53 protein-coding genes and 3 tRNA genes (1 of these 56 running past the window's edge) are annotated in these 56021 nt (G+C 73.0%); 30 read left to right on the forward strand and 26 right to left on the reverse strand.

Annotated elements, in window-relative coordinates; translation table 11 throughout:
- Positions 1-254: 254 nt before the first annotated feature.
- The gene (locus tag ACIA6B_RS09030) at positions 255-1106 is read right to left on the reverse strand and encodes a Rieske 2Fe-2S domain-containing protein (RefSeq protein ID WP_396772230.1); all 852 of its coding nucleotides are present in this window, start codon (positions 1104-1106) and stop codon (positions 255-257) included.
- Positions 1107-1294: 188 nt separating this feature from the next.
- On the opposite strand from ACIA6B_RS09030, the gene ACIA6B_RS09035 reads away from it, so the two are divergent.
- Complete coding sequence (locus ACIA6B_RS09035; protein ID WP_396772231.1) at positions 1295-2059, forward strand: crotonase/enoyl-CoA hydratase family protein; 765 nt, start codon at positions 1295-1297, stop codon at positions 2057-2059.
- Between the two features lie 4 nt (positions 2060-2063).
- Here ACIA6B_RS09035 and ACIA6B_RS09040 read toward each other — a convergent pair whose 3' ends face one another.
- Positions 2064-3548, reverse strand: a complete 1485-nt coding sequence (locus ACIA6B_RS09040; protein ID WP_396772232.1) for a dihydrolipoyl dehydrogenase family protein — start codon at positions 3546-3548, stop codon at positions 2064-2066.
- A gap of 93 nt (positions 3549-3641) precedes the next feature.
- On the opposite strand from ACIA6B_RS09040, the gene ACIA6B_RS09045 reads away from it, so the two are divergent.
- Positions 3642-4742: a serine hydrolase domain-containing protein gene (locus ACIA6B_RS09045; protein ID WP_396772233.1), complete on the forward strand. Its 1101-nt coding sequence runs from the start codon at positions 3642-3644 to the stop codon at positions 4740-4742.
- Between the two features lie 274 nt (positions 4743-5016).
- On the opposite strand, the gene ACIA6B_RS09050 is transcribed toward ACIA6B_RS09045, so the two are convergent.
- Positions 5017-6339: a cryptochrome/photolyase family protein gene (locus tag ACIA6B_RS09050; RefSeq protein ID WP_396772234.1), complete on the reverse strand. Its 1323-nt coding sequence runs from the start codon at positions 6337-6339 to the stop codon at positions 5017-5019.
- Complete coding sequence (locus tag ACIA6B_RS09055) at positions 6336-7262, reverse strand: phytoene/squalene synthase family protein (protein ID WP_281933517.1); 927 nt, start codon at positions 7260-7262, stop codon at positions 6336-6338. Before ACIA6B_RS09055 ends, ACIA6B_RS09050 begins: the two co-directional genes overlap by 4 nt.
- A gap of 64 nt (positions 7263-7326) precedes the next feature.
- Between ACIA6B_RS09055 and ACIA6B_RS09060 the strand changes: the two genes are divergently transcribed.
- The 8 genes from ACIA6B_RS09060 (at position 7327) to ACIA6B_RS09095 (ending at position 12910) form a co-directional block, all read left to right on the forward strand.
- Entirely contained in the window at positions 7327-8481 is a 1155-nt protein-coding gene (locus ACIA6B_RS09060) for a polyprenyl synthetase family protein (protein ID WP_396772235.1), read from the forward strand.
- A 35-nt stretch (positions 8482-8516) separates the two neighbouring features.
- Positions 8517-9998 (forward strand): phytoene desaturase family protein, encoded by a 1482-nt coding sequence (crtI, locus tag ACIA6B_RS09065; protein ID WP_107157970.1) that lies wholly within the window; start codon positions 8517-8519, stop codon positions 9996-9998.
- Positions 9995-10615 (forward strand): isopentenyl-diphosphate Delta-isomerase, encoded by a 621-nt coding sequence (gene idi / locus ACIA6B_RS09070; protein WP_396772236.1) that lies wholly within the window; start codon positions 9995-9997, stop codon positions 10613-10615. Before crtI ends, idi begins: the two co-directional genes overlap by 4 nt.
- A complete protein-coding gene (locus ACIA6B_RS09075; protein ID WP_396772237.1) occupies positions 10605-11552 on the forward strand; it encodes a MerR family transcriptional regulator in 948 nt (315 codons plus the stop codon). Before idi ends, ACIA6B_RS09075 begins: the two co-directional genes overlap by 11 nt.
- 77 nt (positions 11553-11629) lie before the next feature.
- Positions 11630-12427 carry a polysaccharide deacetylase family protein gene (locus ACIA6B_RS09080; RefSeq protein WP_396772238.1) on the forward strand — a complete coding sequence of 266 codons (798 nt, stop codon included), beginning with the start codon at positions 11630-11632 and terminating at the stop codon, positions 12425-12427.
- A gap of 155 nt (positions 12428-12582) precedes the next feature.
- A tRNA-Glu gene (locus ACIA6B_RS09085) sits at positions 12583-12655 on the forward strand.
- Between the two features lie 33 nt (positions 12656-12688).
- Positions 12689-12762 (forward strand) — tRNA-Asp (locus ACIA6B_RS09090).
- 74 nt (positions 12763-12836) lie between these two features.
- A tRNA-Phe gene (locus ACIA6B_RS09095) sits at positions 12837-12910 on the forward strand.
- Between the two features lie 212 nt (positions 12911-13122).
- Here ACIA6B_RS09095 and ACIA6B_RS09100 read toward each other — a convergent pair.
- Positions 13123-14001: a hypothetical protein gene (locus ACIA6B_RS09100; RefSeq protein WP_396772239.1), complete on the reverse strand. Its 879-nt coding sequence runs from the start codon at positions 13999-14001 to the stop codon at positions 13123-13125.
- A 161-nt stretch (positions 14002-14162) separates the two neighbouring features.
- Between ACIA6B_RS09100 and ACIA6B_RS09105 the strand changes: the two genes are divergently transcribed.
- Positions 14163-14678: an SRPBCC family protein gene (locus ACIA6B_RS09105; RefSeq protein ID WP_396772240.1), complete on the forward strand. Its 516-nt coding sequence runs from the start codon at positions 14163-14165 to the stop codon at positions 14676-14678.
- 25 nt (positions 14679-14703) lie between these two features.
- Here ACIA6B_RS09105 and ACIA6B_RS09110 read toward each other — a convergent pair whose 3' ends face one another.
- Together ACIA6B_RS09110 and ACIA6B_RS09115 are read right to left on the reverse strand one after the other, a co-directional pair.
- On the reverse strand, positions 14704-15408 hold the full coding sequence (locus ACIA6B_RS09110) for a DUF2786 domain-containing protein (RefSeq protein ID WP_396772241.1): 705 nt from the start codon (positions 15406-15408) through the stop codon (positions 14704-14706).
- A gap of 33 nt (positions 15409-15441) precedes the next feature.
- A complete protein-coding gene (locus ACIA6B_RS09115) occupies positions 15442-15831 on the reverse strand; it encodes a hypothetical protein (protein ID WP_107157975.1) in 390 nt (129 codons plus the stop codon).
- A 166-nt stretch (positions 15832-15997) separates the two neighbouring features.
- Here ACIA6B_RS09115 and ACIA6B_RS09120 point away from each other — a divergent pair, with 166 nt between their 5' ends.
- Entirely contained in the window at positions 15998-17335 is a 1338-nt protein-coding gene (locus ACIA6B_RS09120; protein WP_396772242.1) for an ABC transporter substrate-binding protein, read from the forward strand.
- 60 nt (positions 17336-17395) lie between these two features.
- On the opposite strand, the gene ACIA6B_RS09125 is transcribed toward ACIA6B_RS09120, so the two are convergent.
- Both ACIA6B_RS09125 and ACIA6B_RS09130 read right to left on the reverse strand, forming a co-directional pair.
- Positions 17396-18139 carry an enoyl-CoA hydratase/isomerase family protein gene (locus tag ACIA6B_RS09125; RefSeq protein WP_396772243.1) on the reverse strand — a complete coding sequence of 248 codons (744 nt, stop codon included), beginning with the start codon at positions 18137-18139 and terminating at the stop codon, positions 17396-17398.
- Positions 18136-18993, reverse strand: coding sequence for a 3-hydroxyacyl-CoA dehydrogenase family protein (locus tag ACIA6B_RS09130; RefSeq protein ID WP_396772244.1), 858 nt, complete (start codon positions 18991-18993; stop codon positions 18136-18138). Before ACIA6B_RS09130 ends, ACIA6B_RS09125 begins: the two co-directional genes overlap by 4 nt.
- 164 nt (positions 18994-19157) lie before the next feature.
- On the opposite strand from ACIA6B_RS09130, the gene ACIA6B_RS09135 reads away from it, so the two are divergent.
- Positions 19158-19445 (forward strand): hypothetical protein, encoded by a 288-nt coding sequence (locus tag ACIA6B_RS09135; protein ID WP_107157979.1) that lies wholly within the window; start codon positions 19158-19160, stop codon positions 19443-19445.
- Between the two features lie 52 nt (positions 19446-19497).
- Here the strand turns inward: ACIA6B_RS09135 and ACIA6B_RS09140 are convergent, their stop codons facing one another.
- A complete protein-coding gene (locus ACIA6B_RS09140; protein WP_396772245.1) occupies positions 19498-20277 on the reverse strand; it encodes a class I SAM-dependent methyltransferase in 780 nt (259 codons plus the stop codon).
- Positions 20278-20330: 53 nt separating this feature from the next.
- Between ACIA6B_RS09140 and ACIA6B_RS09145 the strand changes: the two genes are divergently transcribed.
- Positions 20331-20729, forward strand: coding sequence for a PPOX class F420-dependent oxidoreductase (locus ACIA6B_RS09145; protein ID WP_396772246.1), 399 nt, complete (start codon positions 20331-20333; stop codon positions 20727-20729).
- A 71-nt stretch (positions 20730-20800) separates the two neighbouring features.
- On the opposite strand, the gene ACIA6B_RS09150 is transcribed toward ACIA6B_RS09145, so the two are convergent.
- Both ACIA6B_RS09150 and ACIA6B_RS09155 read right to left on the reverse strand, forming a co-directional pair.
- A complete protein-coding gene (locus ACIA6B_RS09150; protein ID WP_007073996.1) occupies positions 20801-21010 on the reverse strand; it encodes a BldC family transcriptional regulator in 210 nt (69 codons plus the stop codon).
- 256 nt (positions 21011-21266) lie between these two features.
- Positions 21267-22106 carry a hypothetical protein gene (locus ACIA6B_RS09155; protein WP_396772247.1) on the reverse strand — a complete coding sequence of 280 codons (840 nt, stop codon included), beginning with the start codon at positions 22104-22106 and terminating at the stop codon, positions 21267-21269.
- 176 nt (positions 22107-22282) lie between these two features.
- Here ACIA6B_RS09155 and ACIA6B_RS09160 point away from each other — a divergent pair, with 176 nt between their 5' ends.
- Positions 22283-23365, forward strand: a complete 1083-nt coding sequence (locus ACIA6B_RS09160) for a Glu/Leu/Phe/Val dehydrogenase (protein ID WP_396772248.1) — start codon at positions 22283-22285, stop codon at positions 23363-23365.
- Between the two features lie 300 nt (positions 23366-23665).
- Positions 23666-23881: a DUF3073 domain-containing protein gene (locus ACIA6B_RS09165; protein WP_396772249.1), complete on the forward strand. Its 216-nt coding sequence runs from the start codon at positions 23666-23668 to the stop codon at positions 23879-23881.
- 146 nt (positions 23882-24027) lie between these two features.
- Here the strand turns inward: ACIA6B_RS09165 and amcA are convergent, their stop codons facing one another.
- The 5 genes from amcA to ACIA6B_RS09190 all read right to left on the reverse strand — a co-directional run bounded on the left by amcA (position 24028) and on the right by ACIA6B_RS09190 (position 28664).
- Positions 24028-24237: a multiple cyclophane-containing RiPP AmcA gene (amcA, locus tag ACIA6B_RS09170; RefSeq protein WP_396772250.1), complete on the reverse strand. Its 210-nt coding sequence runs from the start codon at positions 24235-24237 to the stop codon at positions 24028-24030.
- Entirely contained in the window at positions 24218-25309 is a 1092-nt protein-coding gene (amcB, locus tag ACIA6B_RS09175) for a cyclophane-forming radical SAM peptide maturase AmcB (protein ID WP_396772560.1), read from the reverse strand. The genes amcA and amcB overlap by 20 nt, the downstream gene beginning before the upstream one ends.
- A 135-nt stretch (positions 25310-25444) precedes the next feature.
- The gene (gene purM, locus ACIA6B_RS09180) at positions 25445-26599 is read right to left on the reverse strand and encodes a phosphoribosylformylglycinamidine cyclo-ligase (RefSeq protein WP_396772251.1); all 1155 of its coding nucleotides are present in this window, start codon (positions 26597-26599) and stop codon (positions 25445-25447) included.
- 55 nt (positions 26600-26654) lie between these two features.
- Positions 26655-28172: an amidophosphoribosyltransferase gene (purF, locus tag ACIA6B_RS09185; protein WP_396772252.1), complete on the reverse strand. Its 1518-nt coding sequence runs from the start codon at positions 28170-28172 to the stop codon at positions 26655-26657.
- 168 nt (positions 28173-28340) lie between these two features.
- Positions 28341-28664 (reverse strand): sterol carrier family protein, encoded by a 324-nt coding sequence (locus tag ACIA6B_RS09190; protein WP_396772561.1) that lies wholly within the window; start codon positions 28662-28664, stop codon positions 28341-28343.
- Positions 28665-28854: 190 nt separating this feature from the next.
- On the opposite strand from ACIA6B_RS09190, the gene ACIA6B_RS09195 reads away from it, so the two are divergent.
- Positions 28855-31125 carry a carboxypeptidase regulatory-like domain-containing protein gene (locus ACIA6B_RS09195; RefSeq protein WP_396772253.1) on the forward strand — a complete coding sequence of 757 codons (2271 nt, stop codon included), beginning with the start codon at positions 28855-28857 and terminating at the stop codon, positions 31123-31125.
- A 163-nt stretch (positions 31126-31288) separates the two neighbouring features.
- On the opposite strand, the gene ACIA6B_RS09200 is transcribed toward ACIA6B_RS09195, so the two are convergent.
- From ACIA6B_RS09200 to purS, 4 genes are read right to left on the reverse strand one after another with little or no spacing between them, the layout of a single operon-like run.
- Complete coding sequence (locus ACIA6B_RS09200) at positions 31289-32086, reverse strand: 2-phosphosulfolactate phosphatase (protein WP_396772254.1); 798 nt, start codon at positions 32084-32086, stop codon at positions 31289-31291.
- A complete protein-coding gene (gene purL / locus ACIA6B_RS09205) occupies positions 32049-34940 on the reverse strand; it encodes a phosphoribosylformylglycinamidine synthase subunit PurL (protein ID WP_396772255.1) in 2892 nt (963 codons plus the stop codon). The genes ACIA6B_RS09200 and purL overlap by 38 nt, the downstream gene beginning before the upstream one ends.
- A 52-nt stretch (positions 34941-34992) precedes the next feature.
- Positions 34993-35676 carry a phosphoribosylformylglycinamidine synthase subunit PurQ gene (gene purQ, locus ACIA6B_RS09210; RefSeq protein ID WP_281933566.1) on the reverse strand — a complete coding sequence of 228 codons (684 nt, stop codon included), beginning with the start codon at positions 35674-35676 and terminating at the stop codon, positions 34993-34995.
- Positions 35673-35936 carry a phosphoribosylformylglycinamidine synthase subunit PurS gene (gene purS, locus ACIA6B_RS09215; protein WP_281933568.1) on the reverse strand — a complete coding sequence of 88 codons (264 nt, stop codon included), beginning with the start codon at positions 35934-35936 and terminating at the stop codon, positions 35673-35675. Before purS ends, purQ begins: the two co-directional genes overlap by 4 nt.
- Before the next feature lie 459 nt (positions 35937-36395).
- Between purS and ACIA6B_RS09220 the strand changes: the two genes are divergently transcribed.
- On the forward strand, positions 36396-37079 hold the full coding sequence (locus ACIA6B_RS09220) for a S1 family peptidase (protein WP_396772256.1): 684 nt from the start codon (positions 36396-36398) through the stop codon (positions 37077-37079).
- A 23-nt stretch (positions 37080-37102) separates the two neighbouring features.
- Positions 37103-37666, forward strand: coding sequence for a YbjQ family protein (locus ACIA6B_RS09225; RefSeq protein ID WP_396772257.1), 564 nt, complete (start codon positions 37103-37105; stop codon positions 37664-37666).
- Positions 37667-37848: 182 nt separating this feature from the next.
- Here the strand turns inward: ACIA6B_RS09225 and purB are convergent, their stop codons facing one another.
- Positions 37849-39273, reverse strand: a complete 1425-nt coding sequence (purB, locus tag ACIA6B_RS09230; RefSeq protein WP_396772258.1) for an adenylosuccinate lyase — start codon at positions 39271-39273, stop codon at positions 37849-37851.
- A 162-nt stretch (positions 39274-39435) separates the two neighbouring features.
- Between purB and ACIA6B_RS09235 the strand changes: the two genes are divergently transcribed.
- Positions 39436-39762 (forward strand): hypothetical protein, encoded by a 327-nt coding sequence (locus ACIA6B_RS09235; RefSeq protein ID WP_281933575.1) that lies wholly within the window; start codon positions 39436-39438, stop codon positions 39760-39762.
- A gap of 5 nt (positions 39763-39767) precedes the next feature.
- Positions 39768-44618: a caspase family protein gene (locus ACIA6B_RS09240; protein WP_396772259.1), complete on the forward strand. Its 4851-nt coding sequence runs from the start codon at positions 39768-39770 to the stop codon at positions 44616-44618.
- Here the strand turns inward: ACIA6B_RS09240 and ACIA6B_RS09245 are convergent.
- The 3 genes from ACIA6B_RS09245 to ACIA6B_RS09255 all read right to left on the reverse strand — a co-directional run bounded on the left by ACIA6B_RS09245 (position 44593) and on the right by ACIA6B_RS09255 (position 47044).
- Positions 44593-44844, reverse strand: a complete 252-nt coding sequence (locus ACIA6B_RS09245; RefSeq protein ID WP_396772260.1) for a hypothetical protein — start codon at positions 44842-44844, stop codon at positions 44593-44595. The genes ACIA6B_RS09240 and ACIA6B_RS09245 overlap by 26 nt on opposite strands.
- A 39-nt stretch (positions 44845-44883) precedes the next feature.
- Entirely contained in the window at positions 44884-45657 is a 774-nt protein-coding gene (locus tag ACIA6B_RS09250; protein ID WP_396772261.1) for a TNT domain-containing protein, read from the reverse strand.
- Between the two features lie 94 nt (positions 45658-45751).
- A complete protein-coding gene (locus tag ACIA6B_RS09255) occupies positions 45752-47044 on the reverse strand; it encodes an acetyl-CoA C-acetyltransferase (RefSeq protein ID WP_396772262.1) in 1293 nt (430 codons plus the stop codon).
- Between the two features lie 54 nt (positions 47045-47098).
- On the opposite strand from ACIA6B_RS09255, the gene ACIA6B_RS09260 reads away from it, so the two are divergent.
- The 7 genes from ACIA6B_RS09260 to ACIA6B_RS09290 all read left to right on the forward strand — a co-directional run bounded on the left by ACIA6B_RS09260 (position 47099) and on the right by ACIA6B_RS09290 (position 53944).
- On the forward strand, positions 47099-48454 hold the full coding sequence (locus tag ACIA6B_RS09260) for a 3-oxoacyl-ACP reductase (RefSeq protein ID WP_396772263.1): 1356 nt from the start codon (positions 47099-47101) through the stop codon (positions 48452-48454).
- Positions 48454-49476, forward strand: coding sequence for a MaoC/PaaZ C-terminal domain-containing protein (locus ACIA6B_RS09265; protein ID WP_396772562.1), 1023 nt, complete (start codon positions 48454-48456; stop codon positions 49474-49476). Before ACIA6B_RS09260 ends, ACIA6B_RS09265 begins: the two co-directional genes overlap by 1 nt.
- Positions 49477-49560: 84 nt before the next feature.
- Positions 49561-50313 carry an NUDIX domain-containing protein gene (locus ACIA6B_RS09270; RefSeq protein ID WP_396772563.1) on the forward strand — a complete coding sequence of 251 codons (753 nt, stop codon included), beginning with the start codon at positions 49561-49563 and terminating at the stop codon, positions 50311-50313.
- Complete coding sequence (locus tag ACIA6B_RS09275; protein WP_396772264.1) at positions 50310-51062, forward strand: serine/threonine protein kinase; 753 nt, start codon at positions 50310-50312, stop codon at positions 51060-51062. The genes ACIA6B_RS09270 and ACIA6B_RS09275 overlap by 4 nt, the downstream gene beginning before the upstream one ends.
- Positions 51063-51072: 10 nt before the next feature.
- Positions 51073-52032 carry a hypothetical protein gene (locus ACIA6B_RS09280; RefSeq protein ID WP_396772265.1) on the forward strand — a complete coding sequence of 320 codons (960 nt, stop codon included), beginning with the start codon at positions 51073-51075 and terminating at the stop codon, positions 52030-52032.
- Positions 52029-53291 carry an adenylosuccinate synthetase gene (locus tag ACIA6B_RS09285; protein WP_396772266.1) on the forward strand — a complete coding sequence of 421 codons (1263 nt, stop codon included), beginning with the start codon at positions 52029-52031 and terminating at the stop codon, positions 53289-53291. Before ACIA6B_RS09280 ends, ACIA6B_RS09285 begins: the two co-directional genes overlap by 4 nt.
- 23 nt (positions 53292-53314) lie before the next feature.
- Positions 53315-53944, forward strand: a complete 630-nt coding sequence (locus ACIA6B_RS09290; protein ID WP_396772267.1) for a DedA family protein — start codon at positions 53315-53317, stop codon at positions 53942-53944.
- Positions 53945-53988: 44 nt separating this feature from the next.
- On the opposite strand, the gene ACIA6B_RS09295 is transcribed toward ACIA6B_RS09290, so the two are convergent.
- The gene (locus ACIA6B_RS09295; RefSeq protein ID WP_396772268.1) at positions 53989-54627 is read right to left on the reverse strand and encodes a TetR/AcrR family transcriptional regulator; all 639 of its coding nucleotides are present in this window, start codon (positions 54625-54627) and stop codon (positions 53989-53991) included.
- A 67-nt stretch (positions 54628-54694) separates the two neighbouring features.
- Here ACIA6B_RS09295 and ACIA6B_RS09300 point away from each other — a divergent pair, with 67 nt between their 5' ends.
- The gene (locus ACIA6B_RS09300) at positions 54695-55147 is read left to right on the forward strand and encodes an SCP2 sterol-binding domain-containing protein (protein WP_281933593.1); all 453 of its coding nucleotides are present in this window, start codon (positions 54695-54697) and stop codon (positions 55145-55147) included.
- A 2-nt stretch (positions 55148-55149) separates the two neighbouring features.
- Positions 55150-56021, forward strand: the 5' portion of a protein-coding gene (locus ACIA6B_RS09305) for an acyl-CoA dehydrogenase family protein (protein WP_396772270.1). It continues 343 nt past the right edge of the window; only the first 872 of its 1215 coding nucleotides appear in the window; its start codon is at positions 55150-55152; its stop codon lies beyond the right edge, outside the window.

The raw sequence follows: 56021 nt of genomic DNA on the forward strand, positions 1-56021 counted from the left end.
CGTCCACCGCAGCGCGACCGAAACCCGTCCACCGCAGCGCGACCGAAACCCGTCCACCGCAGCGCGACCGAAACCCGTCCACCGCAGCGCGACCGAAACCCGTCCACCGCAGCGCGACCGAGGCCGGTGCGCCGCCGCTCGCCGGGTGCCGGATGCTCCGGATGCGCCGCCGGCGGCCGAACGGTGGGCACGCAGCCGGATGCGCCGCCGGCTCAGGGCAGCCGGCTCAGGGCAGCCGGCTCAGGGCAGCCGGCTCAGGGCAGCCGGGCCTCGACCCGGCCGGAGACCACGCGGGTGGGCAGCACGATCTGGTCGTTGGCGGCCGGGCCGTGCACCACCTCGCCGCCGTTGAGACGGAACGCGCTGCCGTGCCACGGGCACACCACGCAGGCGTGGCCGTCGATCTGCCGCACCTCACCCTCACCGAGCGGGCCGCTCTGGTGCGGGCAGCGCTCCAACATCACGGTCACGTCGTCACCGTGCCGGTAGAGGATCACCGAGACGTCGTCGATCTCCCGGGTGACCAGTTCGCGCTGCGGCAGGCTGTTCAGGTCGCCCACCGGGTGCCAGCCGTCGCCGATCAGGTGCAGGTCGGAGACGCTCTGGCTGACCTGGGCGCCCTGCTTGTAGGCGAGGTGCCCACCCAGGTACGCGCCGCCGCCGGCCGCGGACAGCCCCAGGTAGGCCAGCGCCCGGCCGAGGCCGTGCCGCCCGTTCAGTCGGGCCGCCAGCGAGCTGGCGTAGAGCGTGAGGCCGACGATGTTGGCCCCGGCGTGCACGAGCCCGATCCGCCGCTGGTCCCGGGAGAGCGCCGCCCAGTCGTTCCACCCGGCGACCGCCGCCGGCAACGCGCTGACCGTGCCGAGCCCGACCAGCGCGGTGGCGGCCCGGCGCTGGCCGGGCAGCAGGTCCACCACGGCGGCGGAGATCCACGCGCCGACCGGTACCTGCACCATGGCGGGGTGCAGCGGATGGCCCAGCCAGACGCCGTGCAGCGCGTCCCGGACGCGTTGCGAGCGCAGCGTGCCCTGCACGACGCGCTGGACCCGGTCGCCGACCCGGTCGAGCCCGGAGGCCTGTTCAAGCTTCGTCAGTAGTTGGCGCACCTGTTCCGACTTCCCGGCAGCAGAGCCCCCAAACCGGACGCCGGCATTCCTCGCCTGCAGATTCACGGAAAGAGTGCCCATCACGCCTCGGATGGGCACTCTTTCCGTGAATCTGCGCGCCCGGTCGGCTGGTAGCGGGTCCGGTCGGCTGGTAGCGGGTCCGGTGTCGTCGCGGGCATGCTGGGGTGGTGGGGGTACGCGTCGAGCACGCCGATGGGGTTACCACGGTGATCCTGGATCGGCCGGAGGCCCGGAACGCGGTGGACGGGCCGACCGCCCGGGCGCTTGCCGACGCGTTCCGCGCGTTCGACGCCGACCCGGACGCGGCGGTCGCCGTGCTCTGGGGCGCGGGCGGCACGTTCTGCTCGGGCGCCGACCTCAAGGCGATCGGCACGGCGCGCGGCAACCGGGTCGAGGCCGAGGGCGACGGTCCGATGGGTCCGACCCGGATGCGTCTGTCCAAGCCGGTCGTCGCCGCGATCTCCGGGTACGCGGTGGCCGGCGGCCTGGAGCTGGCGCTCTGGTGCGACCTGCGGGTCGCCGAGTCGGACGCGACGCTCGGGGTGTTCTGCCGGCGCTGGGGGGTGCCGCTGATCGACGGCGGGACGGTCCGGCTGCCCCGGCTGATCGGGGAGAGCCGGGCGATGGACCTGATCCTCACCGGGCGGCCGGTGCCGGCCGACGAGGCGTACGCGATGGGGTTGGTGAACCGGTTGGTCCCGCCCGGTGCGGCCCGGGCGGAGGCCGAGCGGCTGGCCGCCGAGATCGCCCGGCACCCGCAGACCTGCCTGCGCAACGACCGGGCGGCGCTGCTCGACGGCGCCGGCCGGCCGGAGCCGGAGGCGCTCGCCGTGGAGCTGGCCTACGGCACGGAGTCGCTCGCGGTCGACGGGGTGCGCGGCGCCGGCCGGTTCGCCGCCGGTGCCGGCCGGCACGGTGCGCCGGCCGGCTGAGGCGTCACTTCAGGTTGCGCAACGCGTCCTCGATGGCCCGGTGGAACGTCGGATACGTGTAGATCATGTGCCGGAGCTGGCTGATCGGCACCGCCGCGTGCACGGCCACCAGCAGCGCGGAGAGCACCTCGCCGCCGGCCGGGCCGGCCGAGGTGGCGCCGACCAGCACGCCCTGGTCGGCGTCGGCGACCAGCTTGACGAAGCCGGCGTTGCCGGTCTTGTGGATCCAGCCCCGGGTCGACGAGGTCAGGTCGGTGAACCCGATCTGGACGTTGATGCCCCGGTCACGGGCCTGCTGCTCGGTGAGGCCGACGGCGCCCACCTCGGGGTCGGTGAACGTGACCCGGGGCAGCGCCCGGTAGTCGGCGACCGGGACGCTGCCCGGCGCGACCGTCGACCCGCCCGCGCTCATCGCACCGCCGACGGCGCTGACCACGCCGGCCGCGCCGCCAACCACGCTCGCGGTGCCACTGGCGTCCGGGCCGCCCCGGGTCCGCCGCATGTGGTCGAGCACGTCGGCCACCACGATGCCGGCCTGGTACATCGCGATGTGGGTGAACGCGCCCTCGCCGGTGAGGTCGCCGACCGCCCAGATGCCCTCGGTGACGTGCATCCGGTCGTTGACCGGCAGGTAGCGCTGCGCGGCGTCCACGCCGACCGTGTCCAGTCCCAACTCCTCCAGGTGCGCCCGGCGGCCGGTCACCACCAGCAGCTTCTCACCACGGAACGTGGCGCCGTCGCCGTGGACGGTGAACTCGTCGCCGTCGTGGCTGACCCGGCCGGCCTTGACCCCGGTGTGGATCTCCACCCCGTCGGCGCGCAGCGCGTCGGCGGCGAGCGCGGACGCCTCCGGTTCCTCGACGGCGAGCACCCGGTCGGCGGCCTCGACGACGGTGACCCGCACGCCGAACCGGGCGAACACCTGGGCCAGTTCCAGCCCGATCGCGCCGCCGCCGAGCACCAGCATCGTGCCCGGCAGCTCCTCGACTTCAATGGCCTGGTGGTTGGTCCAGTACGGGGTGTCAGCCAGCCCGTCGACCGGTGGGATCGAGGGCCGGGTGCCGGTGCCGAGCACCACCCCGTAGCGGGCCTCGAAGACCTGGTCGCCGACGCGTACCCGGTTCGGGCCGTCGAGCCGGCCGCTGCCGCGTACGAACCGGCCACCCTTGCCGGTGAAGCGGTCCACCGCCGCCCTGTCGTCCCAGGTGTCGGTGGCCTCCTCCCGGATCCGCTTCGCCACCGGCGCCCAGTCGGGGCGCACCTGCGCGGACCCGGCCAGCTCGTTCACCCGGTGCGCCTCGGCCAACGCGTTGGCCGCCCGGATCATCATCTTGCTCGGCACGCACCCCCAGTAGGGGCACTCGCCACCGACCAGGTCCCGTTCGATGCCGACCACGTCGAGGCCGGCCTCGGCGAGCCGCCCGGCCACCTCCTCGCCGCCGACGCCGAGCCCGACCACGACCACGTCCACCAGTTCCGGCTCTGCCATCCCGCCAGCATTCCGCACGGCCGGGGCCGCCGACCACCGGACCCGGCCGGAATTCCTCCGCCGGTAATGAGTGCGACGGCCTACCGTGACCGGATGCACGCGCGTTTCGCCCCGGTCCGGGACTGCTTCCACGACCTGTTCGCCGCCGGCCGGGAGACCGGCGCGGCGCTGTCCGTCTGGCACGACGGCACACCGGTGCTGGAGCTGGTGGGCGGCAGCCGCGCCGCCGTACCGCCCGGTGCGGTGACACCGGCCGTCGGGGCGGGTCGGCCATGGCTGCCGGACACGCTCGTCGACGTCTACTCGGTGGGCAAGCCGGTGGTGGCGTGCTGCCTGTTGTGGCTCGTCGACCGGGGTCGGGTGGAGCTGGACGCGCCGGTGTCCGCGTACTGGCCGGGGTTCCGGGCCCCGGCCACCGTGCGGCAGGTGCTCGACCACACCGCCGGGTTGCCGGCCTTCCCGGTGCCCCGGCCCGCCGAGGCGGTCACCGACTGGGAGCTGCTCTGCGCCGACCTGGCCGCGGCCGAGCCCGAATGGGTGCCGGGCACCGTCGCGGGCGAGCACGCCTGGACGTACGGGCACCTGGTGGGTGAGCTGGTCCGCCGGGTGGACGGGCGGTCGGTGGGGCGCTTCCTGGCCGAGGAGATCGCCGGCCCGTGGCGGCTGGATCTGGCCTTCGGACTGGGGTCGGCCGACCGGCGGCGGTGCGCCGACCTGTCGTACGGCGATCCGGGCTGGCCGGACCGAACGCGCGGTGAGCCAGGCTCGCTGCGGGCCCGGGCGCTTGACAACCCGCCGGGCGGGCGGGACGTCGCGGTGGTGAACGGCGACGCGTGGCGGGCCGCGGAGATCCCGGCGGTGAACCTGCACGCCACCGCGTCCGGGCTGGCCCGGTTCTACGCGGGTCTGCTCGCCGGCGGCATCCTCGACGGGATCCGGCTGTTCGGTGCGGACCTGGTGGCCGAGGCGACCCGGGTGCAGTACGCCGGCCCGGATCTGGTGCTGGACCGCACGGCGCACTGGACGCTCGGCATGCAGTGGGAGCCGGACGGCAGTTGGGGCATGGGCGGGCTCGGTGGCAGCAGCGCCTGGGCCGACCCGGCGCGCGGCTACACGTTCGCCTACGCGACCGCGCGGCTGGCCGACCACGACCGGGTGGACGAACTGGCCGAGGCGTTGCACTCCTGCCTCTGACCCGCTCGCTACCGAGCGTGACGATGGAGCCTTGTTGCGCAGGGTGATCCTCCGGCGGGAAGACCCCGCCCCCAGTTTTCGCCTTTGCTCTGCAGCCAATGGCGCAGCATGGTCTTCAGCAGGCAGTTCAGCCGCCGCGCCGCAACGGCGTGGGCGGGCTGTCAGCCACGTTCCGTTACCGGTGCGGATATGGCTGCAGAGCAAAGGGAACCGGAGGCAAGGTTCCGGCCGGACGCTGAAGTCACGGAAGGTGATCGGCGTGCGCCGGGTCGACTCAGCGCATCCAGACCGGGTCGCTGCCGGGGACGTCCAGCGGCGGCGGGTAGTCGAGGCCCCGGCGGGTCTCGTCGGGCAGCCGCCACGGCTGGTGCACCGCCTTGCCCGGCACCGACTCCAACTCCGGCACCCAGCGCCGCACGTACGCGCCGTCCGGGTCGTAGCGCTCGGCCTGCCGCACCGGGTTGAAGCCCCGGTACGGCCGGGAGTCGTTGCCGGTGCCGGCCACCCACTGCCAGTTGCCGGAGTTGTTGACCCGGTCGCCGTCGAGCAGCCAGCGGAAGAAGACGTCCAGGCCCGGCCGCCAGTCCAGCCCGAGATGCTTGGTCAGGTAGCCGGCCGTGATCAACCGGGCCCGGTTGTGCATCCAGCCCTGGGCGCGCATCTGCCGCATGCCGGCGTCCACGATCGGCATCCCGGTGCGCCCCTCCGTCCAGGCCGCCAGCGCGTGGCTGTCGTCCCGCCAGTCCTCCCGGGCGCCCCGCCGGTAGGCGGTGGTGGACAGGTCCGGGAAACCGGCGACGACCTGGTGGTAGAAGTCGCGCCAGCAGAGCTGCCGAACGAACGGCCCGTCGCGGTCACCGGCCCGGTTCGCCACCGCCAGCGGGGAGACGCAACCCCATCGGAGGTACGGGCTGAGCCGGGAGGTGTCGTCGCCGGCCATGTCGTCGTGGATGTCGTCGTACCGGTCGAGGGTGGGGAGCCAGGCGGTGAGGCGGCGCCGGGCGACGCTCTCCCCGCCCTCGGCGGCGTCCGGGCTGTCGCCCTTCGGCGGTTCCGGCAGCCGGCCCGGGTCGACGCCGTCGGGCAGCCGGACCCGCTTCGGCGCGGCCAACTCCTCCCGGAGTTGCACCCCCTGCCAGGCGCGGAAGTAGGGGCTGAACACCCGGTAGTGGTCGCCGCCGGTCGGCCGCAGCGCGCCCGGCTCGACGATGGTCAGCCCGGGGAATAGCCGGAGGAACATCCGGTGCCGCTCGCACTCGGCGCGCAGGCGGCGTTCCCGCCGGTGGGCGTACCGGGTCACGTCGGCGGAGAGCCCGATGCCCTCGGCGCCGACCTGCCGCGCCAGCTTGACCGTCTCGGCCACCGGATCGCCGCGTCGGACGACCAGGTCGCCGCCGCGTTTGCGCAGCGACTCGCGCAGCTCGGCCAGGCTCTGGTGGAGGAAGCGGGTGCGGTTCGGGGAGAGCTTCGCAAGCGTCGGGTCGAGCACGTAGAGCGGCACCACCCGGTCGAAGGCCGAGACGGCCGCCGCGAGCGCCGGGTGGTCGTGCACCCGCAGGTCGCGGGTGAACAGCACGACGGCCGTACGCTCGGTCATCCGGCCAGGGCCGGGGTGAGCGCCGGGCCGGGCACCCGCACCGGCGTGCCGGTCGGGGTGAGCAGCGACCGGGCGGCCACCGACATCCGCCGCCGCTGCGGCACCAGGGCCCGGCGGACGAAGACGTCGAAGTCCTGGGCGGCGACCTCGTCGAGGATGCCGCCGTAGAGCGCGTACGCGGTGCGCATGCACGCCTGCGAGGCGGGGTTGAGCAGCGGGATGCCGGGCGCGGCGGCGAGGTAGTGGGCCTGGGCGCGGGTCACCTCGTACTCGATCAGCTCGCGGATCGCCGGCGTGGTCCGCCCGGCGGCCTTCGCGGCGAGCAGGTCGTCGCGGGTGACGTCGAACTTGGCCAGGTCCTCGTCGGGCAGGTAGGTCCGGCCGCGGTCGAGGTCCTCGGCGACGTCCCGGATGAAGTTGGTGAGCTGGAACGCGAAGCCGAGTTGGCGGGCGGGTTCCCGGGCGGCGGCCGGATCGGAGCTGCCCAGGATCGGCAGCATCATGGTGCCGATGACGGCGGCCGAGCCCTCCATGTAGTCGAGCAGGTCGTCGTAGGTCGGGTACGACATCACCGTCAGGTCCATCGCCATGCTGCGCAGGAACGACGCGAAGTCGGCGCGGTCCAGGTCGAACACGGCGATGGTGTGCAGCACGGCGGGGAGCAGCGGGTCGTCGACCGACGCACCGTGCAGACCGGCGACGAACCGGTCCGACCACTCGCGCAGCCTGGCGGCCCGCTCGGCGGGCGGCAGGTCCTCGGTGCGGTCGACGATCTCGTCCGCGTAGCGGGTGAAGCCGTACAGGGCGTGCACATGCCGCCGTTTCCAAGCGGGGAGCAGCCGGGTGGCGAGATAGTAGGTACGGCCGTGACGCCGGTGCAGCTCGCGGCAACGGTCATAGGCAGCGGTGAGATCCGTGTCCACCGGCCCTCCTCAGTTTCGACGCAGCAATCGACGCAACTCGTAACCCTAGGGTACGCTCCCTCACATGGCCAACGACGCAGTTGCGGGTAATGCGCTCCGCGTCGCGCCGGCACAGCCGGAAGCGACGGACGATCCGGTCCGCGGCGTACTGGCCGCGTTCACGAAAGACCTGGTCAGGGGCGTCGACGACACGTTGGCTGCATTCCTGGCCGCCGAAGTCGACGCACTGACCGAGATCGACGCAGCCATGGGCGGTTTCGCCGCGACCGCACGGGACTCCGTGCTGGCCGGCGGCAAGCGGGTGCGTCCCACGTTCGCGTACTGGGGGTGGCGCGGGGTGGTCGGCGGCGACGCGCCGCTCGGCACGGTGCTGCCCGCCCTCTCCGCGCTGGAGCTGCTGCACGCGTTCGCGCTGGTGCACGACGACGTGATGGACGCCTCCGACACCCGGCGCGGCCGGCCCACCGCACACCGCGCCGCCGCCGCGCGGCACCGGGCCGCCGGGCACACCGGCGATCCCGACCGGTACGGCGAGGCGGTGGCCGTGCTCATCGGCGACCTCTGCATGGTCTGGGCCGACCGGCTGATGGCACACGCCACCGTGCCCGCGGACCGGCTGCTCGACGTGCGCCGCTGCTACGACCAGATGCGGGTGGAGACGGTCGCCGGGCAGTTCCTCGACGTGCTCGGCGAGAACGACGCGGCGAGCTGGTCGGTCGACCGGGCGCTGCGGGTGGCCCGCTACAAGACCGCCAGCTACACCGTCCAGCGACCGCTGCTCTTCGGCGCCTGCCTGGGCGGCGCCGACGCGGACGGCCCGCTGATCGCGGCGTACACCCGCTACGGGCTGGCCGTCGGGGAGGCGTTCCAGCTCCGCGACGATCTGCTCGGCGTCTACGGCGATCCGGCGGCCACCGGCAAGCCGGCCGGGGACGACCTGCGCACCGGCAAGCCGACCGTGTTGCTGATGCTGGCCCGGCAGCTCGCCGACCCGACGCAACGCCGCACGCTGGACCGGGCCGGCACGGTCGCCGACGCGTCCGAGGTCGCTCACCTGGCCGACCTGGTCCGGGACACCGGGGCCGCGGCCGGGGTGGAACGGATGATCGCCGAGCGGGTCACCGAGGCGTTGTCCGCGCTCGACACCGCACCCATCGACGAGACCGCGCGCACCGCGCTGACCGGCCTCGCCACCGCCGCCACCGCGCGGCGGTCCTGATGAACACCTCCGTGAGCACGAGCAAGGGAGCCGGAATGCGCACCGTGAACGGACGGACCGACCGGGTGGTCGTGGTCGGTGCCGGGCTGGGTGGGCTGGCCTGTGCGCTGCACCTGGCCGGCAGCGGCCGTCAGGTGACCGTGCTGGAACGCGAGCCGGTGCCCGGCGGGCGGGCCGGCCGGCTCAGCGTCGACGGGTACGAGTTCGACACCGGGCCGACCGTGCTCACCATGCCCGACCTGATCGCCGAGGCGCTGGGCGCGGTGGGCGAGGAGCTGGGCGACTGGCTCGATCTGACCCCGCTCGACCCGGCCTACCGTGCCTACTACCCGGACGGGTCGACGCTCGACGTCATCACCGACACCACCCGGATGGCCGCCGAGATCGCGAAGGTCTGCGGTCCCCGGGAGGCGGACGGCTACCTGCGCTTCGTCGACTACGCGCGCAACCTGTGGAAGTGGGAGCGGGCCGACTTCATCGAGCGCAACCTCGACGCGCCGACCGACCTGCTCACCGGCAACCTGCTGAAGCTGTTCGCCAACGGCGCGTTCCGGCGACTCCAGACAAAGATCAACCAGTTCTTCCGCGACCCGCGTACCCAGCGGATCTTCTCCTTCCAGGCGATGTACGCCGGCCTGTCGCCGCACGACGCGCTGGCCATCTACACGGTCATCGCGTACCTCGACTCGGTGGCCGGGGTCAGCTTCCCGCGCGGCGGCATCCACGCGGTCTCCCGCGGCATGGCCGGCGCGGCCGAGAAGCACGGCGTGCAGATCCGGTACGGCACCACGGTGACCCGGGTCGAGACCGCCCACGGCCGGGCCACCGGCGTGATCACCTCGGACGGCGAGTTCGTCCCGGCCGACGTGGTGGTGCTCAACCCCGACCTGCCCGTCGCCTACCAGGAGCTGCTGCCGGAGAGCCGACAGCGCAAGCTCACCTACTCGCCGTCCTGCGTGGTCCTGCACGTCGGTTCGACGCAGGGCTATGGCAAGATCGCCCACCACAACATCCACTTCGGACGTGCCTGGAAGGGCACGTTCGACGAGGTGATCCGGCGAGGCGAGCTGATGACCGACCCGTCGCTGCTGGTGACGAACCCGAGCCGCACCGACCCGTCGGTGGCCCCGGCCGGCCGGCACACCTACTACGTACTGGCCCCGGTGCCGAACCTCGACCGGGCGCCGTTCGACTGGGCCGGTGACCTCACCGGGCGCTACGCCGACCAACTCGTGGCCACGCTGGAGGAGCGCGGCTACGTCGGTTTCGGCGACGGCATCGAGGTGCTGCGCACCGTCACACCGGCCGACTGGGCGGCGCAGGGAATGGCCGCCGGCACCCCGTTCGCCGCCGCGCACAGCCTCTTCCAGACCGGCCCGTTCCGGCCGTCGAACCTGCACCGCACGCTGGGCAACGTGGTCTTCGTCGGCTCCGGGACCCAGCCCGGCGTGGGGGTGCCGATGGTGCTGATCAGCGGCAAGCTGGCCGCCTCCCGGATCACCGGGCACACCTCGTGACCGGGCGGGAGAAGCACCTGGTCGAGCTGGTCGACGACGGTGGCCGGGTGATCGGCGAGACCACCGTGGCCACCGCCCACCAGCCGCCCGGCCGGCTGCACCGGGCCTTCTCGGTGCTGCTCGTCGACCCCGCCGGACGGGTCCTGCTCCAGCGGCGGGCCGCGGTCAAGACCCGGTTCCCGCTGCGCTGGGCGAACTCCTGCTGCGGGCACCCGCTGCCCGGCCAGACGCTGGCCGACGCCGCCAACCGCCGGCTCGGCGAGGAACTGGGCGTCGATCCGGTCGGCCTGACCGAGGTGGGGACGTACCTCTACTACGCCGAGGATCCGGCCACCGGCCGGGTCGAGTTCGAGTACGACCACGTGCTGCGCGCCGACGTGCCCGCCGACCTGCCCACCCGGCCCGACCCGGAGGAGGTGGCCGAGTTGCGGTGGGTGGATCCGGTCGCGGTGATCGCCGACCTCGACGCCGACCCCCGGGCGTACGCGCCCTGGCTGGGCGGCGTGGTGAACCGGCTCCTGCACCCGGCCGACCCGGCCCGGTCGGGCGGACCCGCCGAATCGTCCCGGTCGGGCGTGCCCGCCGCCGAGGCACCGGAGCGGTCGGGTGGCCGATGAGGCGCTGAGCGCGGGGGCCGTCGCGCGCCGGTTGGGCGTGGCGGTCACCACGCTGCGTACCTGGCACCAGCGGTACGGTCTCGGCCCCAGTGAGCACGTGCCCGGCCACCACCGGCGCTACACGCCCGCCGACCTCGCCCGGCTGGAGATCATGCGGCGGCTGACCGTGGAGGGGGTGTCGCCCGCCGAGGCGGCCCGCTGGGCCCGGCAGGCGCCGGCCGTGCCGCCGCCGGAACGGCTCGGCCTGAAGGCCGGCGTCAGCACCGCCCGGGACGGCGGCGGGGCCACCATCCCGGTCGGGCGGGCCGGGCCGGTCGCCCGGGGCCTGGCCCGGGCCGCCATGCGGCTGGACTCGGTGGCGATCGGCCGCACCATCGCGGAGTCGCTCGCCGCGGACGGCGTGGTGGCGACCTGGGAGGGGCTGCTCCGGCCGGTGCTCGCCGGCATCGGGGAGCGGCATGCCGCCACCGCCGGTCTGATCGAGGTGGAGCACCTGATGTCCCGGTGCGTCTCCGAGGCGTTCGCGTCGGTGGCGCGCGCGCACCCGGCCGTCGGAACGCCTCGGATCCTGCTCTCCTGCGCGGACGAGGAGCAGCACTCGCTACCCCTGGAGGCGCTGGCCGCCGCGCTGGCCGAGATCGGTGTGAGCTATCGCATGCTCGGGGCCCGGGTGCCGACGCCCGCCCTGGTCGAGGCCGTCAACCGGACCGGGCCGGCGGCCGTGGTGGTCTGGTCGCACATCCGCGCCACCGCCGACCCGCACCAGCTCATCGCACTGCTGGCCGCCCCGCGCCGGCCGCTGCTGGTGCTGGCCGCCGGGCCGGGCTGGCGGGCCGACTCGCTACCGGCCGGAGTCGTCCGCCCGGTCGATCTGGCCGAGGCGCTCTCGCTGGCCGTTGCCGTACGGGATTCGCTGGATCAGTCGACGGCCGGCTGAGGCCCCACTCCCGCTCCGGGGTGGCGTCCACTACGGTCGGAAAGTCCGTCTGACCCGACCCCCTCCGGGAGCGACAGATGCCTCGACGCACCCTGTTGGCGTTCGCCCTCGGCCTGGTGCTTCTCGTCACCGGCTGCGGCGGCCCGGGCAGGACCCCCCAACGGGTCACCGCCCAGCCGTCCGTCCCGGCCGCGCCGCCGCCGACGCCGACACCCAGTCCGAAGCCCCAGCCGAGCCGCACCGCCCCGAAGCCGAAGCCGACGCTGCGTCCGCTGCCCAAGAAGCTCCCGGCCGGGCTGCACCGGCGCAGCGGGAGCCCCGGGGTGGCGCTCACGTTCGACGACGGGCCGGATCCCCGCTACACGCCGCAGATCCTGGCCCAGCTCCGGGCGGCCCACGTCACCGCCACGTTCTGTCTGGTCGGCAAGCAGGCCAAGCGCTACCCACACCTGGTGGCCCAGATCGTCCGCGAGGGGCACCAGCTCTGCAACCACAGTTGGCGACACGACGTGGACCTCGGCCGGCGGCCGGCGGCCGAGATCCGGACCGACCTGGAACGGACGAACCGGGCCATCCGCGCCGCCGCGCCCGATGCGCCGATCACCTGGTTCCGCCAGCCGGGCGGCCGGTGGACCGCCGAGGAACTGACCGTCGCCCGGCAACTGGGCCTGCGTCCGTTGCACTGGAGCGTCGACCCGCAGGACTGGGACCACCCGCCGGCAAAGAAGATCATCGCGCGGGTGGAGTCGGCCGCCCGTCACGGTTCGGTCGTGCTGATGCACGACGCGGGCGGCGACCGGACCCAGACCATGGCCGCGTGCCGGCGCCTGATTCCCGATCTCAAGCGGCGGTACGGCATCGTCCGGCTCCGCTGACACCGCTGCTGAGCTGCGGCTTCGCTCGACGGTGTGCGGGCGGCCATACCGGTTTGGTCGTCCGAGGAGGGATGACATATGCTTCTCCTGCCTCCGGCGGGGCCGGATGGGAGCAAGTCCGCTTGAAGTTGCGAGTGTGCAATGATGGCGGGGCCGCCCTCATCGTCTAGCGGCCCAGGACGCCGCCCTTTCAAGGCGGTAGCACGGGTTCGAATCCCGTTGGGGGCACGGTCCGGCTCGCGCCGGATGCAATATCAGCAAGGTCCTGTGGAGCAGTTGGAGTGCTCGCCGCCCTGTCAAGGCGGAGGTCGCGGGTTCAAGTCCCGTCAGGACCGCAAGCGCTGACGCCGCGCACCTCATGCGCGGCGTTCTGCGTATCGGCCGTGCGGTAGCATGTGCCGAGCACCACGGCCAGGTAGCTCAGTTGGTACGAGCGTCCGACTGAAAATCGGAAGGTCGGCGGTTCGACCCCGCCCCTGGCCACATAGCCTTTCGCCGGGCTACAGAAGCGCCGACCAGCGGAAACGCCGGTCGGCGTTTCGCTGTGAACAGACCGATCCCGTCGCACGACTCGCGGGTTTCGTAGGAGATCTAGGAAGCTCCGGGCCCCTCCGAGGGCCATTTCCTTCCAAGATCTGGCGTGGCGGCCCCGCGCCGCAGGCGGCGCTTGCGGACGGCCGGGCTGGGCGCGCGTTTCATCGTCTCGGGCGGTGCTGGCCCATGCCGCCCTGGATCGCCTCCCAGACGCTCCGGCCGGCCTGCCGCAACGTCTGCCCGGCCTGCCCGGCCAACTGGGCCGCCCCGGTACCGGGCGGTTGGCCCGCCCCGCCCGACCCGGCCTCGCCGCCGGACCCGGCGTCACCTCCGGACCCGGCGTCATGGGTGGAGGCGGTGCCGGCCACGGCCCCCGAGCGGGCTGCCTCACCTTCCGCCTCCGACGCCGGCTCACGCACCGATCCGGTCTCGGCCGGCCGAGCACTGCCGGCCGGCTGTTCCGCTGCCGGGGCTGAGGATCCCGCCTCCGGACCGCCCCCGGACGGTGCCCGCGCACCCGACCCGGAGGGCGTCCTCCGCTCGATCTGGCCGGCCCGGTCGACCACCTCGCCGGTCTCGGCCACCTGCCGTCCGGTCCGGTCGAGCACCGCACCGGTCTCGGCCACCTTCTCCACGACCGGCCCGGCGACCCGGCCGGCCGCCCGGTGCACGTCGTCGACAGTCACTCCGACGGAGCGGGCCAGCGCGTCGATCAGTTGCGGGTTGCGGTCGATCGTCGTCAGCGCCCGGTCCAGGATCTGCACCAGTTTCTCCAGCCGTACCTTGAGCAGCGCCTCGGCCCGGACCCCGGTGATGTCCAACTCGACGCCCTCCAGGTGCACCCGCACGCCCGCGTCGAGTTGGAGCAGGTTGGCCAGCCGGGCCCGCAGCGAGAGGTCCGCGTCGAGCCCGTCGACCGTGAGCCGGATCTCGTCGACCGACAACTCCGGCACGTCGAGCAGGACGTCCGGCTCCGGCTCGGCCGCGGCGCGGGAGACGGTCGGCTCCCGGGCCCTTTCGGTGGCTCCGCTGTCGCTCATGCTCCGCTCTCCCATCGGTCGGTCCGGGCCAGCGGCGGTTACCCGCTTTCGGATACGACATCCGCCGGGCGGTTCACGGTCGGGAACCGGCGTTCCCGCTGTCCGGAAGCAGCCGAAAGCAAAGCTGCACAGCGAGACAGCAGCCGGTATGGTCCGGGCTTATGGGACAGGAGATGGCCGATCCGGATGAGGTCCGGCAGGAATCCGACCGCTTCTACCTCCGCAGCAGCATCCTCGTCCCGGCGTCCGGCGAGCGGGCGTACGCCGTCTTCACCGGCGCGCTGGCCGACTGGTGGGTGCGCGAATACACCTGGTCCGGGCCGGAGGCGCTGGCCGCGCTCGGGGTCGAGCCGAGGGCCGGCGGCATGCTCTACGAGATCGGCCCGTACGGCTTCCGCAACGACTGGGGCCGCGTGCTGACCTGGGACCCGCCCCGCCGGCTGGTCTTCACCTGGCAGATCGGGCCGGACCGGGTGCCGGTGCCGGACCCGGCCCGGGCCAGCGAGGTGGAGGTGCTCTTCCACCCGGAGGGCCCCGACTCGACCCGGGTGGACGTCGAGCACCGTTACTTCGACCGGCACGGCTCGGCCGCCGAGGGCTACCGCGAGGCGCTCACCGCCGGCTGGCACGAGCTGCTCTGCCGCTACCTGGCGACGGTCACCCGGACCACCGACTGACCGACCCGCCGGGCGACCACGCGGCTCAGCCGGCGATGCCCCGGCTCGCGCCGCTGCCGGTCAGTCCGGTGTCGCCCAGGTCGGCCCGGCGGCCCGCGGCGGCGCCCGAGCCGAAGCCACCCCCGGCGAGGCGGCGGCGTGGGGCGGTACGCAGGCGCGGGTACGTCTCGGCGAGCCGACGCTGGACGCGGTCGGAACGGTCGGCGAGCACCAGCGCCACCGACGGCACGCCGGCCTCGGCGGCGGCGCCGGCCTCGGCCGCGCGGAGCCGCTCGGCGATCACCTGGGCGAAGCCGGCCAGCCAGGTGCGGCGGAACGCGGCCGGGTGCTCCCCGACCGGCACGGCGGCCCCGGCCAGCCCGTGCGCCGCCTGGACCAGCAGCGAGGTGAAGAGCAGCTCGACCCGTTCCAGGTCGCTGGCGAAGCCGAACAGGTGCATGACGAAGCCGGTGCCGTGGCGGCGGCGGACGCAGCGGCAGCGCAGCGGGTCGGCGACGGCGGCGAGCAGGCCGGCCTTGTCCCGGGCGTACGGGGCGACCACCTCGACCGTCCGGTCACCGACCGGGTCGACGGCCGGGTCCCGGGCGGCGAGCAGTGCCCGGTCGACGCCGTACCGGGCGATCAACTCGGTGGCCTTGGCCATGAACGTGGCCGCCTCGGCGGGCGTGCAGGCCGGGTCCTCGGCCTGGGCGAGCAGCTTGCGCACCTTGCTGAGCATCGCCTCGGACATCAGTCAGGGTTACCACAACGAGGCGACGGCTGGTCAGTCCTCCCGGCTGCGCAGCGTGGCGATGGTCGAGCCGGCGAGCGTGAGCAGGCAGTCGGGCAGCAACCCGTCGGCTGCCGCCGCACCGAACAGCGCCTCGCCGGTGTCGGCGTCGTCGTTGGCGTACGCGCTGACGAACCGGGCCACCCAGCGGGTGTCGTAGTCGGCCTGGTCGATGTCGGGGAAGTCGAGCGCGGCGGCGCCCGCCGGGGCGTCGTCGCCGAGCATGGTGGCGGCCAGGCACCAGGCCACCCCGTACGCACCGGCCAGCCCGGAACGGTCCACCACCGCGTCGAAGGCGCCGACCACACCGGCGCCGTCGCCGGCCAGCGCCGAACGGAGCACGGCGGTCGCGTCGTCCAGCGTCTGCTGTGCGTCATCGGTCACCTGCGGAACAGTAACGCCGGGGGTCAAGCGGTGACCCGGAACCCGCATGTCGATCACCGAGAGTTATTCCCGCAGTCGGGGTGCCGACGGAGCCCGGTCCACAGTCCCGCGTGCCGCACCGGCACGCTAATGTGCGCAGCGGACCTTCGCCGGAGGAAGGACGACCATGCTTGGAAATCGCACGTCGCGCGCGGCCCTGTCCATGGCCTGCGCGGGGCTCCTGCTCGCTACCAGCGCCTGCGGGAGTGACGAGCCGAAAGACGCGGGCACCACCCAGGTCCGCCTCTACGGCACCGACGGCAACATGCAGAACTCCTTCGCCGCGGAACTCAAGGACCGGGCGAATCTCCTCAACGGCATGAAGGGCACCACCCCGCTCACGCCGCTGCCGGAGAGCTTCAAGGAGCGGCTACGCAACGTCAATCCGAAGCTGACGGACTATCTCTACTCCGCCGAGTCGTACGACGCCGTGGTGATCAGCGCGTTGGCGGCCCAGCTCGCCGGCACCACCGCGCCGGCCGAGATCGCCAAGCAGATCGTCGGCGTGACCACCGGCGGCCAGCGCTGTGACGAGGCGGCCGTCTGCCTCCAGCTCGCCCGCGCCGGCCAGGACCTGGAGTACCGGGGGGTGTCGCTGACCCGGGCCGGTTTCACCGACAACGGCGAGCCGGCCACCGCGAGCTACGGCACGCTGCACTTCGACAACCAGCAGCTCGACGACGCGAAGACCGAGTTCGTCGGCGCCGGTGAGGAGTCCGGGGCGAGCAGCAAGACGCCGCCGCGGGGCCGCAAGCCCCGGGGCGGCAAGGCGAAGGACGCGCCGCTGGTGCTCGGCGGCCTGCTGCCGAAGACCGGTGACCTGGCGTTGGCGTACCCGCCGATGGCCGCCGCGGTCACGCTCGCGGTCAACGAGATCAACGCCGGCGGCGGGGTGCTCGGCGAGCCGGTGAAGTTCGTCGAGGGCGACGACGGCACCAACCCGGCGGTGGCGAAGGCGACCGTGGCCACGCACGTCGCCCAGGGCATCCCGGTGATCATCGGCGCCGGCGCGTCCGGCATCTCCCGGGCGGTGCTGCCGGACGTGGTGGCCGCCGGGCGGATCCTCTTCTCGCCGTCGAACACGGACGCGGGGCTGAGCACCGTGGACGACAAGGGGCTCTACTTCCGCACCGCCCCGCCGGACAGCCTCCAGGGTCGCGCGCTCGCCGACGTGATGCTGCGGGACGGCCCCCGCAAGATCGTGCTGCTGGCCCGTAAGGACTCCTACGGCGAGGGCCTCCAGGAGAACGTCCGGGCCGAGCTGGAGAAGGCCGGCGTCGGGGCGGACCGGGTCAAGCTGCTGACCTACACGCCGCCGGAGGACCCGAAGACGCCCGTCGACTTCACCGGCATCGCCGGGGACATCAAGAGCTTCGGCCCGGAGGCCGTGCTGGTGATCGGATTCGGCGAGTCGGCGGCTGCGATCACCGCGCTGGCCGACGCCGGGGTGCAGATCCGGGACTGAGCCCGACGAGCATCGAGGGCCGCGCCGGGACGTCCCGGCGCGGCCCTCGGCGTTCGGGGTTCAGCGCCCCCGGCGCCGCTCCAGGAACTCGGTCATCCGCCGGTGCTTCTCCTCGTCCTCGAAGAGCACCGCCTGGCTCAGCAGGTCGAGCTGCGGGTGCGCGGCCGACGGCGCGTCCACCGCCAGCTTGGTCAGCCGCAGCGCCAGCGCCGAGCCCTTGGCCATCTCGTCGAGCAGGCCGTGCGCGCTGGGCAGCAGCTCCGCCGGGTCGTCCACCACCCGGTTCACCAGGCCGATCCGCAGCGCCTCGTCGGCGTCCACCCGCCGCCCGGTGAAGAGCAGCTCCTTGGCCCGGGCCTCGCCGATCAACGCCGGCAGCCGGTAGGTCGCGCCGGCGCCGGCCAGGATGCCCAGTCGCACCTCGGGCTGGCCGAAGACGGCCCGGCCCGTGCACACCCGAAGATCGCAGGCGTACGCCAGCTCGGCGCCGCCGCCCAGCGCCGGCCCGTCGACGGCCGCCACGGTGGGCATCGGCAGCGCCCGGATCCGCGCGAAGACGCCCTGGTTGATGGCGGCCAGCGCGTCCAGCCGACCGCGCTCGCGGAGCTGCCCGATGTCGGCGCCGCCGGCGAAGATGCCCGCCGCCCCGCCGGTGAGCAGCATCAGCCGGGGACGCGCCTCCAACTCGGCGCAGACCGTGTGCAGCTCGCCGACCAGGTCGGCGTCGATCGCGTTGCGCTTCTCCGGCCGGTCCAGCGTGACCACGAGCCGGTCCGGCAGTTCCTCGATCCGCAGCCCGCTCATTGTTTGACGCCGCCTTCCCAGGTGTAGAAGCCCTGCCCGGACTTCTTGCCCAGCCTGCCGGCGGCGACCATCTCCACCAGCAGCGGCGGCGGCGCGAAGCGGTCCCCGTACGCGGCCTGGAGCGTCCGTGCGATGTCGAGTCGGACGTCCAGCCCGACCAGGTCGGTCAGCTCCAGCGGGCCCACCGGGTGCCGGTAGCCGAGCACCATCGCCTTGTCGATGTCGGCCGGGGCGGCCACCCCGTCGGCCACCATCCGGATCGCCTCCAGGCCGAGCGTGACGCCGAGCCGGGAGGTGGCGAAGCCGGGCATGTCGCGTACCACGACGGGGTCCTTGCCCAGCCGGGCGGCGAGCGCGACGGCCGCTTCGGTGGTCTCCGGCGCGGTGGCCGCGCCGACCACGACCTCCAGCAGCGTCATCGCCCAGACCGGGTTGAAGAAGTGCAGCCCGAGGAAGTCCGCCGGGCGGTCCAGCCCGTCGGCCAGCTCGGCGATCGGGATGCTGGAGGTGTTGCTGCCGAGCAGCGCCGGCCGGCGGCCCTCGGCCTGGCGGAGCACGGCCCGCTTGAGGTCGAGACGCTCCGGGACCGCCTCCACGATCACGTCCGGTCCCTCGGCCACCTCGGCCAGCCCGGCCCGCAGGGTCACCCGGACCCGGTTGGCGGTGGCCGCCTCGGCGCTCAGCTTGCCCCGCTGCACGGCGCGGTCCCACAGCTCGCCGAGCCGCCGGACCGCGTCGACCCCCCGGTCGGGGTCCACCTCGACCAGTTCGACCGCGTACCCGGCGCCGGCCGCCACGTACGCGATGCCGAGGCCCATGGTGCCGGCCCCGACGACCACAAAACGACCACTCATCGTGTCCCCTCGCCGCGGCGGTGGCGCGCGGGGTCTCCGCCGCGCCGGACCGGCCGCTCGCTCGTCGCTGGATGCGACCCTATGCGCCGACGGGTCCGCCGGGCATGCGTGGGGGCCGGCCGGACGGGGTAAAGACCGGCGTCAACGCCGAAGGAAGGAACGAGATGAGCCAGGCACCGGAGAGCGCGGAGCGCACCGAGACGGTCGAGACGCGCGGTGACGAGCGGGTGGACCTGCTTCGTGCGGACACCAACAACGACGGCAAGACCGACGTGTGGGTGGTGGACACCGACGGCGACGGCAAGGCCGACCTGTTCCAGTTCGACACCGACGGCGACGGCAAGGTGGACATCACCATGGTCGACATCGACGAGGACGGCACGCCGGACGAGGTGGTCGACGGCGACGGCGGCCTCCCGCCCGAGGAGACCACGCCCACCGTCCAGGTCTGAGACACCAGGAGGGGCCCCTTCTTGTCGCGTCGGCGATGGCAGGGGCCCCTTCCTAACGGCGCAGTGCCAGCGTGGCGAGGTAGTACGGACGGTCGGTGTCGTCCACGTCGGCCAGTCGCCACGGCGAGCCGTGGACCAGCTCGGCGAACTCGTCGGGCGAGCACACCAGGTAGTCGAACCATTCGGTGCCGAGCAGCCGGTAGCGCAGCCGCAGCCGGAGCTGCCCGCCGAGCCGGCCGCGCCGCCGGTTCGCCTCGTGGTAGCCGGTGTGCACCGGGTCGGTGGTGCCGTACGGGTCGGTGCCGTGCGCGATCACCCGCGCGCCGGGACGGGCCAGCGCGGCGAGCGCGGCCAGCAGCGCGGGGGCGCGCTCGCGCCCCTCGAACAGACCGAGGTTGTTGCCGAGCAGCAGGAACGTGTCGTAGCGCCGGCCGTCCGCGACGTGCTCGTCGACGGTGCCGTGCACCAGCTCGCGGACACCCCGGTGGCGGCTGACGCGCAACGCGCCGAGCGAGGTGTCCAGCCCGGTGACCGGCACGCCGCGCTCCTGGAGGTGCAGCGCGATCCGGCCGGCGCCGACGCCGACGTCGAGCACGTGCCCGTGCACCCGGTCGACCGCCCGGTGGTCGTGCGGCTGCCACTGCTGCGGCGGGTCCAGGTAGTGCCGGGCGGGCGCGCCGTTGACCAGCCCGTCGTCCCGTTCGATGATCTCGATGACCGGTCGTGGCAGCCGTCCGCCGGCCATCGGACGGGGGCCGACGCCGGTGGCCACCGCGTACGCGTCGCGGATCATCTCGCCGAACACGTCGCCGATCGTGGGGTCCCCGGTCATGGGTGCACGCTATCCGGGCTCGGTCCCGCCGTCGCAGCCGTATCCTGGGCGGCGTGACCGACCTGGACCGCCTGGCGGCGGAGAAGTACGTCCTGCTCACCACGTTCCGCAAGGACGGCCGGGCGGTGCCGACGCCGGTGTGGGCCGTGCGCGACGGCGACGCGTTGGCGGTGTGGACGGTGTCCGACTCCGGCAAGGTGAAACGGATCCGGCGGGACGGCCGGGTCACGGTGGCGCCGTGCGACGTGCGGGGTCGGCCGCACGGCGAGGCGGTGCCGGGGCACGCGACGATCGACGACCCGGAGAGCACGCGCCGGGTCCGGGAGCTGCTCAAGCGCAAGTACCGGCTGATCGGCCGGTTGAGCCTGCTGGGCAGCCGGTTGCGCCGGGGCGAGGGCGGCACGGTGGGGCTGCGGATCGTGCTGGACGCGCCGGCCCCCGGACACGACTGAGGGCGGCGGATCGTCGCTGTCGCGACGTCCCACCGCCCCTGATCGGAACGCCTGAGAGATCGTCCGGGTCGTCAGTCCCCCTGACGCTGCTGGGGGATCTGCCCCTGCAGCAGGGCCCGCACCTCCGACTCGCGGTAACGGCGGTGGCCGCCCAGGGTCCGGATGGCGCTGAGCTTGCCAGCCTTGGCCCACCGGGTCACCGTCTTCGGGTCGACACGGAACATCGACGCCACCTCGGCCGGTGTGAGTAGCGGCTCGGGTTCGTGCGTTCGCGATGCCATCGGGGTCACTCCTCCACATGTATAGACATCGGCCGGGGTCCCGCCGGCCGACGCGTCTCCCATGGTCCGGCTAGTCCCCGATGTCCGACATGGGCCGAACGGCTGAAGGTCCCTAGACGGACGGATGAACCATGCCCGATTTTTACGACTTTTACACTGCAGAAAGTACCTTAATAGGACTCATGATCACGGTTCGTGATGCGTCAATTACGAGACACTCTCACAGTGCCCGCCAGTGAAGGGGGCAAACCGGGTGTCAGTTGCAGCGCTCCAGAAGCTGCACCGCACGCCAGCGGGCGACCAGCTTGTCGTACGCCGCTGACGCCTCCTCGGCCTCGCCCCGGGACAACCCGGCGAGTCCCGCAGCGACCAGCTCGGTCGAGTCGTCGGCCGCCAGCGTCTCGTCCGGCAGCAACTGCACCAGGCCGCCGTAGTCCAGCTCCACCACCGAACGCGGATGGAACTCCTCCAGCCAGCGGGCGGCCTCCTCGACCGCCTCGGTGATCGGCGCCTCGCCGACCGACTTGCGCAGCACGGACAGCGCCCGGGACGAACGGCGTCGTGCCTTGGAGATCTCCGTGCGGTAGCGCAGCGCGCGTCGTTCCGGCTCGGTGACCAGGTGCCGCTCAGCGGCCTCGAACAGCACGAACCAGCGCAGCGGCACGCCCCACGTGGCGACCTGCTCGTGGACCCGGGGCACCCCGTGCTCCAGCACGCGCGCCCCGCTGCGCCAGTCCTCCACCACCGCCTTGGCCTGACCGGCCAGGACCGGCGGCACGAACGCGTCGGCGAGCACCGACGGCACGCCGTCGCGAGCGCTCAACGCCGCCTCGGCGACCCGGATCCGCAGGTTCCAGGGGCAGACCAGCAGCGCGTCGTCGGATTCCAGCACGTACGCCTCGTCGGGCAGGTCGGGCAGCCGGGTCCAGCCCGCGCCGAGCGCCTCGATCACGGAGGTGCGCTGCCGGCCCGGCCCGTCCAGCGGGGCGACCGCCCGGCCCTCGCTGACGTACCGGCGCCAGTACGACTGCCGGTCCCGGTCGAAGGCGGTAAGCGGCTCGTACACGCGCAGGTATGAGGCGAAGAGCGACGGCACGGCGCGATCCTCCCACGAGACGGGACCGTCCGTCGTCGCCGTCACACCGGCGGCGTGACGTGCGCGACAGTACGGTTCCGGCCGATATTAGGCTCAACGGCACCGGCACCATCCCGCCGGCGTGCCACCTCAGGTTCCGCACCCCACAAGGGCGCACACCGACACAGGAGTCAGCCATGGGCGTATTCGCCAGCACCGACGACCCGTCATCCTCGGGTCACGAGCAGGTCGTGTTCTGTCAGGACAAGCAGTCCGGCCTGAAGGCGATCATCGGGATCTACTCCACCGCGCTGGGCCCCGCCCTCGGTGGCACCCGGTTCTATCCGTACGCCAGTGAGGCCGACGCCCTCGCCGACGTGCTCGACCTGTCGCGGGGCATGGCGTACAAGAGCGCCCTGGCGAACCTGGACCTGGGCGGCGGCAAGGCGGTCATCTGGGGTGACCCGGAGCAGCTCAAGAGCGAGGCGCTGCTGCGCGCGTACGGCCGCTTCGTGGAGTCGCTCAACGGCCGGTACTACACCGCGTGCGACGTCGGCACCGACGTCAGCGACATGGACATGATCGCCCGGGAGACCCGCTACGTCACCGGTCGCAGCGTGGCGCACGGCGGCGCGGGGGACTCCTCCGTCCTCACCGCCTGGGGCGTCTACCAGGGCATGCGGGCCGCCGCCGAGCACGTCTGGGGCAGCCCGACACTTGCCGGCCGCCGCGTCGGCGTGGCCGGCCTGGGCAAGGTCGGCAAGTACCTGACCGCGCACCTGCTCTCCGACGGTGCGGAGGTCGTGGCGACCGACGTCAACCCGCGCGCCCGGGAGTGGGTGCGCACCACCCACCCGCAGGTCACCCTGGTCGACGACACCGCCGCGCTGGTCGCGTCCGACATCGACGTGTACGCCCCGTGCGCGCTGGGCGGCGCGCTGAACGACGAGACCGTGCCGGTGCTGCGGGCCAAGGTGGTCAGCGGCGCGGCGAACAACCAGCTCGCCCACCCGGGCATCGAGAAGGTGCTCGCCGACCGGGGCATCCTCTACACGCCCGACTACGTGGTCAACGCCGGCGGCGTGATCCAGGTCGCCGACGAGATCGAGGGCTTCAACTTCGAGCGGGCCAAGCTGCGTGCCACCCGGATCTTCGACACCACCCGGGAGATCCTGCGGCTCGCCGACGACGAGGGTGTTCCGCCGGCGGTGGCCGCGGACCGGCTCGCCGAGCGGCGGATGGCCGAGGTCGGCCGCCTGCGCACCATCCACCTGCGGTGAACCGGCGCCCGGGGGCGGGCGTCGGTCCACCCCCGGGCCACACCTGGGCCCGAGTTGGGCGTTAAGCTGTCTTTGGTGTTTACGTAGCAGTTCGTCCGCTGTCACGGCCGGTCCCGGCAGTCGCTCCTTACCGGGTACACTGTGTGACGGTCGGAACACTGCGACGCGCTGGGCCGGTCGACGGTGACCCGAGGTGCCGAACGGTGGCATCCCCATGTACCGTAAGAGCCACGAGAGATGCCTGACGTCATCGGGGCCCGCCTTCGGGCTGCCCCGCATTCTGTGCGAGGGGGTCGAGCCATGGGGCGCGGCCGTGCTAAGGCCAAGCAGACGAAGGTGGCCCGGGAGTTGAAGTACCACTCCCCGAACACCGACCTAACCGCCTTGCAGCGTGAACTGGCGGGTAGTGGAAAGTCTGAGCACAACTTCGACGACGACTACAAAGAGTATGTCGACGACGATGACGAGGACCACGCGGACGACGACCCGGACCCCTGGGCCCGTCCGGCCCGCTGACCTCCGGTCACATCTGAGCACGCGGTAGCCCCCGCGTGCTCACGCATGTGCCCAGCCGGAGCCGACGGAGCACCGACGATCAGGGACCTGCCGCACCGGGACGCCTCCCCGGCTGCGCCGGCAGGTCCTTGATCGCGGACCGGCAATCAGCGCGGGCGGTTGTTCCAGTTGTAGAACGTCGGAATGTTCTCGAAGTGGTTCCACGCGCACACCGCGGTGCTGCCGTCGCCCGGCGCCTCGGCCCGCAGCAGGCGCGCCGCCTCCGCCTCGTGGAGCAGCGCGGTCAGCCCCGCGGCGGCATCCCGCACCCGGCCGGCGACCGTTTCCCGGTCGGTGTCACTGGTGATCTCGGGCATGCTCCAACACTCCCTCCAGTAGGCGGATCTTGCTGTTGCGGCAGTGCTCGGTCTCCGTACCGTCGAACCGCCCCTGCTCGAAGTAGCGGTTGGCGGCGTGGCCCCCGCCGCAGAAACCGAAGTACGGACAGGACGCCCGGCACGCCTCCACGCCGGTGAGGAACTCGCCGACCCAGGGCGTCCGCCCGGCCCCGGCGAGGATCTCGCCCAGCGGGGTGACGAGCACGTTCCCGCTGCCGAAGTCGCCGTACCGGGGATCGGTGAAGCCGGCCAACTCCGGCGAGAGCACCACCACCGAGCCGTCGTGGCCGACCGTCGGGATCGGGTCGAGCCGACGGGGCAGCAGATCGTCCGCGGCGCCGGCCAGCACCGCGCCGGCGTACCGCAGCGACCACTCCACCTCGCGCAGGTGGATTCGGGGATCCTGACGCCAGGCGGTGACCAGCTCGGCCCAGAACCCGGTGACCGAGGCGCCGTCCCGGGCGTTCGACCGGGTGTTGACCCCCTCGGTCTCCTCGATGTTCACGCCCAACACCTCGCAGCCCAGGTCGAGGAAGTAGGCGTACAGCTCGGCCGCCAGGCCCGGCTCCGGCCGGGAGACCACCGCCAGGGCCGAGAACGGCAGCCCGTGCCGGCGCAACGCCGCCACCCCGGCCACGATCCGGTCGTACGCCGGCCGGCCGCCCCGGGTCACCCGCTCGGCGTTGCGCGCCCGCGGGCCGTCCACGCTCACGCTCACCCGCACCCGGTGCTCGGCGAAGAACGCGCACCAGGCGTCGTCGATCAAGGTGGCGTTGGTCTGCACGTGGTGCTCGACCTCCGCCCCGAACGGGGCCAGCAGCGCGGCGAAGTGCTCCCGGCCGGCCGCGAGCGGCTCCCCGCCGTGCCAGACCACCGAGCACCGCCCCTGGGCCGCCCACCGGTTCACCGACGCCGCCACCGCCTCGGCCACCGCCACCGACATCCGCCGGTCCGCCGCGCGCAGCGGCAGGTAGCAGTAGGCGCAGTCGAGGTTGCACAACGTGGTCGGCTGCATCACCACGTACGAGGGGACGGCGGCGATGCCGCGCATCCCCCCGGGCGGGCGTGCAGCCATCGAACCTCCCCCGCGCGCCGGAAAACCGAACCTTCAGGCTAGGCGGAGGCGGCCACTCGGGTGAACCCCCGATCAGGTGCCCGGCTGATCAGCGCAGGGTGACCAGCGCGATCAGCCCCGGGTGTGCTGCCCGACCATCTGCACGTTGCCGGAGCCCTCGATGATCTCGCCGGCCTGCCACGCGTCGACACCGCGACCGGTCAGGGTCGCCAGCGCCCGGTCGGCGTCCTCGGCGGCGACGATGGCGAACATGCCGACGCCCATGTTGAACGTCGACTCCATCTCCGGGTCCTCGATCCGGCCCTTGGACTGGATCAGGTCGAAGATCGGCTGCGGCTTCCAGGTCGACCGGTTGACCACCGCGTCGACGTGCTCCGGCAGCACCCGGACCAGGTTGCCCGGGATGCCGCCGCCGGTCACGTGGGCCAGCGCCCGCACCTCGGCCTCGGCGATCAGCTTGAGGCAGTCCTGCGCGTAGATCTTGGTCGGGGTGAGCAGCTCCTCGCCCAGCGTGCGCTGGCGGCCGAAGTCCTCGATCACCACGTCCAGCCGCATCCGGGCGGCGCCCAGCAGCACGTGCCGGACCAGCGAGTAGCCGTTGGAGTGCAGGCCGGAGGAACGCATGGCGATCACCACGTCGCCCACCTCGACCCGCTCCGGGCGGAGGATCTCGCTCTCCTCCACCACGCCGACGCCGGTGGCCGAGATGTCGTACTCGTCCGGGCGCAGCACGCCGGGGTGCTCGGCGGTCTCGCCACCCAGCAGCGCACAGCCGGCGTACCGGCAGCCGTCGGCGATGCCGGCGCCGATCTCGGCGACCCGGTCCGGGACGACCTCGCCGGTGGCGATGTAGTCGAGCAGGAACAGCGGCTCGGCGCCGCAGGCGACCAGGTCGTCGACGACCATGGCGACCAGGTCGATGCCGACCGTGTCGTGGATGTCGAGCTGCTGGGCGATCACCAGCTTGGTGCCCACCCCGTCGGTGGAGGAGGCCAGGATCGGGCTCTTGTACTTCTTCGTGTCCAGCCGGAACAGGCCGGCGAAGCCGCCCAGGTCACCCATGACCTCCGGGCGCCGGGTCTCCCGGACCTTGGACTTGAGCAGCTCGACCGCGCGGTCGCCCGCCTCGATCGACACCCCGGCGTCGGCGTACGAGACCGAGCGTTTGCGCTGCGTGCGCCCGGACCCCGCCGACCAGGGCTGGCGGTCGCCGCCGGCGCCCGTCGGGCTGGATCCTGCGCCGCTGCGCTCGGACACGTGCGTCACGGTTCTCCCCTTTGTGGTTCCGCGGGGCCGGAACGCCGGACCCGCGTCGGTGGTGCTACGGGTGATGGGTCGGTGTGGCGACGAGTGGGCCGGTGGGCTCGGCCGCCTCGGTGACGACCCGGCGGCCCACTCCCTCGAGCACGTGCTTGCCGATCAGGTTCCCGGCCGGCAGTTCGATCGGATACTCCCCATCGAAGCACGCCCGGCAGAGTCGGGTCTTCGGCTGCTCGGTCGCCGCGATGAGACCGGGCAGCGAGACGTAGCCCAGCGTGTCGGCGCCGATCGACCGCCGGATGCCATCGTTGTCCAACCCGTTGGCCAGCAGCTCGGCCCGGGTGGCGAAGTCGATGCCGTAGAAGCAGGGCCAGCTGACCGGCGGCGAGGAGATCCGCACGTGCACCTCCAGCGCGCCCGCCTCGCGCAGCAGCCGGACGATGGCCCGCTGGGTGGTGCCCCGGACGATCGAGTCGTCCACCACCACCAGCCGCTTGCCGCGGACGTTCTGCCGCAGCGGGTTCAGCTTGAGCCGTACGCCGAGCGCGCGCAGCGTCTGCGAGGGCTGGATGAAGGTGCGCCCGACGTACGGGTTCTTCATCAGGCCCTGGCCGTACGTGATGCCGGACTCCTCGGCGTAGCCGATGGCCGCCGGGGTGCCGGACTCCGGCACCGGGATCACCAGATCCGCCTCGACCGGGTGCTCCTTGGCGAGCTGGCGGCCGATCTGCACCCGCGCCGCGTGCACGTTCCGGCCGGCGATGGTGGCGTCCGGCCGGGCGATGTAGACGTACTCGAAGAGGCAGCCCTTGGGTTCCGGCGCGGCGAACCGGCTGGAGCGCAGCCCGTCCTCGTCGACGGCGATCAGCTCGCCCGGCTCCACCTCGCGGACCACGCTCGCGCCGACGATGTCCAGCGCGGCGGTCTCGCTCGCCACCACCCAGCCGCGCTCGAGCCGGCCGAGCACCAGCGGGCGTACGCCGTGCGGGTCACGGGCCGCGTAGAGCGTCGACTCGTCCATGAAGACGAAGCTGAACGCGCCGCGCAACTGCGGCAGCACCTCCAGCGCGGCCGCCTCGACCGAGAGGTCGGGCCGGCTGGCCAGCAGCATGGTGACGAGCGACGTGTCGTTGCTCGACCCGTCGGAGTCCAGGCCGCGGGCGGACACCTCGCGCTGCAACTCGGCGGTGTTGACCAGGTTGCCGTTGTGGGCCAGCGCGATCGTGGTGCCGGCGCTGGTGGCCCGGATCGTCGGCTGGGCATTTTCCCAGGTCGAGCCGCCCGTGGTCGAGTAGCGCGCGTGCCCGATCGCGACGTGCCCGCGCAGGCTGGCCAGCGTCGGCTCGTCGAACACCTGGGCGACCAGGCCGAGATCCTTGTAGACCACCACGCCGGAGCCGTCGCTGACCGCGATGCCCGCGGCCTCCTGACCGCGGTGCTGGAGGGCGTAGAGCCCGAAATAGGTAAGGTTCGCGACTTCCTCGCCGTGCGCCCAGACACCGAAGACGCCGCACGCGTCCTGGGGGCCGGGTCGCTGGGGGTCAAGGTCGTGGCTCAGCCGGCCATCGCCTCGGGGCACCTGCCGCTCCCTCGTGCTGGGGGGTCTGGACTGGCCTGGCGGAGTCGGGGGGCAGCTCCGCACCGTGGGCCGGGACCGTCGTCGGCCACCAGTGTACGCGAACCCGCGTCGCCACCGACAGTCACGAAGGGTCTGCTGAGCGTGGCTCGGAACGCCGACGCCGGGCGGTTAAATCGGGAGGTACGCGGAGAGGTCGGCGCGGTTGCCGGAGACCCGGACGCGACCCTCGGTGACCGCCTCCGCCCAGCCGAGCCGGCCGGTGGCGATCGACAGCCAGGTGCCCGGGTCCATCTCCACCACGTTCGGCGGGGTGCCCCGGGTGTGTCGCGGCCCGGCCACGCACTGCACCGCGCCGTAGGGTGGGACCCGTACCTCCACCGATCGGCCGGGAGCGCGCTCCGTGAGGGCGGCCAAGAGCATCCGGACCGCTTCCCGGAGCACCGGCCGTTCGGGCGTACGCCCCTCGTCCAGTGCCGCCAGAGCGGTGCGCACCGAGTCGGAATAAGCGTGCGGAGAGGACACGACGGGACGATACGACCCGGCAGAAGGCGGCCCGACGCCGGCCCTGGGTAGAGATGATCCGGTCAGACAAGGCATAGTTGCCGACGGCGTAATTCGTACCGTGAGTGATCAACCCGGCCGGACCGGCCGGCGGGAAGATCAGACCCGGAAGGCGGTGGACGTGTCCACACACCGACGTGCCTGGCAGCATCGGGCCGGTGTGGTCGTAGCGCTGATCTTCGGCGCCCTGCTCACCGTCCCCGCCACACCCGCCCTCGCGGCCGACGTCAGCGTCTCGCCGGGCTCGGTCACGGTCAACGCCGGCAGCGACACCACAGTGACCGTCCGGGTCACCCCCGGCGAGGGCGACCAGAACGCGCAGATCGGCATCACCGGCCTGCCCTCCGGCGTCAGTTGCGTCTCCGGCTGCGGCCAGGTCAACTTCGCGCCGGGCAACCCGATGCCCAAGACGCAGCTGCTCACCATCCGCGCGAACGACAACGCCGGGGACGCCAACGGCTCGGTGACCGTGCAGGTCCAGCCGGACAAGTCGGACCCGGCGACCGGCACCTTCAACCTCACCGTCAAGGGCAAGGCCGCGCCGCCGCCGCAGCAGCCGCAGACCGTCAAGACGGTCTCCGGCAAGGTGGTCGACTCCAACGGTGAGCCGATCTCCGGCGCACTCGTCATGCTGCGCGACAGCGCCGGCAAGGAGCGCCGGACGAACACGAACGGCAGCGGCAACTTCACCTTCAGCGGGTCCGCCGACAACCCGATCGCGCCGGGCCGGATCGACCTGGGCGCGTCCGCGGACGGTGCGACCCCCAGCGCCAAGTCGATCAACGCCGCCGCCGGCCAGTCCGTGACCGGCATCCGGATCGGGGTGGCGCTCAAGGCGTCGGCGAGCCCGAGCGCGACGCCGTCGGCCAGCGAGTCCGCCCCGCCGTCGGAGGAGGCCACCGAGGAGGAGGTCACCGAGGGCCCGGCCACCGAGGCCCCGGCCGCCCAGCAGCCGACCGCCGCCGAGGACTCCGGCGGCTTCGGCAACTGGCTGCTCATCCTGCTGGGCGGCCTCTTCGTCGCCGTCGGCGTGGGCACCATCGTGCTGCTCTACATGCGCCGCAAGAACGACGAGGGCGACGGCGACGGTCCCGACGGACCGGCCGGTCCGGGTGGGCCCGGCGGCGGTGCCGCGGCGGGCGCGATCCCCGCGGCCCACGGCGCCTACCGGGGCGTGGACGACCAGACCCGGGTGGTCAACGGCATGGGCGCCGGTCCGGCCCCGACCATGGTCGGGGGCGCCGCGATGAGCGAGGCGCCGACCATGCTCCAGCGCCCGGTGGTGGACGACGTCCCGCCGGACCCGTACGGTGCGCCCCCCGGGCCCGCGTACGGCGTCGGGGCGGGACAGGCCGGCTACGGCTACGGCGACGACGCCCCCGGTCAGGGCGGCTACGGCTACGGCAACGCCCCCTCCTCGGGCGCCGGCAACGGCTACGGCAACGCGCCCTCGTCGGGCGGCGGCTACGGCAACGGCCCGTCCTCCGGTGCCGGCTACGGCAGCCCCGACTACGCGGCCGGTGCTGCCGGGGCGGCCGGCTACGGCGCGGCCCAGGGCGGCGGCGGGTACGCAGGCGAACGTTTCGACGAGCCCACCGGCCGCTACACGGGCGACAGCACCCAGTACGCGCCGGCAGCCGACCCGTATCCGACCAGCACCTACCAGCCGGAGCAGGGTCGGGGCTACGACCAGTCCGGCCCGGGTCAGTACGGCCGGGGTGCGGAGCAGGCCGACGGCTACGGTGCCGGGGCCGGCTACGGAGCCGCCTCGGGCGGTGGCTACGACGGCAACCCTGCCGGTGGCTACGACGGCGGCCGGCAGCAGGGCGGTTACGGCGACGCCCCCGGCTACGGCGACAGCCGGCCGGGTGGCGGTTACGGCGACGCGCCCACCGGCGGCTATGACGGCGGCCGGCAGCAGGGCGGCTACGACAACGCCCCCAACGGCGGCTACGACAACGCCCCGGGCTACGGCGACAGCCGGCCGGCCAGCGGTTACGGCGACGCGCCCACCGGCGGTTACGACGGCGGCCGGCAGCAGGGCGGCTACGGCGACGCCCCGACCGGCGGCTACGGCAGCCACCAGGGTGGCGGCTACGACGGCCGGCAGCCGGGCGGCTACGACGGCGGCCAGGCCGGCGCGGCCTACGGCAACGCCTCCGGTGGTTACGACGGCGGTCACCAGCCGGGCGGCTACGACCAGCAGGGTGGGTACGACCAGCGCGGCGGGTACGGCCAGCAGGGCGGATACGGTCAGGAGCCGCCGCAGCAGCGCGGTCCCGGCTACGACAACCAGGCCGGCTACCCCGACGATTCGGCGCAGTCCGGTCGGGGGCGGGCGGACGGTACACCGGATCGGGGCGGGCGACGCCTCGACTGGCTGGACGACTGACCCGCGTTCTTCGCGCCACCCGTGGCCGTCCGGCACCCGCCGGGCGGCCACGCTCGTCAGGTCACCAGAGCACCGGTCCATCGGCCCAAGATCTTGGTACGGCACGGCCCCTACGGGGGCGGCCTCGTACCAAGATCTTCAGTCGCCGAAGGCGAGGAAACCGTCAGGCGGGGGCGAAATACCCCTGGCGGAGCACCGGCACCACGTCGGAGACACCGATCTCGGCGGCGACCTCGACATCCTCGGCGAACCCGCCCTCGGCCAGCTCCCGGCCGGAGACGCAACCCCGCACCGCCGCCGGCACGTCGGGCGTGCTGGCGAGTGCCGCCAGCGCCATGGCCGCCTCCACCGAGAGGCCACCCGCCACGCCGGCCAGGGCGTCCAGCACGCAGGCGGCCCCGAGCTGGTCCTCCACGCTGGGGCGCAGCGACCCGTCCGGCCAGCGCTCACCGGCGGCCACCACGCCCACGGCGGCATCGTTCGTGCCGTACCCCTGGTGGCGGAGCCATCGCCCGACGGCGCGTGCGTTACGCAGGCACGCCGCCACCACCGGCATCCCGGTGGCGCTCGCCGCGGCGCTGATCGCCGAACCGTTGGGCGACGGCAGCACCAGGTCGGCGACCACGGGTGCGGTCCGCAGCGCCGCCGGGGAGAGCGACCACGGATGCTCCGGGGTCGTCTGCCGGCGACCCACCGCGGCGACGGCGCCGACCCGGCGGGCGTACTCGGCCGCCTGCTCGCCCCACGGGAACGGGTGCACCCGTGAGCCCCGGCTCACCGCCACCTCCACGGCGGTGGTGAACGACAGGACGTCCACCACCACCAGGACGGCACAGACCCGGCCGAGTTCCGCCGCTCCGGTCAGGCCCCAGTCGAACCGGGCACCGGCACCGGGCTGCGTGAAGACGCCCACGCTCGTGACCTCAGCGCTGATCCGGCTCACCGGAAGCCGGGCGGGCATCGCCCGGGGTGGAGTCGGACGGCGGCCCGGTGACCTCCGCCGGGGACGCCTCTGCCCGTGCCGTGGCCGGCCCGGCCGGCTCGTCGTCGACGCGCGCCGGAGCGGACCCGCCGGACTGCGCCCCGGCCCGCGCCGGAAGCGAGCCGGTGTCGCCCCGCGACGGGTCGGCGGAGTCGGTGCCGGCCGCTGTCGCGGTCGGACCGGTCCGACCGGTCGGACCGGTCGGCGCGTCCCCGGCCTCGGGCGAGCCGGCTCCGGCCTCGGGCGAGCCCTCCCGGGCCGGGGCGGACCCGGTGCCCGCGTCCGCCCGCGTCGGGCCGCCCGACGGTGCCGGCGCTTCCGCGTCCGGGGTCGTCCGGGCGATGGGCTCCGCGTCGACCCGGGCCGGATCCACCCCCACCGGCTGCTCGGCGGTCGCCGGCAGCACGGTGGTGGTGCCGGTACGGGTCGCCGCCACCTCGACGCGCGGCGCCTCGGCGTCACCGAACAGGCGCGGCAGCGTCGCGCCGTGCGCCTCACGCAACTCGTCCAGGCCGATCCGGAACTGGCCGCGCACCTCCAGCGCGCCCCCGGCCGGGTCGGTCACGCCGATGTACTCCCACGGCACCCCGCGCTCGGCGCAGAGGGCGGTGAACGCCTTCTCGTGCCCGCGCGGCACCGACACCAGCACCCGGCCGGCGGACTCGCTGAACAGGAACACGAACGGCATCGAGCCGTCGGCGAAGTGCTCCGGCAGGGTGACCCGGGCGCCGACGCCGCGACGCAGGCTGGACTCGACCAGGCTCTGCGCCAGGCCGCCGTCGGAGAGGTCGTGCGCCGAGCTGACGTGCCCCACCCGGGCCGCCTCGGCCAGCAGCTCGCCGAGCTGCCGCTCGCGGGCCAGGTCCACCTGCGGCGGGATGCCGCCCAGGTGCTCGTGGGTCACCCAGGCCCACTCCGAGCCGGACAGCTCGACGTGCGTCTCGCCCAGGAGGAAGAGCTGGTCGTGGTCGCCGGCCGGCCGCGGCACGAAGCCCATCGGCACCCGCGCGGCGACGTCGTCGAGGATGCCCAGCACGCCGACCACCGGGGTCGGGTGGATGGCCGCCGCGCCGGTCTGGTTGTAGAAGCTGACGTTGCCGCCGGTCACCGGGATGCCCAGCTCCAGGCAGCCGTCCGCCAGGCCGCGTACGGCCTCGGCGAACTGCCACATCACGCCCGGGTCCTCCGGCGAGCCGAAGTTGAGGCAGTTGGTCACCGCGATCGGCTTCGCGCCGGTCACCGCCACGTTCCGGTACGCCTCGGCCAGCGCCAGCTTCGTCCCGTGGTACGGGTCGAGGCGCGCGTACCGGCCGTTGCCGTCGACGGAGAGCGCGACACCGAGGCCGCTGCGCTCGTCGATCCGGATCACGCCGGAGTCCTCCGGCTGGGCGAGCACGGTGTTGCCGAGCACGTACCTGTCGTACTGCTCGGTCACCCAGGTCTTGTCGGCCAGGTTGGGCGACGCGATCATGCGCAGCACGGTCTCCCGGAGCGCGTCCGGGGTGCTCGGGCGGGGCAGCGTCTCGGCCCGGTCGGCCTGGAGCAGGATCAGGTCGGCCGGCTCCCGCATCGGGCGGGCGTAGACCGGCCCGTCGTCGACGAGCGAGCCCGGCGGCACGTCCACCACGAGCTGGTCGCGCCAGGTGATGACCAGTCGGCCCGGCCGGCCGTCCGGCGACGGCGGGGTGACCTCGCCGATGGCGGTGGCCCAGACGCCCCACTTCTCGGCGGTCTTGAGCACCGCCTCCAGCTTCTCCGGCGTCACGACCAGCAGCATCCGCTCCTGGGACTCGCTGGCCAGGATCTCGTGCGGCTCCATCGAGGGCTCGCGCAGCGGCACCCGCTCCAGCCACACCCGCATGCCGGTGCCGGCGGAGGCGGCGGTCTCGGTCAGCGCGCAGGTCAGGCCGGCGCCGCCGAGGTCCTGGATGCCGACGACCAGTTCGGCGTCGTACAGCTCCAGGCACGCCTCGATGAGCAGCTTCTCCATGAACGGGTCGCCCACCTGCACGGACGGGCGGCGCTGCTCGCTGCCCTCGTCGAAGGTGGCGCTGGCCAGCACCGACACGCCGCCGATGCCGTCGCGGCCGGTCCGGGCGCCCATCAGCACCACCACGTTGCCGGGGCCGGTGGCGTCCTTCTTCTGGAGCCGGTCGACCGGCAGCACGCCCAGGCACAGCGCGTTGACCAGCGGGTTGCCCTGGTAGCAGGGGTCGAAGACCACCTCGCCGCCGATGTTGGGCAGGCCGAGGCAGTTGCCGTAGCCGCCGACGCCGGCCACCACGCCGGGCAGCACACGGGCGGTGTCCGGGTGGTCGGCCGCGCCGAAGCGCAGCGGGTCCATCACGGCCACCGGGCGGGCGCCCATGGCGAGGATGTCGCGGACGATGCCGCCGACACCGGTCGCCGCGCCCTGGTACGGCTCGACGAAGCTCGGGTGGTTGTGCGACTCGACCTTGAAGGTCACCGCCAGTTCGTCGGAGACCCGGACCACGCCGGCGTTCTCCCCGATGCCGGCGAGCAGCCGGTCGCTCGGCGGCGCCTTCTCCCCGAACTGACGCAGGTGCACCTTGCTCGACTTGTAGGAGCAGTGCTCGCTCCACATGATCGAGTACATGGCCAGCTCGGCCTGGGTCGGCCGGCGGCCGAGGATCTGCCGGATCCGGTCGTACTCGTCGTCGCGCAGGCCGAGTTCGGCGTACGGCTGAAGCTCCTCCGGCGTGCCGGCGGCCCGCGGCACGGTGTCCACGCCCGGCGCCCAGTCGTCGGTCGGGCCGGCCTGCGGCGACACGCCCTGCGGCGCCCGCAGGCCCGGATCCGGATGGGTGGTCATGACGTCTCCTTGCTGCGCTCGCCGTCGGGACGGCGGGTGAGCCGACCGATGGTCACGCCGGGGCTCCCACCAGGTGCTTGAGCACCGAGGTGAAGAAGCCGAGGCCGTCCAGGGAGGGGCCGGTGAGCGCCTCCACCGCGTGCTCGGGGTGCGGCATGATGCCGACGACGTTGCCGGCCTCGTTGGTGATCGCGGCGATGTCGCGCTGTGATCCGTTGGGGTTGCCACCGACGTACCGGGCCACGACGCGGCCCTCGGCCTCCAGCCGGTCCAGCGTGGCGGCGTCGGCGACGTAGCAGCCCTCGCCGTTCTTGACCGGGATGAGCACCTCCTGGCCCGGCTGGAACGTGTTGGTCCAGGCGGTGCCGGTGGCCTCGATCCGGAGGACCTGGTCCCGGTTGCGGAAGTGCAGGTGCTGGTTGCGGGTGAGCGCCCCGGGCAACAGATGCGCCTCGCAGAGGATCTGGAAGCCGTTGCAGATGCCGAGCACCGGCAGGCCGCCGCGGGCGGCGTCCACGATCGTCTCCATCACCGGCGCGAACCGGGCGATGGCGCCGCAGCGCAGGTAGTCGCCGTAGGAGAAGCCACCGGGCAGGACGACGGCGTCCACGCCGTGCAGGTCCGGGTCGCCGTGCCAGAGCCGGACCGGCTCGGCGCCGGCGATCCGGACGGCCCGGGCCGCGTCCCCGTCGTCGAGCGAGCCGGGGAAGGTCACCACACCGACCCGGGCGGTCACGAGTGCGCGCCCGCGGTCTCGTCGGCCTCGACCACGCGGACCGTGAAGTCCTCGATGACCGGGTTGGCGAGCAGCTTGTCGGCGATCTCGCGGGCCCGGTCCAGGTCCGGTTCGCCGGTGAACTCGATCTCGATCCGCCTGCCGATCCGGACCGAGGCGACGTCACCGACGCCGAGCCGGGGCAGTGCGTTTGCGACGGCCTGGCCCTGTGGATCGAGGATCTCGGGCTTGAGCATGACGTCGACGACGACGCGAGGCACTGGGCACTCCTGACTGTGTACGCAGTTGGGTGCCGGCCCACAAACGGCCGAGCGCAGCCAGCCTACCTGGCAGATACCGCCCGACCCGCACCGGCCGGGGCCAGTTCGAACAGTGGACGGCGGGACCCGGGAGACCGTTGCGCGTTCGTTGCGGCGTCGATACGTATTCGTTGCGCAGCGCCTCCGTCCAGAGGCCGGGGCAACGGCTCTCACCAGGCGTTTCACGTCCCATCGCCGGGCGGATGGGGCTGACTTCCGACAGCGGGCCGACACACCCGCCGACACACCCCGAGACATCGAGTCAATCCGATTCATGTCTTGTGACGGGACTCGCCCCGGCCGTAGCATGCATCGTCAGATGTCGATGTGAGTGATCGATGTCTCCCGCCGGCCCACCCCGCCCGGCGGGCACCGATCCGCGCCCGGGGATCCCGGGCGTCGCGCAGAAGGAGCCCCGACATGCGCCTCCGTCCCCTGCTCGCCGTGCTGACCACCGCGCTCGCCGGCGTGCTGGCCACCGCATCCGGCGCCGGCGCCGCACCGGCCGGTCCGCAGCCGATCATCGGCGGCAACACCGTCTCGTCCGCGCCGTGGGCCGCGGCCGTCTTCAGCAACGGCTCGTTCACCTGCTCCGGCAGCGTGATCGCGTCCCAGTGGGTGCTCACCGCCCGACACTGCGTCAGCGGCACCATGTCGGTACGGGTCGGCAGCGTCTACTACGCCTCGGGCGGCGTCACCCGCAGCGTGAGCGCCTCCTACACCCGCTACGACCTGGCCCTGCTCCGGCTCTCCAGCACGGTCAGCACCTCCGCCGTGTCGCTGGCCAGCAGCAACCCGCCGGTCGGCTCCACCAACTCGATCTACGGCTGGGGCATGACCTGCTACAGCGGCTGCGGCGCGTCGCCCCAGCTCAAGACCGCCAACGTCCAGGTGACCAGCACCAACGTCACCGACGCGTACGGCGGCCAGGCGATCCGGAGCACCCGGATCAACGGCAACGCGTGGCGGGGCGACTCGGGCGGCCCGCAGTTCTACAACGGCCGGCAGGTGGGCGTGGCCTCCACCGCCGACGGCTCCAGCATCCAGAACTACGGCAGCGTCGCGTACAACCGGTCCTGGATCACCTCCGTGGCCGGTGTCTGACGGTTGATGCCGAAGCGGCGCGGATGGCCGGGACCCGCCCGACCGTCCGCGCCGCGCCGTTTTGCAGCATCCGATCGGGTGCCCACGGCACCCGAACGGCTCCGCCGGCGGCTGACAGCATCGAAACCGTGCTGGTCGTGACGACGGATCAACTGCCCGGCTACGAGATCCGCCAGATCCTCGGCGAAGTGGTCTCCTCGATGGCGAGGACCCGCAACCCGTACCGCGAGGGGGTCAAGAATCTGCGCGGTGGCGCCTACGACCCGATGGCCCCGGACAACCTCACCCGGTGGCGGACCGACTCGGTGGCCCGACTGGGTGAGGAGGCCCAGCGGCTCGGCGCGAACGCGGTGATCGGGATGCGTTTCGACAGCCGCGACTGCGGCGAGATGTGGATGGAGATCTGCGCCTACGGCACCGCGGTGATCGTCGCGCCGAAGATGCCCGACGTCATGCCGCCCGACCAGCCGATGATCGCCGCCGAGACGGCCCACGACCCGGAGATCGCCAGCGCCCCCGGCGGCATCGCCGAACCGGCCAGCGCCCCCAACCTCTCGACGGCCGCCGAAACCCCCACCGGCCCCTGACCCCCGCGTCTCCCCGCCGCCTCGCCGCCGTCTCCCCGCCGTCTCGCCGCCGCCTCGCCGCAGCCTTGTCGCCGCTGATTCACGGAAAGTGCGGCTATCGAGCGCGAAACAGCCACTCTTTCCGTGAATCAGCGGGCACTAGCTCAGCGGGCACTAGCTCAGCGGGCACCAGAAAAGGTCGGTCAGAGGATGGGGGGTGGGGAGTAGGCGGCGGCCTCGGGGTGGGACTGGACGATCTTGGTGACGCGGGCCACCAGGTGGGACACCTGGGTCTCGGCGGCGCCGGTGAAGGTGTTGCGGTCGGCGACCAGCGCGTCGATGTCCGCGCGGGTCAGGTTCAGGCGGCCATCGGCGGCCAGACGGTCGAACAGGTCGTTCCCCGCCGCGCCCTGCTCCCGCATGGCCAGCGCCACGGCCACCGCGTGCTCCTTGATCACCTCGTGGGCGACCTCCCGACCGACGCCCCGACGCACGGCGGCGACCAGGATCTTGGTGGTGGCCAGGAACGGCAGGAAGCGCTCCAGCTCCCGGTTGATCACCGCCGGGTACGGGCCGAACTCGTCCAGCACGGTCAGGAACGTCTGGAACAGGCCGTCGGCGGCGAAGAACGCGTCCGGCAGCGCCACCCGCCGCACCACGGAACAGGAGACGTCCCCCTCGTTCCACTGGTCACCGGCCAGCTCGCCGACCATCGACAGGTAACCCCGGATGATCACCGCGAAGCCGTTCACCCGCTCCGAGGAGCGGGTGTTCATCTTGTGCGGCATCGCGCTGGAGCCGACCTGCCCCGGCTTGAAGCCCTCGGTGACCAGCTCCTGCCCGACCATCAGCCGGATCGTGGTGGCCAGCGACGACGGCGCGGCGGCCACCTGCGCCAGCGCGGAGAGCACGTCGAAGTCCAGCGAACGCGGGTAGACCTGCCCGACGCTGTCCAGCACCCGGGCGAACCCCAGGTGCCCGGCCACCCGGCGCTCCAACTCGGCCACCTTGTCGGCGTCGCCGTCGAAGAGGTCGAGCTGGTCGGCGGCCGTGCCCACCGGCCCCTTGATCCCGCGCAACGGATAGCGGTCGATCAGGTCCGTCAACCGCTCGTACGCGATCAGCAGCTCCTCCGCGGCGGACGCGAAGCGCTTGCCCAACGTGGTGGCCTGGGCGGCGACGTTGTGCGACCGGCCGGTCATCACCAGCCCGGAGTATTCACCCGCGTGCCAGGCCAGTCGCGTCAGCGTGGCGACCAACCGGTCCCGGATCAGCTCCAGCGACGCCCGGATCTGGAGCTGCTCGACATTCTCGGTGAGGTCCCGGGAGGTCATCCCCTTGTGCACGTGCTCGTGCCCGGCGAGCGCGCTGAACTCCTCGATCCGGGCCTTCACGTCGTGCCGGGTGACCCGCTCGCGAGCGGCGATCGAGGCCAGGTCGACGTCGTCGACCACCCGCTCGTACGCCTCGACCACCCCGTCCGGCACCGGCACGCCGAGATCCCGCTGGGCCCGGAGCACCGCCAGCCAGAGCCGGCGCTCCATCCGGACCTTCTCCTCCGGCGACCAGAGGGCGACCAGCTCCGGCGAGGCGTAACGGTTGGCGAGCACGTTCGGGATCGTCGTCACGTACCGCATTCTTTCGTACGCCCCGGAAGGCCGGCCACCAGGCCGGTCCCGGCGGCCGTTCCGACGGGATGTCGACGATGCGACAGTCACGCTCCGGCGCGAATTCCACGGATATGCTGTCCGCCCTCCGTCAATGATCCTCGATCCGGGAAGGCGTCCCCGATGTCCCAACCCGTAACCGATGTCGACACTCTGCCCTTTCTGGTGTCCGTGGACGTGTCGGACGACCCGGACACCATGGGGCTGTTCCGCAGGGGCGAACGCGAGGTGGCCGTCAGGAACATCCCGATCGCCGTGCTCCGGGAGAGCGTCCGGCACACCGTGGCCGCGCTGCGCACGGTCTTCGACGAGGTGACCGAGGAGACCGGGCGGCTCCGGCTCGCCGAGGCGCAGTTCAGCTTCGAGGTGTCCGCCAAGGGCGGCCTGAACCTGGTCGGCACCACCGAGATCGGCTCCAAGGGCACGGTCACGCTGACGTTCCGGGAGTAGCCGTCGTGGCCGCCTTCCGCGCTCTCCTGCTCGGCGTCGCGGAGTACGACGACCCGCAGATCGTGCCGCTGCCCTTCGTCCCGAACGACATCGGTGCGCTGAGCGTGGCCCTGGAGGAGACCGGATACCGCGTCCGAACGCTCGACGGTGGCCGGCTCAGCCGGCCGAAGATCTGCGCCGAGGTCACGCAGTTCCTGGACGACGCCCGGCCGCACGACAACCTGCTGATCTACCTCAGCGGGCACGGCGCCCACACGGACGGCATCGACTACCTGGTGCCGTCCGAGGCGGATCTGCGCATCCCGCTCACCGAGTCGATGGTGCCCCTCAACTATTGGGCGGGTGCACTCGAACGGAGCCGGGCCGGGCAGGTCGTCTTCGTGGTGGACGCCTGCCGCGAGGGATTCGACCAGGAGTCCATGGCGCTTGAACTACGGCGGTGGAGCACCGGACGGATCAGCCACGTGGCGCGGCAGCGCGTCGCCTTCCTGTTCGCCTGCGGACCCGGGGAGAAGGCACAGTTCGTTCCCGGTACCGGAGATTCCTTCAGCATCTTCTCCCGGGCTCTCCAGCAGATCCTGGTCAACGGTCAGGCCGGCCGGACACTCGACGATCTCGTCACCGCGGTCAACGAGCAGATGCGGGAGTTGGCGGCTGTCCACGACCGGCGGCCCCAGACCGCCCTGGTCCATCCGGACGGTGCGGAGATCACCCCCTTCCCGCTGTCGTCGCGTCGGGCGACGCAACGGTCGTTCGGCTGGGTGGCCCAGGCGCAGTCCCACCGGGCCTGGGAACTGGTCACGCCGTCGCTGGTCAACGAGGAGCTTCGCGCCTCCACCGTCAGCCTGGTCGAGCACGTGGTACGCCTGCGCCGGGACGCCGCCCGGGCGCTGACGCACGATCCGTGGCACGAGCCGGACCTCGCCACCCGCATCAGTCGTCGGGTCGAGTTCCTGACGAACCTCCTCGCCTACCCCGGCGCGACCTCCGCCGACGAGCTGCACCTCTCCGCGGCCGAGGCCGCGCTGCTGGTCGCCGGCCCCTACCTGTACGACACGTGGTGGGCGCTGCGTGCCGCCCGAGCCGCCCACGTCGATCCGGCCACCTGGCCCGCGCCCGAGCAGCCCGATCCCGACAGTGACTCCTACCGGCGCTTCGCACAGAGCTTTCCGCGGTTGTGGCGCCGCCTGAACGGCCAGGCGCAGCACCCGGACGTCGCCGGGCAGATCGGCTGGTGGCTGTTGCACCGCTGGATCGCACGGCAGTCCCTGACCCGGTCGTCCGACGACGACGTCGCCGAGTTGATTCCGCTCGGCGTCGCGTCACTGCACCTGTCCGCGCGGGTCTTCGAGAAACCCCGGGTGATCGAGCTGATCCGGAGCCTGCGCGGCGGTCCGGGCTTCCTCACCCGTACCGACCGGCCCGGACGGCTCCGTAGCCGCCGCACGGTCGGCGCGGGGACCGCCGAGGAACAACCGGTACGGGAACGTCTGGTCGCCTACCTGCTGGCCGCGGGGCGGGCCATGGCCATCGAGGCCCCCGCGCTGCCCGAGGTGGTCGTCGAGCACATGGGGATCAGCGACCCGGTGTCACCTGACGAACTGCACGCCTCCATCGACGCAGTGGAGTGGGAATCCCGCGGGCCGGTGCGGGTACTGCGCACCACCTGCGCCCACCCGGCCATCGAGATCGCCCTGCGGGCCCACGTCGAGTTCTTCGACACGCTCCTGGTCGAGATCCAGGACGCCGCCGCCGAGGACACCCACCTCCACCCGCTCTCGGCCCTGCCGGCACACGCCTCGGCGGATCAGGTCCGCCCGAGCGAGGGGCCGGAGGGGCGGGCCTACCAGTCCGCCGGGGTGCGGTTCCACCTCGCCGAGGACCGCATCCAGGAACTGCTGATGGGTGAGCAACTCTACGGCGATCCGCTCCTGGCCATCCGGGAGCTGTACCAGAACGCGCTCGACGCGTGCCGCTACCGAGCCGCCCGGAACGAGTACCTCGGGCGTACCGACGGGGCCGTCCTCCCGTGGGAGGGCCGGATCGACTTCGTCCAGGGCCGGGACGAGCAGGGCCGCGCCTACCTGGAGTGCACGGACAACGGCGTGGGCATGGGGGTCCGCGAGCTGACCAACGTGTTCTCGCAGGCCGGGACCCGCTTCGTCGAGACGTCCGAGTTCGTCGAGGAACAGTCGCGGTGGGCACGCCTGGAGCCGCCCGTCGAGTTCTTCCCGAACAGCCGCTTCGGGGTGGGCGTGCTGAGCTACTTCATGCTCGCCGACGAGATCACCGTGGAGACCTGCCGATTCGGCCAGGAGGGCCGCCCGGGCAACCGCCTCTGGGTGTCCATCGCCGGACCGGGCAACCTGTTCCGGATCCGGGAGACCGGGCTGGGACAGGATGCCGGTACGAGGGTCCGGCTCTATCTCCGGAGCGACACCGAAGATCTCTCCAGCGCGGATTTCCTTCGTCGACTCCTTTGGGTGGCGGAGTTCCGGACCACCGTGACGCACGACGGTGAGGTCATGCTGTGGGAACCGCGCCGGCTGTCGCCGATCGCCCCGTTGGGTACCGCCGACCCGCTGGAGTCGAGAGAAGACGTCCACGTACTGCCAGGCTGGGACCGGGTCGTGATCGGCTCGGAGGCCCATCCGGTGTGGTGGTGCAATCGCTCCGGCGCCGTCCTGGTGGACGGCATCTGGGTCCAGGCATCGGACATCACCGCCGTGGTCAACCTGCACGGCACACGCGCGCCACGGCTGTCGGTCAACCGGACGCAACTGTTGGACGACGAGTCGCAGCAGGTGACCGAACTCCTGGAGAAGGCAGCCGAAGCCGCAGGTGCCGCCGACAGTCCACTCTTCAACCACTCCTGGCTCTCGGAACTCACCACGCGCGTACCGCTGGTGGCGGATGCGGTGTTCGAGTTGGCGCTTCGGGCGGGTCGGACGTCCTGGCCCGGAAGCCCTCTGGAGGACGAGCTCCTCACCGTCGGTTGCTATCCGCCCGACGCTGGGGTGCTGGTGTTCCGCCTCAACCCGGCAACAGCCCGCCCCGGAGGGGAGCGAGTAGCCGCGGAGATCACCGAACTGATCCAGCCGGACGGAATCTGGCGCCTGGTCGCATGGGTCGCCGCCGGCCGTTACGGCCCCGAGCTGACGGTGACTCACGGCGGGATCGTCCGGGCGAGACCGAGCGACTCCCTGCTCACCCGCGTCGACGGCAACAGACGCTCGCTCGATACGGTCCAGCCACTCCCGATCGGTCACCTGATCGAGGGGGCCGCCAATCCCGGCCCGTCCCTCCCGGCGGTTGTCGAACGACTTGTCGAGCTGGGTTTTCCGGCGCCCCGGCACGATCTGCCAGATCTGTCGAGCCCGATCGATCGGCTGCTGCTCAGCCGGGACCTCGACGGGCGGGAGCCGTGGTTGGACCAGGCCGACGAGGTGGCGGTCCCGCACGTGATGACAGCGGCGGTGGAGGCGGGCATCGCCGCCGACGTGGCCGCCGATCGGCTCCGTCAGCTCGGCTTCACCGTACGTGACACTCCGACCGGCGATCTGGACCCGGTCGACTACGTTGTCGCGAGCCTCCGGATGAACGGCCAGCGGCCGTGGCTCCCGCCCGACCAGGCCGTCTCCGGCGGGCATGTCGTCGTCGCCGCGTTCGTGGCCGGAATCCCGGCGGAGGAGGTCGTCGCCCGGCTACTTCGGCTCGGATACGTCGCGGTGGTCCCACCACCCGGGGGCCTACCTGCCGAGGTGGAGATAAAGCTGGTCTGGGACACCGACGACCTGCCGAGTGCCCCGCCCCCCATGCCATCCGACCGCGTCGTCCCCCGGGGGCCCCGGTACGGCGCTCCGGGGGTGGCCGCGGTGCTGGACGCGTCAGAGTCGTTGCCTCCGCACGCGGTGGTCGAAGCGGCCGCGCGCAGCGATCTGAGCCCGCGCCGGGCCGCCGAACGGCTACAGCAACTCGGTTACCGGCTCGTCGGACAACACTTTCCCGACGCCGCCGCCGAGAACGATCTCATGCTCCTCAGTAAGGATCTCGACGGACGGCACCCGTGGTTGGACCCGGACGTCACCGTCCTGTCCTCCCACCTCGCCGCCGCGGCGACTCGACTCGACGTGACTCCCGCCGAGGTGGCGTCGCGGCTCGCGGAGTACGGCTTCACCATTCCGGCGGTGGTGCTCCCGACCGCCGTCACCTTCACGGACGTCGGCCTGCTCAGCCGCGACCTGGACGGAGACAAGCCCTGGCTGGACGGGACGAGGACCGTTCCTCCGGGCCACGTCCTGCTCGGTGCGAGACGCACCGGGCTCACCCACGCCCAGGTGCACGAACGACTCCAGGGCTTCGGCCTCACCACCCGGCCGGACCTGCCGCCCGACGACGTCACGTCGGCTGACCTGATCCTTCTCAGCGTGCAACTGGACAGTGAGCCGCCCTGGCTCGACGCGGATGAGGAGGTACCGGTCGGCCACCTCGTCGCCGCGGCGCACCGCACCGGCCTCAGCCCGGCCGGGGTCGCGGAACGACTCCGGGCTCTCGGCCACGCGACATCCCAGCACGCCTTGCCGGAGTACGTCTCGGCTGACGACCCGGTGCTCGTCAGCCGGTCCCTCGACGGTCACGCTCCCTGGACGGATCCGGCTGAGCCGCTCACCCTCGAACGCCTCGTACTCGGCTCCGACATCACCGGGCTCAGCCCGGCGCAGGTGTCGCGGCGGCTCGAAGAACTCGGTTTCCAGGGCTTCGACGAGTGGCACGTCGGGCCTTCGGTCGGTCTGCCCGGGGGTGCCACCGTCCGGCTCGTCCCGCCTGTGGTCAGCGCGGAGACGGACGGCCGGTGAGCGCGCGCCAGAGCCCGTCGCCCGCCTCCTCCTCGGTGTCGAAGCGCTGCCGGACGTCGTACGTCCCACGCTCGTAGGCGCCGATCTCCCAGCCGCCGGCGCGGGCCCGGCGCAGGAACCAGAAGTCGGGCGGGACCGGCACGTGTTCGTGCACGCCCTCCAGTGCGAACGCGTCCGGGGACAGCCCGGCCGCCAGCAGCGCGGCGCGTACCTGGTGCCGGTCCACGCCCGACCTCCCGTCTCGTGTCAGGGCCGTGGCCTGTGCTCACACCCCGGCGGTCAGATCCTCTTCCACCAGGAAGCCGTTGTCGAGCAGCCACTGCACCGTCAGCATGGCCCCGGCCTGCGGCAGGTACGCGGGGTTGAGCTGGAACTGGGTGCCCATCCCGGGCTGGGCGAACCAGGACGCGATCGGGCCGGAGTCGACAGTGAACGGCTTGGCCACGCAGTAGACGTGGTAGTTGGCCAGCGGCGCGTTCGCCGGGGTGTTCAGGCTCTGCGGGGTGAGCGCGCGCGAGCTGAACGGCGTGCCGAGCGGGGCGAGGAACGCGCCACCGGTGAAGCCGAAGCGGTCGAGCCGGTAGCCGGCCAGCAGCGTCTGCGCCTGCTTGATCGGGCGGCCGTCGGGGGCGATGACGAACCCGTTGGCCGGCGGGTAGACGTACGCCGCCGGGGTCCCGGTGGTGTACTGCGCCAGGAACTGGCTCTCGGTCAGCGCCCCGAACCGCTGGTAGCCGGCGAGCAGCGGCCCGACCGGCGAGGCGAGGGGCAGCGTGGCCGGCCCGAGCATCGGGTTGTTGTCGTAGAACTCGGTGGTCGGCGGCGCGGTGGGCGGGGTGCCCGGCCGGCAGAGACTCTGCGTGGGCGTGGGCGTGGGCGGGGGCTGCGGCTGTTCGGACGTGTCGCCGACCGGGGCGAGGGCGACCGTCCGGGCGGCGAGCGTGGTGGCGGCGACCGCACCGACCGGTTGGGTGGCGCCGGGTACGAGAACGAATGCCGCCCCGGAGACGAGAGCGAGCAGCCAATGACGTGTTTTCACCGAGAACCTCCAAATTGGGCTGGATCAGCACAATCCATCCTGAGAGGTTCTCGGTATTAATATGAGGACTTGTCCGTTTAGCTACCTGATCGAGCTAGCGCTCCAGGATCGCGGTCACGCCCTGCCCACCGGCCGCGCAGATGGAGATCAGGCCGCGTCCGCTCCCCTTCCGGTCGAGCAGCTTGGCCAGCGACGCGACGATCCGGCCACCGGTGGCGGCGAACGGGTGCCCGGCGGCCAGCGAGGAGCCGTTGACGTTCACCCTGTCCCGGTCGATCGGGCCGAGCGGCGCGTCCAGGCCGAGGCGTTCCTTGCAGAACTCCGGCGACTCCCAGGCGGCCAGGGTGGCCAGCACCTGCGAGGCGAACGCCTCGTGGATCTCGTAGAAGTCGAAGTCCTGGAGCGTGAGGCCGGCCCGCGACAGCATCCGGGGCACCGCGTACGCGGGGGCCATCAGCAGCCCCTCGTCGCCGTGCACGAAGTCGACCGCGGCCGTCTCGGACCAGGCGAACCAGGCGAGCACCGGCAGGTTGTGCGCCCGCGCCCACTCCTCCGAGGCCAGCAGCACGGTCGACGCGCCGTCGGTGAGCGGCGAGGAGTTGCCGGCGGTCATGGTCGCCCGGTCGGCGTCCGGGCCGGTGGTGCCGAAGATCGGCTTGAGCGAGCCGAGCTTCTCCAGGGAGGTGTCCGGGCGGAGGTTCTGGTCGCGGGTCAACCCCAGGTAGGGGGTGATCAGGTCGTCGAAGAACCCGTCCTCGTACGCGGCGGCGAGCCGCTGGTGCGAGCGGAGCGCCAGCTCGTCCTGGGCGGCCCGGTCGATGTTCCAGCGCAGCGCGCTCCGGGCGGCGTGCTCGCCCATGGACAGTCCGGTACGCGGCTCGGCGTTGCGCGGGATCTCCGGCTTGAACGGCTGGAGCGGGCGCAGCTTCGTGGCCAGCCGGAGCCGCTCGCCGAGGGTCCGGGCGGAGTTGAGCTGGATCAGCGTGCGGCGCAGGTCCTCGTTGACCGCCAGCGGCGCGTCCGAGGTGGTGTCCACGCCCCCGGCCACCCCGACGTCGATCTGCCCGAGGGCGATCTTGTTGGCGACACCGATGGCGGCCTCCAGCCCGGTGCCGCACGCCTGCTGGACGTCGTACGCCGGGGTCTGCGGGTCGAGCCGGGAGCCGAGCACCACCTCGCGGGTGAGGTTGAAGTCCCGGGAGTGCTTCAGCACCGCGCCGGCCGCCACCTCGCCGAGCCGCTCGCCGGCCAGCCCGAACCGGGCGACCAGCCCGTCGAGCGCCGCGCCGAGCATGTCGGCGTTGGACGCGTGCGCGTAGCGCGAATTGGAGCGGGCGAAGGGGATGCGGTTGCCGCCGACCACCGCGACCCGCCGGACACTCTGCACGATCGGCCTCCTCGAAGCTGTTGCCCGTACCCTACTCACCAGTAGGCTACGCCCATGACCGACAGGTACGCGAGCTTCGTCCAGACGGGGGCCGGTCGCGCGCTGGTCAAGCGCCTCGGGCTGCCCGACCCGCCCCGACTGCGCCGGCACACGCCGGGCGACCCGCTCGTCCCCGGGCCGGTCCTGCTCGGCTCCTCGACCGGCGGCCAGCTCACCGAGCCGGTCCGGCAACGCCTGACCGCCGCCGGGGTCGAGCTGGCCGACCCGGCCGCCACCGCCGCCGACAGCCGGTTCGCCGCCCTGGTGTACGACGCCAGCGGCGTCACCGACTCCACCGAGCTGCGCCAGCTCTACGACTTCTTCCACCCGCAGGCCCGGTCGCTGCTGCCCAGCGGTCGGGTGATCGTGCTGGGCACGCCCCCGGAGGAGTGCGACTCGCCCCGGAAGGCGACCGCCCAGCGCGCGCTGGAGGGGCTGACCCGCAGCATCGGCAAGGAGTTCGGCCGGGGCGTCACCGCCCAGCTCGTGTACGTCACCCGGCATCGCGACCCCAGCACGCCGGTGAGCCTGGAGTCCACGCTGCGCTTCCTGCTCTCCGGCCGCTCCGCGTACGTCTCGGGTCAGGTCGTCCGGGTCGGCGTCGGCACCGCCGTCGTGCCGGCCGACTGGGACCGGCCGCTGGACGGGCAGGTGGTGCTGGTCACCGGCGCGGCCCGGGGCATCGGCGCGGCGCTGGCGAAGGTGCTGGCCCGCGACGGCGCCCGGGTGGTGGCGCTGGACGTGCCGGCGGCCGGGGACGAGCTGGCCGCGGTGGCCAACGAGGTCGGCGGCAGCGCCGTGCAGCTCGACCTGACCGCGCCGGACGCGCCGGCCCGGCTGGCCGAGCACCTGGCGTCCCGGCACGGCCGGGTCGACGTGGTGGTGCACAACGCGGGCATCACCCGGGACCGGACGCTCGGCCGGATGGACGCCGACCGCTGGGACTCGGTGATCGACGTAAATTTGTCCAGTCAGGAACGGATCAACGATGTGTTGCTGGAACGCGACCTGATCCCGGCCGGCGGGCGGATCGTCGCGGTCTCCTCGATCGCCGGGATCGCCGGCAACCGGGGGCAGACCAACTACGCGACCAGCAAGGCCGGCGTGATCGGTCTGGTCGACTCGCTCTCCCCGGTGCTGCGCGAGCGCGGGATCAGCCTGAACGCGGTCGCGCCCGGGTTCATCGAGACCCGGCTGACCGCGCGCATCCCGCTGACCATCCGGGAGGCGGGCCGCCGGATGAACAGCATGGCCCAGGGCGGCCTGCCGGTGGACGTGGCCGAGACGATCGGCTGGCTCTCCTGGCCGGCGACCGGCGCGGTCAGCGGCAACGTGGTCCGGGTCTGCGGCCAGAGCCTGCTGGGGGCGTGATGGCACCGCGCGACCACGACCACGAGGATCTGACCCTGCCCGACCTGATCGAGGGCCCCACCCGGGACCTCACCTCGGCCCGTGCCGCCGCGTTGGCCCGCGCCGGCGATCATGAGGTGGACGGCACTTCCGGGGATCCACGAGGCGGTGAGGGGCCGGGTGGACGGCGTCAGGAGGTGCTGGGGCGGCTGCCGGCGGCCGGTGGGCTGTACCGGCGGGCGCTGCTGGGGGCGGTGCCCGGCCTGGGCGGGCGGCGGGGGCGGGAGCTGCCGGCCGTCGAGCTGACCGTCGCCGGGGTGCCGGTGGATCCGGCGCACCTGGCCGCGTACGACCGGGTCTGCGGGTTCCGGCTGGCTGACCGGTTGCCGGCCACGTACCTGCACGTGCTGGGGTTCCCGCTGTCGCTACGGCTGATGACCGCCGCCGACTTCCCGATCCCGCTCACCGGCGTGGTGCACGTGGCCAACCGGATCACCGTGCACCGACCGGTCCGGGTCGGCGAGACGGTCGACTTCCACACGTACGCGGAGAACCTGCGTCCGCACGAGCGGGGCCGGCAGCTCGACGTGGTGCTTGTCGGCTCGATCGACGGCACGGAGGTGTGGCGCGGTGTGTCGACGTACCTCGGGAAGGAGCGTGCGGCCGGCGGTGGCCCGCGGCGCGACCGGGGTGACCGCCCGACGCCGCCGGCCACCACCGCGCAGTGGCGGGTGACGCCGCGGGTGGGCACGGACTACGCGCGGGTCTCCGGCGACCACAACCCGATCCACACCTCGAAGCTGGGCGCGCGGCTGTTCGGCTTTCCGCGCCCGATCGCGCACGGCATGTGGAGCAAGGCCCGTTGCCTGGCCGCGTTGGAGGCCCGGCTGCCGGACGCGTACACCGTGGACGTGGCGTTCAAGCTGCCGGTGCCGCTGCCGTCCACGGTGGCGTTCCGGGCCGCCGCCGACGACGCCGGCTGGGACTTCGGGCTGCACGGCGCACGGGACGGACGACCACACCTGGTCGGCACCGTCCGCTGAGGAGAGGGGGGCTTGCCGGCCCCCTCTCTCGTGCGTTAAGTTGTTCTCAGATTGAGTTGTTCTCAACCTGAGAGAGTGAGTGCCGTGAACGAGCAGGACTTCCTCGCCGGATACGACCCCCGCGACTACCCGGCGGTCGCGGTCACCGTCGACGTGGTGGCACTGACCATCCGCGAGGACGCGCTCCACCTGCTGCTGATCCGCCGGGGCGCGCCGCCGTACGAGGGGCACTGGGCGCTGCCCGGCGGTTTCGTCCACCCCGACGAGGACCTGGCCGCCGGCGCGCGACGCGAGCTGGCCGAGGAGACCGGGCTCGGCGGCGAACGGCTGCGCCGGGTGCACCTGGAGCAGCTCGGCAGCTACGGCGCACCCGACCGGGACCCGCGCATGCGGGTGGTCTCCGTCGCCCACCTGGCGTTCGCACCCGACCTGCCCGACCCGGTCGCCGACAGCGACGCCGACGAGGCGGTCTGGCTGCCGGTGACGGCGCTGACCAGCCGGCAGCTCGCCTTCGACCACGGCCGGATCATCGACGACGGGTTGGAGCGGGCCCGGTCCAAGCTGGAGTACACGCCGCTGGCCACCCGCTTCCTCGCGCCCGAGTTCACCGTCACCGAGCTGCGTGCGGTCTACGAGACGGTCTGGGGCCACCCGCTGCACGCCGGCAACTTCCACCGCAAGGTGCTCTCCGTGCCGGGCTTCGTGGAGAGCACCGGCGCCAGCACCGAGCGCGGCGGCGCACGCGGCGGCCCCCGCGCCAAGCTCTACCGCCCCGGCGACGCCCGCCTCCTCCACCCCGCCCTGCTGCGCCCCGCCCGCGAGGAAACGATCCGATGAGGCGCAAGGAAGGGCCCCCGCTTGACGCCTCCGGTAGAGCAGGGCTCCCCTCTCACCGGCAGCTCAAGGCGCCGCAGCATCCGAGCGACAACGACCTGATGGCCCGCGAGGCACGCGCGCTGCGACGGATCGCCGCGCGGGGCGACGCCCGCCACCTGGCGTACGTGCCCCGGCTGGTCGACTCCTATTCGGTGCGTGACCCGTCGACCGGCGCGGAACTGCTTGTCAACGAGTTGGAGACGGTCCCCGGGCTGCACAGCCTGGAGGACGTGCGCCGGGCGTACCCGGACGGGGTCGACCCGCGCGACGCGGCCTGGATGTGGCGACGGCTGCTGGTCGCGCTCGGCCTGGCCCACTCCGCCGGCGTGGTGCACGGTGCGGTGCTCCCCCGGAACGTGCTGATCGAGCCGGACGCGCACGGCCTGGTGCTCGTCGACTGGTGCTTCTCCACCGAGCCCGGTGGGCTGGTGCCGGCCCTGGTCACCGGCATGGCCGACTGGTACCCGCCGGAGGTCACCGGGAAGCGGCCCTGCGGCCCCGGCACCGACATCGCGCTGGCGGCCCGCTGCCTGACCTGGCTGATGGCCGACCGCGCGCCACGCGAGCTGCGCGCGTTCGCGGCCGGCTGCCGGCAACCCGCGCTGACCGCCCGGCCGGACGACGCCTGGCGGCTGCTCCGCGAACTCGACGAGGTGCTGGAGCGGCTCTACGGGCCGCGCACCTTCCGACCCTTCACCCTCAACCCCTAGGGAGGCTGCCATGGGCAGCGGAATCTGGTCCACCGACGTGTACGACGCCGCCGACCGTTACCGGCGCCGGACCGGCAAGAGCGCGTTCTCCTACAGCGACAGCGGGGCCCGGCAGGTGCACCCGGCACTCGACCCGCGCGACGCGACGCGGGAGAGCCGCGACTCCGCCGAACACCCGCAGTCGACGCCGATCGCCGTGCTCTTCGACGTCACCGGCTCGATGGGGCACGTGCCCCGGGTGCTCCAACGCAAGCTGCCGCAGCTGCTCGGTCTGCTGACCCGTCAGGGGTACGCCCGCGACCCGCAGGTGCTGTTCGGCGCGATCGGCGACGCCACCTGCGACCGGGTGCCGCTCCAGATCGGGCAGTTCGAGTCCGACAACCGGATGGACGACGACCTCGGCCGGATCGTGCTGGAAGGCGGCGGGGGCGGCCAGATGATGGAGTCGTACGAGCTGGCGCTGCACTTCATGGCCCGGCACACGGCCACCGACAGCTGGGAGAAGCGGGGCCGACGCGGCTACCTGTTCATCATCGGCGACGAGCTGGCGTACCCCCGGGTGAAGGCGCGGGAGGTGACCCGGCTGATCGGCGGCGGCCTGGCCGAGGATCTGCCGATCCGGCAGGTGGTGAACGAGGTGACCGCGCGCTGGGACACCTACTACCTGCTCCCGGCCGGCAGCCACTACGCCGGCAACCGCAAGGTGCTCGACTTCTGGCGCGACCTGCTCGGACAGAACGCGGTCGAGCTGGACGACCTGGACGCGGTCTGCGAGACCATCGCGCTCACCGTCGGCCTCGGCGAACAGGCCATCGACCTGGACGCCGGGCTCAGCGACCTGGACCGGCACGGCTCGACCGCCGCCCGGACCGTCTCCCGGGCGCTCGCCGGGCTCGGTGGCGGCCGGCGCGCGGTCGCGGCGCTGCCGTTCGCCCCGACCGACGGCGGGAACGGGGTCACCCGGCTGTGAACCACGTGCTGGTGGTCGACCTCGGCTACGGCGACGCCGGCAAGGGCACCGTCGTCGACGCGCTCTGCGCGAGCCGGCCGGTGCACACCGTGGTCCGCTTCAACGGCGGCGCGCAGGCGGCGCACAACGTGGTGCTGCGCGACGGGCGGGCGCACACGTTCGCGCAGTTCGGCGCCGGCACGTTCCGTCCCGGCGTGCGGACGCACCTGGCGCGGCACGTGGTGGTGGACCCGCTGGCACTGGCCGCCGAGGCCGACCACCTCGCGTCGGTCGGCGTGCCCGACGCGTTCGACCGGCTGACCGTGGACGGGGAGGCGTTGTTGGCCACGCCGTACCACCGGGCCGCCAACCGGGCCCGGGAGATCGCCCGGGGAGCCGACCGGCACGGCTCCTGCGGGCTCGGGGTGGGCGAGGCGGTCGCGTACGGCCTCGCCCACCCCGACGAGGCGCCCCGGATCGAGGACTGCCGCCGGCCGGCGGTGCTGCGAGGCCGGCTCACCGCGCTGCGCGACCGGCTCACCGCCGAGCTGGGGGCGCTGGACGCGCCGCCGGTCGACGACTGCCTGCCCGCGTACGCGGCGTTCGCCGACCGGGTGGCGATCGTCGACCGGAGCTGGCTCGCCGGGGCGCTGCGCGCCGGCACCTGCGTGTTCGAGGGCGCGCAGGGCGTACTGCTGGACGAGTGGCACGGCTTCCACCCGTACACGACGTGGAGCACCACGACGTTCGCCAACGCCGAGACGCTGCTGGCCGAGGCCGGGATGGCCGGGACCGCGCAGCGGCTCGGGGTGCTGCGGGTGACCACCACCCGGCACGGTCCCGGCCCACTCGTCACCGAGGACCCGGCGCTGCCGTTCACCGACCCGCGCAACCCGACCAACGAGTGGCAGGGCCGGTTCCGGTTCGGGCACTTCGACGCCGTCGCCCACCGGTACGCACTCGACGTGGCGGGCGGCGTGGACGGGCTGGCGCTGACCCACCTCGACCTGGCCGGCCCTCGCCTGCGCATGTGCCGGCGGTACGCGGACGGGCCCGACCGGCTCGTGCCCGGCCCACCCGGGGACCTGGCGCGGCAGGCCGCGCTCACCGCCCGGCTGATGCGTGCCCGGCCGGTGCTGGACGAGGCGCCCACCGACTGGCCGGCGGCGGTGTCGGAGGTGCTCGCCACCCCCGTGCTGCTCACCTCCCACGGCCCCACCGCCGAGGAGAAGGAGGGGCCCCTTGTTAACGCATTTTGTATAGGAAGGGCCCCCGCCTAACGCCCAGCGTCGAGCATGGGGGCATGGGGGATGTGCTCGACCTGCTGCACCAGACGGTGACCTCGCCGTGGGTGTACCTGGTGATCGTCGCGGTCACCGCGGTCGACGCGTTCTTCCCGGCGGTGCCGGGCGAGACCGTGGTGATCACCGCCGGCGTGTTCGCGGCGAGCGGTGAGCCGAACCTGGTGGCGGTGATCGTGACCGCCGCGCTCGGCGCACTGGTCGGCGACCACGTCTCGTACGCCATCGGGCGCGGCGGGGGCGCGCACCGGCTGGCCCGGTTGCCCGCCGACAGCCGGCGGCGGGCGAGTTCCGAGTGGGCCCGCCGGGCGGTCGACAGGCGGGGCGGGATGATCCTGACCACCGCGCGCTACGTGCCCGGCGGCCGTACCGCGGTCACGCTCACCATGGGCGCGGTCCGCTACCCGCTGCGCTCGTTCCTGCTCTACGACGCGTTGGCGTGCGGCACCTGGGGGATCTACTGCGGGCTGCTGGGCTACTTCGGCGGGCTGGCGTTCGAGCACAACCCGGTCACCGGGCTGCTCGCCGGCATCGGCATCTCGGTGGCGGTCACCGGCCTGTTCGAGGCCGCCCGCTGGGCCCGCCGCCGGGCGCGCGCCCGGGCCGCGGCGCGACGCGACGCGGGTTGTTAAGCGGGGGCCCCGCCCATACCGCAGGCGTTAACCGGGGCCCCTCCTTACCCCGCACCGGGGCGCCAGGTGACGCCTCGCAGGAGCTGGTCGGCACCCAGCCAGGCGACGTTCATCATCCGGGTGGCGGTCTTCTCGGCGTCGGCCTCGGGGTGGTCGGCCAGCCAGTCGGCCAGCGACTCGGACGCGCCCACCAGCGCGTACGCCACCACCTCCAGGTCGGTGGCGCCGACCTCGCGGCCGGAGGCGCGCAGCGCGTGGTCGAGCATGCCGGCGACCACCTCGACCAGCCGGTCGCGCATGGTAGCCAGCTCGGCGGCGAACGGCTGGGAGCCCCGGGCCTGCCGGTAGAGCACCGCCCAGCCGTCCCGGTGCGCGCCGACGAAGCCGAAGAACGCGCGCAGCCCGCGCCAGAGCCGCTCGTCGGCCGGCAGGTCGGGGGCGGCGGCGCCGGCGATGGCCTCCATCATCCGGGTGCCCTCGCGGTGCAGGCAGGCGACGAAGAGTTCCTCCTTGGTGCCGAGGTAGGCGTAGACCATCGGCTTGGAGATGCCGGCGTCGTCGGCGATCTCGTCCATGCTGGCGGCGTGGAAGCCACGCCGGGAGAAGACCTTGACCGCCGCGTCGAGCATCTGCTGCTCGCGTACGGCGCGGGGAAGGCGCTTGAACGTCGGTGTGCTGGACACCCTTGCAAGCATACCTACTCGTGCGTAAGGTTACGCCGGAGTAACCAAAGTCGAGAGGTGCCTTCCCATGACTGACTTCGACCCGGCCAACTTCGCCAACGTCGGCCCGAAGGAGTTCGCGCAGCTGGTCAAGTCCACGCCGGACGACAAGATCGCCGAGATCATGTCCGGTGACGCGCGCGGCAAGATCCTCAGCGAGGTCTTCAACCGGATGCCCACGCTGTTCCGGGCCGACCGCGCCGGCTCCACCAACGCGGTCATCCACTGGAACATCACCGGCCGTCCGGACGGCGGCACCGACACCTACGAGATCGTCATCGAGAACGGCGCCTGCACCGTCTCGGACACCCCGACCCGGGACCCGAAGCTCAGCCTCACCATGGGTCCGGTCGAGTTCCTGAAGATCGTCTCCGGCGGCGCCAACCCGGTGATGATGTTCATGACCGGCAAGCTGAAGGCCAAGGGCGACCTGGGCCTGGCGGCCAACATCGCCAACCTGTTCGACATCCCCAAGGCCTGACCATGGCCGAGTTCTCGCTCGACCTGAACGAGGAACAGCGGGACCTTCGCGACTGGGTGCACGGCTTCGCCGCCGAGGTCGTGCGCCCGGCCGCGGCCGAGTGGGACGCCCGGGAGGAGACTCCCTGGCCGGTCATCCAGGAGGCGGCGAAGGTCGGCCTGTACGGGTTCGAGTTCCTCGCCACCTGCTGGGCCGACCCCACCGGCCTCTCCCTGCCGATCGCCAGTGAGGAACTCTTCTGGGGCGACGCCGGCATCGGCCTGAGCATCTTCGGCACCGCCCTCGCGGTCGCCGGCATCTACGGCGCCGGCACCCCGGACCAACTCGTCGAGTGGGTGCCGCAGTGCTTCGGCGACACCGACTCCCCGGCCGTCGCCGCGTTCTGCACCACCGAGCCGGAGGCCGGCTCCGACGTCGGGTCGATGCGGACCCGCGCCGTCTACCACGAGGCCACCGACGAGTGGGTGCTCAACGGCCAGAAGGCGTACGCCACCAACGGCGGCATCGCCGGGGTGCACGTGGTCACCGCCTCCGTCGCGCCGGAGCTGGGCTCGCGCGGGCAGGCCGCGTTCGTCGTACCGCCGGGCACGCCCGGCCTCAGCGCCACCCGCAAGCTGCGCAAGCTCGGGCTGCGCGCCTCGCACACCGCCGACGTCTTCCTCGACGACGTCCGGGTGCCGGGCCGCTGCCTGCTCGGCGGCAAGGAGGCGCTCGACGAGCGGCTGGCCCGGGCCCGCGCCGGCCAACGTGCCTCCGGCCAGGCGGCGATGCGCACGTTCGAGCTGTCCCGGCCGACCGTCGGCGCGCAGGCGCTCGGCGTGGCCCGCGCCGCGTACGAGTACGCGCTCGACTACGCCAAGGAGCGGGTGCAGTT

This window comes from Micromonospora sp. NPDC051141 (genome assembly GCF_044455765.1).
Taxonomy (GTDB): domain Bacteria; phylum Actinomycetota; class Actinomycetes; order Mycobacteriales; family Micromonosporaceae; genus Micromonospora.

What these genes read in the sequence shown, in the direction of transcription:
- amcA (WP_396772250.1), bottom strand. Translation starts at nt 24,237, where the DNA reads ATGCCCGAGATCACCAGTGACACCGACCGGGAAACGGTCGCCGGCCGG.
- amcB (WP_396772560.1), bottom strand. Translation starts at nt 25,309, where the DNA reads ATGCGCGGCATCGCCGCCGTCCCCTCGTACGTGGTGATGCAGCCGACC.
- ACIA6B_RS09260 (WP_396772263.1), top strand. Translation starts at nt 47,099, where the DNA reads ATGACCGACAGGTACGCGAGCTTCGTCCAGACGGGGGCCGGTCGCGCG.
- ACIA6B_RS09050 (WP_396772234.1), bottom strand. Translation starts at nt 6,339, where the DNA reads ATGACCGAGCGTACGGCCGTCGTGCTGTTCACCCGCGACCTGCGGGTG.
- ACIA6B_RS09265 (WP_396772562.1), top strand. Translation starts at nt 48,454, where the DNA reads ATGGCACCGCGCGACCACGACCACGAGGATCTGACCCTGCCCGACCTG.
- ACIA6B_RS09140 (WP_396772245.1), bottom strand. Translation starts at nt 20,277, where the DNA reads ATGACCGGGGACCCCACGATCGGCGACGTGTTCGGCGAGATGATCCGC.
- ACIA6B_RS09130 (WP_396772244.1), bottom strand. Translation starts at nt 18,993, where the DNA reads ATGAGTGGTCGTTTTGTGGTCGTCGGGGCCGGCACCATGGGCCTCGGC.
- ACIA6B_RS09045 (WP_396772233.1), top strand. Translation starts at nt 3,642, where the DNA reads ATGCACGCGCGTTTCGCCCCGGTCCGGGACTGCTTCCACGACCTGTTC.
- ACIA6B_RS09110 (WP_396772241.1), bottom strand. Translation starts at nt 15,408, where the DNA reads ATGTCCGAGGCGATGCTCAGCAAGGTGCGCAAGCTGCTCGCCCAGGCC.
- ACIA6B_RS09120 (WP_396772242.1), top strand. Translation starts at nt 15,998, where the DNA reads ATGCTTGGAAATCGCACGTCGCGCGCGGCCCTGTCCATGGCCTGCGCG.
- ACIA6B_RS09290 (WP_396772267.1), top strand. Translation starts at nt 53,315, where the DNA reads ATGGGGGATGTGCTCGACCTGCTGCACCAGACGGTGACCTCGCCGTGG.
- ACIA6B_RS09100 (WP_396772239.1), bottom strand. Translation starts at nt 14,001, where the DNA reads ATGAGCGACAGCGGAGCCACCGAAAGGGCCCGGGAGCCGACCGTCTCC.
- ACIA6B_RS09160 (WP_396772248.1), top strand. Translation starts at nt 22,283, where the DNA reads ATGGGCGTATTCGCCAGCACCGACGACCCGTCATCCTCGGGTCACGAG.
- ACIA6B_RS09165 (WP_396772249.1), top strand. Translation starts at nt 23,666, where the DNA reads ATGGGGCGCGGCCGTGCTAAGGCCAAGCAGACGAAGGTGGCCCGGGAG.
- ACIA6B_RS09040 (WP_396772232.1), bottom strand. Translation starts at nt 3,548, where the DNA reads ATGGCAGAGCCGGAACTGGTGGACGTGGTCGTGGTCGGGCTCGGCGTC.
- purL (WP_396772255.1), bottom strand. Translation starts at nt 34,940, where the DNA reads ATGACCACCCATCCGGATCCGGGCCTGCGGGCGCCGCAGGGCGTGTCG.
- ACIA6B_RS09300 (WP_281933593.1), top strand. Translation starts at nt 54,695, where the DNA reads ATGACTGACTTCGACCCGGCCAACTTCGCCAACGTCGGCCCGAAGGAG.
- ACIA6B_RS09080 (WP_396772238.1), top strand. Translation starts at nt 11,630, where the DNA reads ATGCCTCGACGCACCCTGTTGGCGTTCGCCCTCGGCCTGGTGCTTCTC.
- crtI (WP_107157970.1), top strand. Translation starts at nt 8,517, where the DNA reads ATGCGCACCGTGAACGGACGGACCGACCGGGTGGTCGTGGTCGGTGCC.
- ACIA6B_RS09275 (WP_396772264.1), top strand. Translation starts at nt 50,310, where the DNA reads ATGAGGCGCAAGGAAGGGCCCCCGCTTGACGCCTCCGGTAGAGCAGGG.
- ACIA6B_RS09125 (WP_396772243.1), bottom strand. Translation starts at nt 18,139, where the DNA reads ATGAGCGGGCTGCGGATCGAGGAACTGCCGGACCGGCTCGTGGTCACG.
- ACIA6B_RS09225 (WP_396772257.1), top strand. Translation starts at nt 37,103, where the DNA reads ATGGCCGGGACCCGCCCGACCGTCCGCGCCGCGCCGTTTTGCAGCATC.
- ACIA6B_RS09060 (WP_396772235.1), top strand. Translation starts at nt 7,327, where the DNA reads ATGGCCAACGACGCAGTTGCGGGTAATGCGCTCCGCGTCGCGCCGGCA.
- ACIA6B_RS09135 (WP_107157979.1), top strand. Translation starts at nt 19,158, where the DNA reads ATGAGCCAGGCACCGGAGAGCGCGGAGCGCACCGAGACGGTCGAGACG.
- ACIA6B_RS09150 (WP_007073996.1), bottom strand. Translation starts at nt 21,010, where the DNA reads ATGGCATCGCGAACGCACGAACCCGAGCCGCTACTCACACCGGCCGAG.
- ACIA6B_RS09280 (WP_396772265.1), top strand. Translation starts at nt 51,073, where the DNA reads ATGGGCAGCGGAATCTGGTCCACCGACGTGTACGACGCCGCCGACCGT.
- ACIA6B_RS09220 (WP_396772256.1), top strand. Translation starts at nt 36,396, where the DNA reads ATGCGCCTCCGTCCCCTGCTCGCCGTGCTGACCACCGCGCTCGCCGGC.
- ACIA6B_RS09235 (WP_281933575.1), top strand. Translation starts at nt 39,436, where the DNA reads ATGTCCCAACCCGTAACCGATGTCGACACTCTGCCCTTTCTGGTGTCC.
- ACIA6B_RS09200 (WP_396772254.1), bottom strand. Translation starts at nt 32,086, where the DNA reads ATGCCCGCCCGGCTTCCGGTGAGCCGGATCAGCGCTGAGGTCACGAGC.
- ACIA6B_RS09105 (WP_396772240.1), top strand. Translation starts at nt 14,163, where the DNA reads ATGGGACAGGAGATGGCCGATCCGGATGAGGTCCGGCAGGAATCCGAC.